Raw genomic sequence first — 54,271 nt, 5'->3', positions numbered from 1 at the left:
ACGTTCAAGGGCCAGGAAATCCTGACCGTCGAGCCGGAAGGCATCCGCCTGCTTGCCGAAGCTGCCTTTGTCGATATCAACCACCTGCTGCGCCCCGGCCACCTGAAGCAGCTCGCCTCGATCCTCGATGACCCCGAGGCAACGGACAATGACCGCTTCGTCGCCTACGACCTGCTGAAGAACGCCAATATCGCCGCCGGCGGCGTGCTGCCCATGTGCCAGGATACCGGCACGGCGATCATCATGGGCAAGAAGGGCCGCCGGGTCTGGACCGAGGGCGGCGATACGGCAGCGCTTGCCCGCGGCGTCATGGATGCCTATGAGAAGAAGAACCTGCGTTACTCCCAGCTGGCGCCGGTCAAAATGTTCGAAGAGAAGAATACCAAGAACAACCTGCCGGCCCAGATCGACATCTATGAGGAAGGTACCGACGACTACGAATTCCTCTTCGTCGCCAAGGGCGGCGGCTCGGCCAACAAGACCTTTCTCTATCAGGGCACGCCTTCGTTGCTGACCCACGACCGGATGATCGACTTCCTTAAGGAGAAGATCCTGACGTTGGGGACGGCGGCCTGTCCGCCCTACCATCTGGCGATCGTCATCGGCGGCACCTCGGCCGAGATGAACCTGAAAACCGTGAAGCTCGCCTCGACCCGCTATCTCGACGAGCTGCCGACCGAAGGGTCCGAGAGCGGCCACGCCTTCCGCGACATCGAGATGGAGAAGGAAATCCACAAGCTGACGCAGCAGATGGGCGTCGGCGCCCAGTTCGGCGGCAAGTATTTCTGTCACGATGTGCGTGTCATCCGCCTGCCCCGCCACGGCGCCTCGCTGCCGATCGGCCTCGGCGTCTCCTGTTCCGCCGACCGCCAGGCCAAGGGCAAGATCACCCGCGACGGCATCTTCATCGAGCAGTTGGAAAGCGATCCGTCGAAATACCTGCCCGAGATCGACGAGGCGAAACTGTCGGAGTCGACCGTCCATATCGATCTCAACCAGCCGATTGCCGAAGTGCTTGCCGAGCTGTCGAGGCATCCGGTCAAGACGCGCCTGTCGCTGACCGGCACCATCATCGTCGCCCGCGATCTTGCCCATGCCAAGATCCGCGAGCGGCTGGAAAAAGGCGAAGGCATGCCCGAATACCTCAAAAACCACCCGGTCTATTACGCCGGTCCCGCCAAGACGCCGGCCGGTTACGCCTCCGGCTCCTTCGGCCCGACGACCGCCGGCCGCATGGATAGTTACGTCGACCAGTTCCAGTCCTTCGGCGGTTCGATGGTGATGCTCGCCAAGGGCAACCGTTCGCGCGCCGTGCGCGAGGCCTGCAAGAAACATGGCGGCTTCTACCTCGGTTCGATCGGCGGACCCGCCGCCCGTCTCGCCCAGGACTGTATCCGCAAGGTCGAAGTGTTGGAATATCCCGAACTCGGCATGGAAGCGGTCTGGAAGATCGAGGTCGAAGACTTCCCCGCCTTCATTGTCATCGACGACAAGGGCAATGACTTCTTCCAGGAATTGAACCTGGGGTAATTGGCAGGCGCCATCCGAAACCCGGCCGATTTTCTACCGCAGCGCTGCGTTCGAAATATCCGCCGCCTTCACCACGTCACCGTCATCGACCCTCGCCAGGATTTCCGTCCGGAAAGCGCGGGCGAGGACGCCGCTATGCTCCAGCAGCAAGGCGCTTACGGTCATGACGGCGATGGTGAGGATCGCGAAAGAAATATGGCGAGACGATTCCATGATTTCACGCCTGAATTTGCAGGCTGCGACCGGGCCGCGCTCGGGAAGTATCGTTGCAAAATACCCATTCTGAAATACCTGACGGCCAAAGCCAAATGTCGACAAGATAAATACGTCCCAAACACAGAGAAGAACTGTAAGTTTTTCAGACATACGTTCCCGTTCAGCGGGCATGCATTGTCCCGCTAAAAATACGTTTTCCGGTGGAAAATCATAGGCCTGATTGAAGTATTGCCGACTTGCGAAGTTGTCTTATGTAATCTTTGGTATATGTCGCTTTAATCTTTTCCCAAGGAATTTAAGCTAACAACTAAAATATTGCCTTCGAATATATGAGGAGTATCGCCGGATGAATACGGCTGTCGCGCCCAAGGTGCAGGTTCCCGATGTCGCGGGCCAGATCACCTATGCCATGCGCTCGATGGGCGTTGCGCCGATACCGCGCAATTACGAACTCTTCTACGAAGCCTATATCGGCTCGAATCCGGCGCTCACCCGCGAGCTCGCCGCACTCGGTGCCCAGGCGACGCAAGCCGAACTCGACGCGCTCGGGGCGCAATATTTCACCAGCAATCCGGCCCGTGTCGTCGACGACGCTCATAGCCGCATATCAGGCGAACTGGATGGCCTGCTGCGGGTCCTGAGACAGGAGCAGAGCTCGCTGGAAAGCTACACAAGACTGCTCGGCGAGACGCATAAGCGCATCACCTCGAAGAGCAATGCCAGCGTCGAGCTGATCGAAAACGCCATCGAACTTTTGAGCCAGGCGACCGGCGACACCATGGCGCATGGCGAACGCACCGTCGAGGACGTCGTCCAGCGCTCGCAGGAGATGGACCAGGTCCGCAAGGAACTCGACGAATACAAGCGCATCGCCAACACCGATTCGCTGACGCGCCTTTCCAACCGCCGCGCCTTCGACGAGCGCCTTGCCGCCGTCTTCAACAATCCGGGCATGCGGCCGGTAACGGCGCTGCTGCTCGCCGACATCGACAACTTCAAGAAGATCAACGATACTTACGGCCATCCGGTCGGCGACAAGATCCTCGCCACCGTCGCCTCCGTCATCCGCAGCAACGTCCGGCGCGACGTCTTCGTCGCCCGCGCCGGCGGCGAGGAATTCGCCCTCATCATCGACGGCAATACACCGGAGGAAGTCACGGCGATCGCCGAACGCATCCGCCGCACGCTGGAAACAACCCCGTTCAAGAATTCCCGCACGCGGGTGAACTACGGCCCGATCACCGTCTCGATCGGCATCTGCATGGCCTCCAGCGCCGAAGATGCCGGCGAACTCTACAGCAAGACCGACATCGCCCTTTACGGCGCCAAGAATGCCGGCCGCAACTGCACCATCCTCTATCAGGACGGCATGCAGAAGGATTTCACCAAAAGCTGGCTGATCTACAAGAGCTGAGGCAATTCCGCGCCACGGGCGGTTTTACCACATCGTCTTCGCCGCGCGTCCGGGCCATTCCCGGTCGTAGGTCTCCTGATCGAAATCGCCGACGGCGGCCTTCAGCATCTGTCCCGGCGTCGGCAGGCCTGCCGGATCGGCGAAGCGTTCCGCATTCCACAGCTCTGCCCGCATCACCGCCCGCGCGCATTGGAAATAGACCTCGTCGATCGAAATCACCACGACGGTGCGCGGATGTTTGCCGTCCATCTCGAAACTCGAAAGCAGCGCCTCGTCGTCCGAGACGACGCCGCGGCCGTTGATGCGCATCGTCGTGTTCGAGCCGGGGATCAGGAACATCAGCGCAAGCCTGGGATCGCGTACGATGTTGGAGAGTGAATCGACGCGGTTGTTGCCGCGCCAGTCCGGCAGATGCAGCGTTTCGTCGTCGACGACGCGCACCACCCCCGCCGAGATCGCCGCGCGGCGAACAGTCGAGCCCCTCGGGCCCGACGGTCGCCAATGCGGCAAAAGGCGATATCTCGATCATCTCACGATAGAGCGGGGTCAATTGTTTGGTCACCTTGGTGAGGGAGGCCGGCGACAGCCCGGCGCCATAGATCGTATTGAGCTCTTCGATGCTGCTGATGATTTTCATGAGGCGTCCCGCCGCGGCTTGATATCGGGACGGACGCTACAATGCCGCGCGCCTTGCCGGAAGCTCAAAAAGCGGAATGATTGCAGCATCTTTTTTGATGCTTTCGCCGGCTTCCACGTCCACGCCGCCTTCGAGAAATGCCGCGATCGCGCCGAGCACGGGGGCCGCCGCGACGATGCGCCGGTGGCCGAAGCCGTTCGCCCACAACAGCCGCACGCGCGGACCCGCCGCACCATAACGCCTGGCATGGGCCGGCGACACCTCCTTATCGTCCTCGGCATGAATGACCAGCACCGGCCGGCCGATCGCGCCGGCGGTTTTGCCGGCGTCGAACTCCTCGAGTCTCCGACCGGTGACCCGATGAACTTTCTTCTCCAGCGCCGCCTGCGCGGCAGGGCGAAGGCCCATCATCCTGCCGAAATCGGCAAACAGCCAGGCCATTTCGCTCGGCGCGCCGATCAGCACCAGTCGCTCTGAGGTGACAGGCGGCACGCCGGGCAGCAGCCCCGCCGCCGAGACCATCAGCGCCGCCCCGCCGAAGGAATGGCCGATGACCGCATCGAATGCACCGAAGCGCTGCTCGGCCGCCGCAATCGCCCCGACCGCAAGCCCCATATGCAGGAAGCGTCCGCCCGCCCGCCCGTGGCCGGGAAAATCGAGCGCCACCACCTCGGCACCCGTTGCCGAAAGCATCGAAATCAGCTCGGCCATGTAGACGGCGCTCGAGCCCCAGCCATGCGTGACGAGATAGCGCTTGCGCTGGCCGATCGCGCCGCCGTTCAGCCGATAGGCATGGGCCTTGGCGCCGCCGGCAAGCCTGAGGGTGAAGCGCTCGGCGCCGGCAAGCCGGGCTGCGCCGGCGGCATGCGCCGCCTTCGCTTTCACTCCCTTCGGCCGCGGCGATGGCGTTCGGCAGAACAGCTGGAATGCCGCCCTGCCCGCCAGATCAGCCGAAATCGCCTGCAGAACCGAAAAGCCGAGGCGGGTGACCTCAAGCGCAAAATTTGCCATAGTGAGAATCCAAGACTGTTCAGCACTGAACAATAAAGTACAACGATGAACAAAAATCAATCCCTTCCCTGGGATCATCCGCGTTTTCGCAGCTGGATTGCGGTGGCGCGCGCCTGCCAGCTGATGCAGCAGTCGCTGACGCGCTCGCTTGCCGATCTCGACATCAAGCCGCCGCACCTCGACATTCTCGTCAACCTCTATCGTTTCGAAGGCATCTCGCAGCAGGAGCTGGCGCGCAAGCTGCTGGTCGGCCGCTCCAATATGAGCATGCTGCTGCCGCAGATGGAAAAACGTCGGCTGATCGAGCGGCGCGGCGACGCACGCGACAAGCGCGTGCTGCGCCTCTATCTCACCGGCGAAGGCCGCAGGCTGACCGAGGCGGCGATGGCGATCCAGACTGATCTCATCGAACGCACGCTCTCCGACGAGCCGATCGAACAATGCATGGCGACCGCCACCTCGATGGAGCGCATCATCGCGACACTGCTCGAGGATCTGCGCGACGATGATTAATGCAGCGTCGGAGCTGCCGCCGTACCCGTCAGCGAGCGGTATTCCCAGGCGGCGACGATGATCAGCACCAGCGTCGCCAGAATGCCCAGCAGATAGATCTGGATGAAGGGCGCCGCGAAGGCGAACAGGATCAGCAAAACGAGGCCGGCGAGATGCGACAGCGGCAGCTGGCCGCTGGTCGCGCCCTTGAACCAGAGATTGCCGATCAGGAACAGGCCGGAGCCGCCGAGCACCGCCGCGGCAATGCCGAGATCGCCGGTCTCGTGCGGATGCGAGAACATGAATTCGACCGCCACCGCATGCACGATGATGCCGGCGAGAATCGGGATATGACCATAGGTGAAGGCCTGCCGCGCTAAGCTCCCCGGCGTTGCCTCATGTTCGATGCGGTGGGCGGCGCGCTGGTGGCCGAAGCGAAAATACAGCCACCACATGGCGACCGTGCCGACGAAACCGGTGACGAAGACGATGCCGGTCAGTCCCGAAACCGGCAGCTCCGAAAAGGTGCGGCCGGAAACAAGGATCGCCTCGCCGAGGCAGATGATGACGAAGAGCGCGCAGCGCTCGGCCATATGCGCGCCGGAAACATCCCAGTCGCTTGGCCTCGAGCGCCCGAGCCCGGGCACGGCAAAACCGGCAGCCGGCCCCGCATATTCGATGGCGAGCGCGATCACCCAGGCGATCAGTCGGGCCTCATGCTCGAGCAGCCCGCCGGCAATCCAGAAGACGCCGGCCACCACGAGCCATGTGGTGATGCGGATGAAATTCAGCGTATTGGCGCGGTCGACGCGCGTCATCGCATAGGTCGCAAACAGCGAACGCCCGACCTGCATCGCCACATAGGCGCCGGCAAACAGCAGCCCCTTGTCGCCGAAGGCCTCGGGAATGGAGGCCGACAACAGCAGCCCGAGCATCATCAGCGCCACCAGCATGCCGCGCACCGGCATCTTGTCGGGATCGAGCCAGTTCGTCACCCAGGTGGTGAAGATCCACACCCACCAGACGGCAAAGGTCATCAGCGCCGCTTCTACAGCACCGAGCGGCGTATAGTGGGCGGCGAGCGCGTGCGAAAGCTGCGAGATCGAAAAGACGAAGACCAGGTCGAAGAACAGCTCGAGGAAGGTCACCTTGCTGCCGCTGGCGCTCCCCTTGGCGCGCAGCCAGTTTTTTCCGGTTTTCGTCATATCGCCCCCGATATTTATAAAATTTCAGCGTGAAGTCAGCGCGGCTTTTCCGCCGTGTCGCGGCTCATGCCCTTTCCCCTGAGCTCGTCCTCATAGGCAGAAAAAAGCTCAGCGCCTCGTTCGCCGAGTTCGCGCAGATAGGTCCAGGTGTAGATGCCGGTATCGTGCATGTCGTCGAAGCCGATCCTGACCGCGTAATTGCCGGTCGGCATCATCGAAATGATCGCGACATTGCGCTTGCCCGGCACCGTCACCTTCTGCCCCGGTCCATGCCCCTGCACTTCGGCCGAGGGCGACAGCACGCGCAGCATCTCAGCCGAAAGGTCATAACTCTGGCCGTCGTTGAAGGTCACCACCAGCCGCTGCCTGTCTTTCGAGACGCGGAGTTCGCTCGGCCAGATATCGCTCATCATTTTGTCCTCTTCTCATGCGAGGAGTAGGCGCTGATCTTTTTCAGCGCAAGCTGAAATTGGAATGCGCGCGCAGCCTGTTTCCCTTGACGCGACAATAGCATATGCCCACATTGAAGAGAGCACGGAGATACAGGTGAACACCAGAGTTGGAACGATAGGCGCTGCATCGCCACTGGCGGCGGATGCGCATCCGATGATCGACCCCTTCGGCCGGGCCGTCACCTATCTCCGCGTCTCCGTCACCGACCGCTGCGATTTCCGCTGCACCTATTGCATGGCCGAAAACATGACCTTCCTGCCGAAGAAGGAACTGTTGACGCTGGAAGAGCTCGACCGGCTCTGTTCCGCCTTCATCGCCAAGGGCGTACGCAAAATCAGGCTGACCGGCGGCGAGCCGCTGGTGCGCAAGAACATCATGTATCTGGTCCGCCAGCTCGGCGAAAAGATCGGCGCCGGCCTCGACGAGCTGACGCTGACGACCAACGGGTCGCAGCTCGCCCGCCATGCCGAGGAACTCTATGATTGCGGCGTGCGCCGCATCAACGTCTCGCTCGATACGCTCGATCCCGACAAGTTCCGCAAGATCACCCGCTGGGGCGATTTCGCCAAGGTCATGGAAGGCATCGACGCCGCGCAAAAAGCCGGGCTGAAGATCAAGCTCAATGCCGTGGCGCTGAAGGATTTCAATGACGCCGAGATGCCCGACCTCCTGCGCTTCGCCCATGGCCGCGGCATGGACTTGACCGTCATCGAAACCATGCCGATGGGCGAGATCGAAGAAGACCGTACCGACCAGTACCTGCCGCTCTCCGAGCTGCGCGCCGATCTGGAGAAACAGTTCACCCTCACGGATATCGATTACCAGACCGGCGGCCCGGCCCGTTATGTCAGGGTCACCGAAACCGGCGGCCGCCTCGGCTTCATTACGCCGATGACCCATAATTTCTGCGAGAGCTGCAACCGCGTCCGCCTCACCTGCACCGGCACGCTCTATATGTGCCTCGGCCAGAACGACGCCGCCGACCTGCGTTCCGCCCTGCGCGCCACCGAAGACGACGCCCTCCTCCATACTGCCATTGACGAAGCCATCACCCGCAAACCAAAGGGCCACGACTTCATCATCGATCGCACGCATAACAGGCCGGCCGTGGCCCGGCATATGAGTGTCACGGGGGGGTGAGACGCGGTCCCGCGACGCGGGAGCGATCGATCCAGTGAATCGATCGCAGCGTCGAACGCCCTGAGCCCAAGCGAAGGGCCAGGCCGCAATCGAACTCTGCGTGCAAGTTGGCGAGAACACCTACCCCACCCTCCCTCATTCCTGTGCTCGTCACAGGAATGAGGGTGGTTGGGGTGACGCCCGGCGCTAAATTTCTGCGTAGAACATAGGGAACGCTACCACCACAGGACGGGTCTTTGCCATCACCCCGGCTTACGCGCACAAATCGCAAACCGCTCCTGCACCATCCGCTCCAGCCCGCGCAGGAACGGCATCTTGCGCGCCTGCGCCCAATGAATGTCGCCAAGCTTGCGATCGACCACGATGTCGACAAAACCAGCCTTGCGGAGAAGATCGACGATCGCTTCGGCCGGCATCTCGTTGGCAAAATGCACGCGGGAGCGGATGCTCTGGTGCCGCGCCATCATTTCAGGTGACATGTGGCTTGCCGCCGGCTTGCCCGTCACCTTCGTCCAAAACTTCTGCAGGCTCTTGACCCAGGTTTCCCGGCCCATATTGCCGTCGACGATCAGCACCTTGCCGCCCGGCTTCAGCACCGAAAACCACTCCTTGAAGGCCGAAGCCGGGTCCACCAGCGTCCAGACGAGATGCCGGTTGGTGATGGCGTCGTAGCTGTCCTTCGGCTCCATGGTGTTTTCAGCATCGCCGGAAACGAAGCGGATATCGGTGCCGCGCTTCTTCGCCTTGGCACGCGCCTGCGCCAGCATCGCATCCGACCAGTCGAGCCCGGTGACCTTGAAGCCGACATCATGCATCAGATGCGAAATGACGGCGGTGCCGCAGGCGAGATCGAGCAGCGGGCGTCCCTGCCCCTCGCCGAGATGTTTTCTGATCAGCCGCTGCCAGCCCTTCCGCTCCGCTTCGGAGAAGATTTCATGGCCGACGCTCTGGTCGAAGGTATCGGCCCGTTCCGACCAGAAATCGCGGATTTCGTCGCGGATGGAGTAGTTCGTGTTCATGGAATTCATCGCAGGCACCCCGGCAGTGGATCAGTTTGGAAATGCTCTAAAACATATAACTTGATTCACAAAGTCATATTTCCTATGCCTGCGGACATTATTCAGACGTCAGGGGAATTTCCAGATGAATTTCGTGAAAATGCTCGCAGTCTCCGCAGCTGCGCTTGCGAGCTTAATGCCGCTTTCGGCCCTCGCCCAATCCTTCACCATCAAGGATGTGGCAGGCCGCGAAGTGACCTTCGACAAGCCGGTCGAGCGTGTGATCCTTGGAGAAGGCCGCATGCTCTATGCCGTCGCGCCGATCGAGAAGGACGATCCCTTCGCCAAGATCGTCGGCTGGCGCAACGATCTCTGGACCACCGACAAGGATGGCTTCAACGCCTATGTCGCAAAGTTTCCGAAGGGTAAGGACCTGCCCTTCCTCGGCAACCTGACCGACGGCACGCTGCAGACCGAAACGGTCGTCAAGCTTCACCCGGACGTGCTGCTGCTGCCGATCGGCAACAAGACCGCCGCCGACGAAGTCAAGCTCGAGGACATGCTCTCCGGCATCGGCGTCAAGATCGTCTACATCGATTTCCGCGAGCATATTCTCGCCAACACCGAACCGAGCCTGAAGATCCTCGGCAAGCTCTTCGGCCATGAGGACCGCGCCGAAGCCGTCGCCAGCTTCTGGAAAGCGCAGATGGCGCGGGTCACCGACAGGCTGAAGACCGCCAACCCGCCGAAACCGAACGTTTTCATGTATCGCGCCGCCGGCCTGGTCGAATGCTGCGGTACCTTCGGTCCCGACAATTTCGGCCTGATGGTCGATTGGGCCGGCGGCCACAATCTCGGCTCCGATTTCCTGCCGGGTTATACCGGCTCGATCAATGCAGAGCAGGTCGTCGCTTCCAATCCGGAGGTCATCGTCGTCACCGGCTCCAACTGGAGCCAGACCAAAGATGCCAAGGACTTCGTCAATGTTGGCCCGAATGCCACAGCCACCCTCGGTGACAGCCGCAAGGCGTTGATCACGCTGATGGAAAACCCGGCCTTCACCGGCTCCAAGGCGGTGGCCGGCGGCAATGTCCATGCGATCTGGCACCAGTTCTACACCAGCCCCTACCAGTTCGTCGCCGTCCAGCAACTCGCCAAATGGTTCCACCCGAACCTCTTTGCCGATCTCGACCCCGATGCCACCTTCAAGGAATTCCACGAAAAATTCCTGCCGGTCGCCTATCAGCCGGGTTACTGGGTCGACGCCAAGGCCGGTCAGTAAATCGCAATGGCCGAGATCGCCGCACATTCGATCGACGCAGAGGCCGGGAGGGAGCGCTACCGCGCCCTCGCCCGGCGCAAGCTGCTGATCCTTTTCGCCATGACGGCAGCGCTCTGCCTGTCCTTCGCCATCGATCTCGCCTGGGGGCCGGCCCGCTATAGTCTCGGCGAGGTCGTCTCCGCCCTTCTCGACCCGTCTTCGGTTTCGGATCAGATCCGCGCCGTCGTCTGGGACATCCGCATGCCGGTCGCCGTCATGGCGATCGTCGTCGGCGCCTCGCTCTCCGTCGCCGGCGCGCAGATGCAGACGATTCTCGCCAATCCGCTCGCCAGCCCCTTCACCTTAGGTATCTCGGCGGCGGCAAGCTTCGGCGCGGCCCTGGCGATCGTCACCAGCGTTCCGCTTCTGCCCGTGGCCGCCGGCCTGCTGGTGCCGGTCAACGCCTTCATCATGGCGCTGATCGCCACGCTCTTCATCCATTTCGTCTCGCAGGCCCGCGGCGTCTCGGTGCAGACGGTGGTGCTGCTCGGCATCGCCCTGGTTTTCACCTTCAATGCCGCCCTCGCCTTCCTGCAATATCTGGCCTCAGAACAGGCGCTGTCTTCAGTCGTCTTCTGGACGATGGGCAGCCTCACCAAGGCGACGTGGCCGAAGATCTGGGTGACGCTCGCCGTGCTGCTGGCAGCGCTGCCGCTCTTTGCCCGCAATGCCTGGGCGCTGACCGCCATCCGCCTCGGCGAGGACAAGGCGGCAAGCTTTGGCGTCAACGTCCGTCGCATCCGGCTGGAAACCATGCTCGTCGTCTCGCTGCTGGCCGCGGTGCCGGTGAGCTTCGTCGGCACGATCGGCTTCGTCGGCCTCGTCGGGCCGCACATTGCGCGCATGATTCTCGGCGAGGACCAGCGCTTCTTCCTGCCGGGCTCGATCCTCTCGGGCGCGCTGCTGCTGTCGCTGACCTCGATCGTCTCGAAGTCGATCATCCCCGGCGTCGTCTTCCCGATCGGCATCATCACCGCGCTGGTCGGCGTGCCCTTCTTCTTCTCGCTCATCCTCTCGAACAGGAGCCGGTCATGGTAGCGCTTCAGTTGCGGTCGGTCGGCGCCTATCACGGCCGCAAGCTCTTCGTCGAAGACGTGACGACGCCGGTGATGACATCCGGTGAACTCGTCGCGGTGATCGGCCCGAACGCCGCCGGCAAGTCGACGCTCTTCAAGCGCATCACCGGCCTGCTCAAGGGCCCCGGCCATGTCGTCGTCGAAGGTTCGAAGGCGAAAAACGCCATCAGTTACATGCCGCAGGATACCTCGGCCAATGCGGTACTGACCGTCTACGAATCTATCCTGCTGGCCCGCAAGCAGGGCCAATCCTGGGCCGTCGGCGACAGCGACCTCAGCTTCATCGACGGGATCATGGCAGCGCTTGATATCACCGCCATCGCCTTCCGCGATCTCGGCGCGCTCTCCGGCGGCCAGCGCCAGCTCGTCTCGATCGCCCAGGCGCTGGTGCGCGAGCCCGAAATCATGCTGATGGACGAACCCACAAGCGCCCTCGATCTCCACCGCCAGGTCGAGGTTCTCGACTTCATGCGCCGCCGGGCGCGCGCCAAAGGCATGCTCGTCCTGATCGCCATCCACGACCTCAACCAGGCACTGCGCTTCGCCGACAAGGTGCTGGTCATCGCCAACGGCCGCATGCGCGCCTGCGGCGCGCCAAGAGATGTGGTCACGGCGGAGATGCTGCGGGAGATCTACAGGGTCGAAGCCCGGATCGAGAAATGCTCGCTGGACCATGATCATGTGATCGTGGATGGGACGGCGCATTGAGGCCGACCAAACCACCCCACCCCGTCAGTCGATCAACCGCTGCGCGGTAAACTTGTCGGTCACAAGCATGTCGATCACCCCGACGCGGAGCGCACCGGCGATCGCGTCGGTCTTTTTGGACCCGCCGGCAAGGGCAATAACCCGGTCGACCCGTTCGAGATCCTCGAGCGGAAGCCCGATGACCCGATCATCAAGCGGCGTCTTGACCGGCTTGCCGTTCTTATCGAAGAAGCGAAGCGAGATGTCGCCGACGGCGCCCGCTTCCGCGAGATCGGAAAGTTCGCGGGAGGAAAAAATGTTGCCGGAGCGCGCGAGAAGTTCGGACGGTTCGACGGCACCGATGCCGACGATCGCCAGCGTTATGCTGCCGAACAGGTCCATCGTCTCGCGGACGAACGGGTCGGCCTGCATCAGGAGTTTTGCTTCCCTTGATGTCGTCACGCCCTGCACCGGCAGTAGTTTCGGCTCGGCGCCGGTCAGCCGCGCAAGCCGCGTGGTCAACTGCGTCGCATGCGTCTGCACCGAAGGATCGCCCATGCCTCCCAGGGTCTGGACGACGTATTTCACCTGAGCGCTCTTCGAAGGATGGATATTCTCGACCATCTTGAAAATGGTCTGGCTCCAGCTCGAAACGCCGATGATCTCCCCTGGCGAAAGCGTCACCTCCAGCAGATGAGCCGCTGCCTCTCCGATGCGGGCCATGATGGCGCCGTCCCGGTCTTCTGTACACTCGACGACGACCGCCTCCGGCAGATCGTATTTCTCGCGAAGCGCGCCCTCGAGTTCGCTATAGGTGCCGACGGGAGGGATCACGCTGGTTCTGACGATATCCTCGGCCTCGGCGCGCTTCAGCATGCGCGACACCGTCGCCTGCGACAGCCGAAGGTGCTCGGCGATCTCCGCCTGTCGCCGTCCCTCGATATGGTACATCTGGGCGACCCTTGACATGAGACGGAGTTCGTTGAGGCGAGTCATCGCTAATCCCAGAGTGAATTTTTATTCACCTTTAGCCTTTGTTTCGCGGCCCGTCGAGCGGGCGAGCGCATCATTCCAGCTATCGAGAAGCCCCGCGCGATCGACGGGTTGCGGCTCGATGATCGCAGTGTTTCGTGGCAGCTCCGCGACAATCCCGAGATCGCTCCACAAGCCGAGTGACAGCCCCGCCAGATAGGCAGCGCCCAGAGCCGAGGCCTCTGGCGCTTCGCATTGGATCACGGGATGTTCGATAAGGTTGGCGACACACTGCATCAGGAAGCGGTTCTGGCTCGGTCCGCCATCCACATAGAGCGCGCCGAGCGCGCCGCCGCTCTGCGTCCGCATGGCCGCGATCACATCATGCACCTGCAAGGCGATGGAATCGGTTACCGACCGGGCCATTTGCGCACGTGTCGTCTTGAAGTTGATCTGGGAGAACAGGGCGCGGGCATCGGCATTCCAGTAAGGCGCCCCCAGTCCCACGAATGCCGGCACGAAGCCGGGCCCGCCCGGCTCGGCGCTCGCCGCAAGTTCGACGAGCGCCGCCACATCCGCAAGGCCGAGAATATCGGCCATCCAGGGAAGACTGGCGGCACAAACGAGAATATTGCCTTCGAAAGCAAAAGTCGGCTTTCCCCCGATACGCCATGCGACGGTTGTTGTGACGCCGTTGCGTGGGGGAATGAAGTGCGAAAGCGTCGTCATGACCGAAGAGCCGGTTCCGAAGGTCACCTTGCCATCGCCCGGTTTGAATGCTCCATGACCGAACAGCGCGGCGTGGCTGTCCCCGATCGCGGCCATGATGGGCGTACCGTCAGGCACCCCCGGCAACCCTTGCGTTCTGCCGAAATCGGCGGAGCTGTCGAGCACCTCGGGCAGCAGCGCGATACCGACGCCGAAGATCGCGCCGAGTTCCTCGCTCCATCTCTGCTCCTTCAGATCGAACAACTGGCTCCTGGCGGCATTCGAAGCGTCGCAGGCATGCCGGCGGCCGCCCGTCAGGCAGTGGATAAGCCAGCTGTCGATCGTTCCCAGCCGCACCGATCGCGAGGCCGCAATACGGTCGAGCAGCCAGCGGAATTTCGAACCCGGAAACATCGGATCCAATGGCAGGCCGGTCAGCGCCTGCACCCGCTCAAGGTGCCCTTCACCAACGAGACGTTCGCAATCCTGCGCCGTTCGGCGGCACTGCCAGCTGACCACCGGCCCAAGCGCCTCCCCCGTGTCGGCGTCCCAGGCGGTGACGGATTCGCGCTGGTTGGAAATGGCCACGGCCTCGATCGTCACATCGGGGCCGGCCTTCAGGCAGGCATCGACCGCTTCGCAGACCGAGGCGTAGAGCCGGCGCGGGTCTTGTTCGACCCAGCCCGGCTTCGGATAGGAGATGCCGACAGGCGCCGAACCTCTGCCGACGATTTCTCCCTTCTCGGAAACCAGAACTGCCTTTGAATTGGTCGTGCCCTGGTCGATTGCCAGAATTGCCCGCATTCCATCCTCCCCGGATCAGGTGACGGCCGAAACGGCAAAAGCGTATCAGCCGCTCATGATCCCAGTTACTTGCGCTTGATCAGCGCCTGCGCGGCGTCGGCGATTGCGGCCGGCGCCATCCCGAATTCGTCGAGCAGGAACTCTGCCGAACCTGTGGGCGCATAGACGCCGGGAACGCCGAGACGCTTCATCGGGACTGGAGCATTGTCGACCACCACTTCGGCGACGGCTGAACCGAGCCCGCCGAAGATCGAATGCTCTTCGGCCGTGACGATCGCTCCGGTTTCCCTGGCAGCAGTGATGATAGCCTCTTCGTCGATCGGACGAACCGTTGCAAGATTGAGTACCCTGGCATTGATGCCGCGCTCTGCAAGAATTTCGGCCGCCTTCAAGATTCGATGGGTCAAAGTGCCGTTGGCGATCAGGGTGACGTCGGAACCCTGGCGAAGGAGGTTCGCCTTGCCAAGTTCGAACTTGTGGCCCTCCGGAAGCAGGTCGGGCACACCGACGCGTGACAGGCGCAGGAAACAGGGCCCGTCATAGCTCGCGGCCCAGGCGACGGCAGCAGCGGTCTCGATGCGGTCACAAGGCGCAATGACCGGGAGATTGGGCAGAACCCGCGTCCAGGCGAAGTCCTCGATCGAGTGATGGGTCGGGCCGAGTTCGCCATAGGCCATGCCGGAGGAAATGCCGATCAGCTTGACGTTGGCGTTCGAGTAGGAAATGTCGGCCTTGATCTGCTCGAGCGACCGTCCCGTCAGAAACGGAGCGGCGGCGCACACGAACGGAAGACGTCCGCCATTGGCGAGGCCCGCCGCGACGCCCACCATGTTCTGCTCTGCGATGCCGACATTGACGAGGCGTTCGGGAAATTTCGACTTGAAGCCGCCGAGCTTGGAGGAACCGACGGAGTCGTTGCAAACGGCAACGATCATCTCGTTTTCAGTTGCCAGCAGCTCCAGCGTGGCGGCGAATGCGTCGCGGCAATCATAGAGCTTGGGTGGGTTGATTGGCGCGTTCATTACAGTGCCTCCGACAATTCTGCCAATGCGATTTCGTATTGTTCTTTGCTCGGCACCTTGTGGTGCCAGTCGACCCGGTCCTGCATGAACGAGATTCCATGGCCCTTGTTGGTATGGGCGACGATGCAATGCGGCCTTGCCCCCCTATGTTCGAGAGCAGGAACGATTTCGCTCATGGCGTTGCCGTTGATCTCGGTGACTTCCCAGTCGAAGGCTTCGAGCTTCGGACGAAGCGGCGCGAGATCGTTGGTTTCGGCCAGCGCTGCGCCCTGCTGGAACCTGTTGTGGTCGATGACCAAGGTCAAGTTATCGAGCTTGAACTGGGCTGCCGCCATGATCGCTTCCCAGTTGGAGCCCTCCTGCATCTCACCGTCGCCGGTGACGACGTAGGTATGAAATTTCGAGCCCGAGAGCTTGGCGGCTTTCGACATGCCGATTGCGACCGGAAGACCATGGCCGAGCGGCCCGGTGTTCGTTTCGACGCCCGGAACCTTGTTGCAATTCGGATGCCCGTTCAGCCGCGAATGCGGCTGCAGGAAGGTGGAGATCTCCTCCTCCGGGATGAAGCCGCGTTTTGCGAGCGTCACATACAGAGCACATGCCGTATGACCCTTTGAAAGAACGAACCTGTCGCGGTCGGGATGTTTCGGCCGATCCGGCCAGACATTCAGCACACGAAAATAGAGCGCCGTCAAAATGTCGATGACCGACATCTCTCCGCCAATATGGCCGGCACCCGCTTCAAAGACCGCCTGAAGATCGCGCAATCGGATCTCGCGGGCGATGCGCTCAAGTTCTGTCGTATCCATCGATTCCTCGCGTGCATAAATATTCACTACTCAATATTTTTGCACAAGAAGCCGATTAGTCAAGCCCATTATGCTGAGTACCATGAACATGTACCAAACGAAATCTTGTTGACAGCTTGAAAGCAACTTGTTAATGAATTTTCCAGCAGACATGAATAATTATTCTAGCCCGAACGAATATCGGAATACAGGCCTACGCAGAGGGAGGAGCAATGGTGGCGCTCGATATCAATGAACACAGGCTTTCGTCCGGTGCGTGGTTGAGCAAGCTCAAGGGAGCGACCGGCCCACTCGTCGGACTGCTCGTGCTGTGCGTCTTTCTGAGCGTCAGCACAGACACGTTTCTATCGGTTCGAAACGGCCTCAACATCCTCGATCAGATTACCGTTCTCGGCATCATGGCGGTCGGAATGACCTTCGTCATCCTGATCGGCGGCATCGATCTCTCCGTCGGCTCGGCGCTCGCGCTGGCGATGATGGTCATGGGCTGGACTGCCAACGTCGCCGGCCTGCCGCTGCCGGTCGGGATCGCCTTTGCGCTGATCGCTTCGGCGGTATCGGGCCTCATCGTCGGACTTCTGGTGACGCAGTTCAGGGTTCCGGCCTTTATCGCCACTCTGGCAATGATGTCGGCCGCCCGCGGCGTTGCAAACATGATCACGGACGGCCAGCAGATCGTCGGTTTCCCCGATTGGTTCATGATGCTGGCGATCGATCGCCATTTCGGCGTCATGACAGCCACGGTCTTTCTGATGCTGGCGGTAGTTCTTGCGGCCTGGCTTTTCCTGCACTTCCGGTCCGAAGGCCGCATGCTCTATGCGGTGGGCGGAAACTCCGAAGTCGCGCGCCTGGCCGGCATCAACGTCCCGCTGGTGACGATCAGCGTCTATATCATGAGTGCCGTCCTTGCAGGCCTTGCCGGCGTCGTGCTCGCCGCCCGGCTGGATTCAGTCCAGCCATCAAGCGGTCTGGGCTATGAACTGGACACCATCGCTGCGGTCGTCATCGGCGGCACGTCGCTCTCCGGCGGCGCTGGCGGCATCGGCGGTACGCTGATCGGCGTTCTGATCATCGGTGTGCTGCGCAACGGTCTCAATCTTCTCAACGTCTCGCCGTTCCTTCAGCAGGTGATCATCGGCATCGTCATCGTGCTTGCGGTCGGCGCGGAAACCATTCGTCGGCGTCGCGCCTGACGAGCGGGGTCCGCCGCGTTGGCGGGCTCGGAATTCCGCCCCGGGAAATCGGAGCGGATGATTACCCCGAGGGGGAGGACATACCCGAGGGTTCCATCAAACAACGGAGGAAAATACAATGAAAATAGCGCGCACCATGCTCGCGTCTGCTGCACTGCTCGGTCTCATGCTCGGTCCCGTACACGCGGCGGAACTGAAGAAGCTGGGCCTCGCCGTTGCCAACCTTCAGGCAAACTTCTTCAACCAGATCAAGCAATCGGTCGAGGCCGAAGCCAAGAAGCGCGGCATCGAAGTCATCACGGTCGACGCCAAGGGCGACGGGCCGACGCAGGTCAACCAGATCCAGGACCTCCTGACCCAGAAAATCGACGCGCTGATCTACATTCCGGCCGGTGCGGCGGCTGCGACCGTTCCGGTCAAGCTCGCCAAGAGCGCCGGCATCCCGGTCGTAAACGTTGACCGCAACGCCGAAGGAGCACCGGGCGATACGTTCCTGGCAACGGATTCGGTCGCGTCAGCCAAGGCCGTCTGTGACTACATCCTGAAGGAAGCCGGCGGCAAGGGTAAGATGGTCATCATCCATGGCCAGAAGGGCACGACACCAGAAGTCGATCGCTCCAAGGGCTGCGCTGAATCCCTCAAGGCATATCCGGATGTCAAGGTCGTTGCCGAGCAGTTCTCCAACATCTGGAGTCAGGACGAAGGCTTCCAGATCATGCAGAATATGCTGCAGGCTAACCCGGACGTTTCGATCGTGTTCGCACAGGCCGATGGTCTCGCCCTTGGCGCCGCCCAGGCAATCAAGGTCGCCAACCCGTCACAGAAGATCGTGGTCGGCGGCTTCGATGGCGACACCGCAGCGCTCGAAGCCCTCAGCAAGGGTGTCTTCAACGTGACCGCCACGCAGCAGACGCAGAAGATGGGCCGCGATGCGGTTGAAAATGCCGCCAAGCTTGTCGCCGGAGAAAAGGTGCCGCCGGTCCAGCTCATGGATGCCACGCTGACAACCAAGGAAAACGTCGCAGGCTTCATCGCCAACCATCCCTGATAAAGTAGGTCTATAGGAGGTGTGCCGTGACTGATCCCGTTCTTTCCCTGAGGGGCATATCCAAGTGGTATGGGCCACTCCAGGTTCTGAAGGATGTGAGCTTGGACGTCTATCCGGGTGAAGTGGTTGCACTTCTCGGTGAAAACGGAGCGGGCAAGTCAACGCTCTCCGGCATCATCGCCGGGTCACGCACACCGTCCGAAGGATCGATGACATGGCTGGGGCAGCCTTATGCCCCGGCCACCCCAAGGGAAGCGATCGACAAGGGCGTTGTCCTGATCCACCAGGAACTGCAGCTGCTGCCGCAGCTGTCGATCGCTGAAAACGTCTTCATCGGACGCTGGCCGATGAAGAACGGCGCCGTCGACCGTGCCCAGATGGTTCGCCGGGCCCAGGACCAGCTCGCCCGCTTGAACCTTCACATACCCGCAACACGGACGGTCGCCGGCCTTTCCACCGCAAATCAGCAACTCATCGAGATCGCCAAGGCGCTTGCTCTCAACGCAAAGCTCCTGATCCTTGATGAGCCGACAGCCGCCCTTGGCGGCGCGGAGACCCAAGCTCTCTTCGAACAGGTTCGCAAGCTTCGCTCGGAAGGCGTCGGCATCGTCTACATTTCCCACCGCATGGAAGAGATCAAGCAGATCACCGACCGCATCATCGTTCTTCGCGACGGCGAGCGCGTGCAGGAATTCTCAGACAGCGCGACCCCGGTGCGAACGATTGTCGAGAGCATGGTCGGACGCCCGCTTGACCGCTTGTTCCCCACCCTGCCCGTTCCGACAGATCGTCCGGTCCTTCAAGCGTCCGGCCTGAGCTCGCCGGACGACTCGTTCCGTGACGTTAGCTTCGAGGTGCGGGCCGGCGAAATTCTCGGAATTGCCGGCTTGGTCGGCGCCGGCCGCACCGAACTGGTGCGTGCAATTTCGGGTGCAGATCCGATCAGCGCCGGTTCGATCAAGCTGGAAGGCGAGGAACTCAGGCTGCGCGACCCGGCGGACGCCATCGCCAAGGGCATCGTGATGGTTCCGGAAGACCGCAAGGAGCAGGGTCTGATCGTCGGGCACCGCATCAGCGAGAACATTATCTACGCCAATCTCGACAAGCTGGGCGGCGGGTGGATTACGCCGCGCGTCAAGCGCTCCTTTGCGGAAAAGGCGGTGGCGAAGTTCGGCGTCAAGGGCCGCGCCGAGCAGTACGCCTCTGACCTATCAGGCGGCAACCAGCAGAAGGTCGTGATCGCCAAGTGGCTGATGCGCGATCCCAAGGTCGTCGTGCTCGACGAACCGACCAGAGGCATCGACGTCGGCGCCCGCGCCGGCATCTACGACATCATCGTCAATCTTGCCAAACAGGGCGTAGCGGTCATCGTCGTAAGCTCGGACCTCGAGGAAGTTCTCGGCGTCTCCAATCGCATTCTCGTGCTTGCGCAAGGCAAGCAGGCGGGGATCCTCAATCGTGACCAGGCAAATGACGTTTCGGTCATGGAGCTGGCTACAATCTAAACAGACAGAGAAAGGAAGAGCGGTGTCCGACATCACTCTGAACGCCCCGAAGCTTTTCGATCTCAGCGGCCAGGTGGCCATCGTCACCGGCGCCGGCAGCGGCATCGGGCAGCGCATTGCCATCGGCCTTGCACAATGCGGCGCCGACGTGGCCCTGCTCGACCGCCGGTCCGACGACGGACTGGCCAGGACGGCTGAACATATCAGCGCCGCCGGCCGCCGCTCGATCCAGATCGCGGCTGACGTCACGAACAAGTCCTCTCTTGCAGATGCCGTCGCACGGACCGAAGCAGATCTCGGCGCGCTGACGCTCGCCGTCAACGCTGCCGGCATCGCCAACGCCAACCCGGCGGAAGAGATGGAGGAAGATCAGTATCAGACGTTGATGGATATCAACCTCAAAGGCATATTCCTGTCCTGCCAGGCCGAGGCCCGCGCCATGTTGAAGAATGGACGCGGCTCCATCGTCAACATCGCTTCCATGTCGGGTGTGATCGTAAACCGGGGGCTGAGCCAGGCGCATTACAACGCCTCCAAGGCGGGCGTCATCCATATGTCGAAGTCTATGGCGATGGAATGGGTCGACCGCGGCATTCGCGTCAACACCATCTCCCCCGGCTATACTGCAACGCCGATGAACACCCGTCCGGAGATGGTCCACCAGACGAAGCTTTTCGAAGAGCAGACGCCGATGCAGCGCATGGCGACGGTCGACGAGATGGTCGGTCCGGCGGTGTTCTTGCTTTCGAATGCAGCAAGTTTCGTCACCGGCGTCGATCTTCTCGTCGACGGCGGCTTCTGCTGCTGGTGATGCGATGAGAAAGCGCGTTGCGGGCAATGGGAATAATGAACGGTCTCGCTTCCTCCCTGGCTGAGATCGAGGCGGTGAAGGGACCAACGGGCGACGGCGTGCAATATCGCCGTCCGCCCGCCCTTCGCGCCGATTGAACGGGTGCTCGCGCCCAGATTTGCTGTTTATGTCAGGATACCGGGAAGGAAAAAGCATGAAACGCTTTGAGCAAAAGACTGTCGTCATCACGGGGGGCAGCCGCGGCATCGGAGCGGCGATCGCCAGGCGCTTTGCGCGCGAAGGCGCCAATCTCGTCGTTTCGGCCAATGAAGACCTCGTCCATAACGTCGCCGAGCAGATCCGAGCCGAAGGCGGCAAGGCGATCTCCTTCATCGGCGACGTCACCGACAAGGCAAGCGTCACCGCCCTATATGATACCGCCGAGCAGGAATTCGGCGCCGTCGACGTCTCGATCCAGAACGCCGGCGTCATCACCATCGCCCGCGTCGAGGACCTGACCGAAAACGAGTGGGACAAGGTCATGGCCGTCAACACCAAGGGCGTCTTCCTCTGCGCCCAGGAGGCCATTGCAAGAATGCGCAAGCACAAGCGCGGCGGCCGCATCATCAACACCGCCTCCGGCCAAGCCCGCGATGGCTTCATCTACACCCCGCATTACGCCGCCTCGAAAATGGGTGTCGTCGGCATCACCCAGAGCCTGGCCAAGGAAGTCGCCACCGAGAAGATCACCGTCAACGCCTTCTGCCCCGGCATCATCGAAACCGACATGTGGGCCTATAACGACCAGGCCTGGGGCAAACTGCTCGGCAACTACGCCCCCGGTGAGTTGATGAAGGAATGGGTCGAAGGCATCCCGATGAAACGCGCCGGCTCCGGCGAGGACGTCGCCGGCCTGGTGACTTTCCTCGCCAGCGACGACGCCGCCTACATCACCGGCCAGACGATCAACGTCGATGGCGGGTTGATTATGTCTTAGGCGGGAACTGGGCGGCGGAGCGCAGGCGCTCCACCACCAATCCTACGTCCGACTGATCGAAACCCCACCATCCGCCAGCATCGCCGTGCCGGTCACGAAGCTCGCCATGTCCGACGCCAGAAACAACGCCGCATTGGCGATCTCTTCCGGCTGGGCCATGCGCTTCAGCGCATGCAGTCCCTCGACGAAGGCGAGCAGATCCGGCGTCGCACCAGGCGCGTTGGTGATGCTGGCCGGCGTATCGGTGCCGCCGGGAAGCAAGGCGTTGACGCGGATGTTCTGCCGCCCGAGTTCGGCGGCGAGCACCTGCACGAAGCCGATCAGCCCCGCTTTGCTCGCGGCATAGGCGGCCATGCCGGGCATGCCGGCGGTGTGGCCGACGAAGGTGGAGGTGAAAATCAGCGAACCGCCGCCCTCTCCCATCGCCGCCGACTGATGTTTGGCGCCGAGGAAGGCGGCGGTGAGATTGGTCTCGATCGTCTCACGCCAGCCTTCCACCGAGAGGCCGGCAACCGGTCCCATTTCGCCGACGCTGCCGGCATTGTTGAAGGCGATGTCGAGCCTGCCGAAGCGCGAAACCGCCGTGTCGGTGAGCCTTGCCTGCAGCGCCTCGTCCCTGACATCGCCCGATATGGCGACAGTCTGCCCGCCCTCCGCCTCGATTTCGGCGACGACGGCGTCGAGCGCCTCTTGTCGCCTTGCGGTGACCACGAGCTTCGCGCCTTGCCGCGCAAAGAGCTTCGCCGCCGCCCGGCCGATGCCGGAGCTTGCGCCGGTGATGATCGCGACCTTGTCGTTCAGAAGTGTCATGTCCGTTTCTCCTCAGTTGTCGAGGCAACTGAGATCTCAAACATCAGCCGATGCAGCCACCCGTTTCCCGTGCGGACGAAAGAAAAACCACGGATGCCCATGCGATCAGGTCGGCGCCGAACAAGGGCAGAAGCCTCGATCGAAATATCGGAATTCGCATTGCAAAACGCTGCTTTGCTGTGGTTTTCAAAACGCGCCTGCCGCTGCGTCAACACCATTGTGCGCCGCATCATCGATTTATCCCGGGTGTGACATTCATCCGATTCCCTTCATGTATCTTCCCGACTAAGAAGGGGCGCACAGGTAAAGGGAATCTCTTCATGCCGCGGTCACGCAATACTGAGGGCGCCATCTATATGAGCATGGCGATGGCCGGCTTTTCCGCAAGCGATGCCCTCTCCAAGTCGGTGGTCGCCTATATGAACGCCGGCGAGATCATGTTCCTGCGCGGCCTTTTCACCAGCCTGCTCGTCTATCTGATCGCCAAGAAAATGGGCGCGTTGCGCTCCTGGCGCATCGTGCTGAAGCCGATCATCATCCTGCGCATCGTCTGCGAGATGTTCTCCGCTGTCACCTATATCACTGCGCTCGGCATGATGCCGATCGCCAATGCCTCGGCGATCCTGCAATCGCTGCCGCTGGTCGTCACCTTCGGTGCGGCGCTGTTCTTCCGCGAGCCCGTCGGCTGGCGGCGCTGGTCGGCGATAACAGTCGGCCTCGTCGGCGTCATGATCATCATCCGCCCCGGACCGGAAGGATTCACCGCCGCCGCCCTGCTCTGCGTCGGCGCCGTGCTGACGACCGCCGGCCGCGATCTCGCCACCCGCTCGATCGACCCGGAGATTCCCTCGCTGATGATCACCGTCATCACCGCCATCTCAATCTCCGTCTTCGGCGCCTTGCTCATCCCCGTGCTCGGCGGCTGGCAGCCGGTCAGCGCGACTTCGCTCGGGCATTTGCTGCTCGCCTCGGTGCTGGTGCTCGTCGGCTACCAGTCGGTCATCCTCGCCATGCGCACCGGCGAAATCTCCTTCGTCGCGCCGTTCCGCTATACCAGCCTGATCTTCTCCTCGCTGCTCGGCTTTTTCTTCTTCGCTGAAGTGCCTGACAGCTGGACGCTCATCGGCGCCGCAATCGTCATCGCTTCCGGCCTCTATACGTTCTATCGTGAAGCCAAGCGCCGCGTACCCCCGATCGCGCAGGAATCCGCGCCGCGCTCGCCGGTTTGAGGCAGGGATGATGACTGAATTCTCGTTGGACAGATCCAATATATCAGGCGTCGTGCTGGCCGGCGGTCGCTCACAGCGCATGGGCCGCGACAAGGCGGGCGTTATGCTCGGGGCCGAAAGCCTGCTCCGCCATGTGCTGACCCGCCTTTCGCAGCAGGTCGCCCACGTTGCCATCAATGCCGATGCCGCCGCCGAGAATGTACCCGTTGTTCCCGACCATTTACCCGGCAAGGCCGGGCCGCTCGCCGGCATTCATGCTGCGATGGTCTATGCCGCCGGTCTTCCCGCGATCACCCATGTCGTCACCGTCTCGATCGACTGCCCGTTCTTCCCCGCTGATCTGGTCGCCCGGCTGGCCGCAGCGCTCGAACATCCGTTGCAGATTGCCATCGCCGCCTCCGAAGGCCGCAGCCATCCCGTCTTCGGTCTCTGGCCTGTGACGCTCGCCGCCGACCTCGAAGCCTGGATCGCCACCGACGAAAAGCGCCGGGTGCGCGACTTCCTGTTACGGCATGACGTTACGGAAGTAAGCTTTCCCTTGCATCCGACCCGCGCCAGCCTGCTCGATCCCTTCTTCAACATCAACACGCCTGACGATCTTATCGAGGCGGAACGCTGGCTGGAGGCCCTTCGCGCATGACCGCACCCAAAGTCTTCGGTATCGCCGGCTGGAAGAACTCGGGCAAGACGGGGCTCGCCGTCCGCCTGGTGACTGAGTTCACCCGCCGCGGCTACAGCATCTCGACGATCAAGCACGCCCATCATGATTTCGACATCGACAAGGTGGGCGCCGACAGCTACCGCCACCGCCAGGCCGGCGCCCATGAGGTCACCATCGTCTCCGGCACCCGCTACGCCATCATGCACGAGCTGCGGGGCGCGCCTGAACCGGAGTTCGAGGAGATTCTTGCTCGTCTCGCCCCCTGCGATCTCGTCCTGATCGAAGGCTACAAGCGCGAACCGATCCCGAAGATCGAGGCTCGCCGCGTCGAAGCGGCCAATCGCCAACCGCTGGCGCCGAGCGATCCCCACATTCGCGCCATTGCTGCCGATCATGCCGTCGCTGATACGGCCCTGCCTGTCTTCGATCTAGACGACACAGGCGCCATCGCCGATTTCATCGCAGCGATCGTCGGCCTTGGCCAGGCGAGATCCTGAAGCGCCGGCGCCGCTGCCGGATCTGGGAACCGGGGCCGCTTCGGCTGCCACTGCCTTGCTGATTTCCTTGGCAAGCTGCGCCTGGTTATAAGGTTTCGCCAGCCTCGGAAGATCGATGTCGGTGCCGGCGGGTAGATCGGCATAACCCGTGGCCAGCACGATCGGAAGCGCTGGCAGAATGTCCCGCGCCGCCTCAGCGAGCTGTCCGCCGGTCATACCGGGCATCGAATAATCGGTGATGACAAGATCGAAAGGCTGGCCGTTCCTGATCAGCTCAAGCGCCTCCAAGCCGGAATTTGCCTCGACGACCTCGTGGCCGAGATCTTCGAGCATGTCGACCGAGCTCATGGCGATCAAGGCATCGTCGTCGACCAGAAGGATCTTCAGCCTGGGTGCTGTATCTGAATCAGGCAGCGCTGCTTCGTTCGCTTGCTCGGGGCGCTGTTCGGTCGCCGGCAGCCACAATTCGGCGGTTGTTCCCACCCCAAGTTCGCTTGTCAGAAGAAGTGCGCCATTGAGCTGAACGGCGAGGCCGTGGATCATCGACAGGCCGAGGCCCGTGCCCTTTCCCAGTTCCTTGGTCGAGAAAAACGGATCGACGGCCTTCTTCAGCGTCTCCGCGTCCATGCCGGTGCCGCAGTCGGCCACCGCCAAGACGAGATAGTTTCCCTCGTTGAGATCGCCGCCTTTGCCGGCAACCCTTTCCTGGCGCAAAGATATGCGCAGCGTCCCGCCCGCCGGCATCGCATCGCGAGCATTGACAGCAAGGTTGAGCAGCGCCAGCTCGAGCTGGTTCGCATCGACAAGCGCCGGCGGCAGCGTCGCCGGCAGGATGGTCTCGATGCTGACCGAGGATCCGACCGAACGCCGCAGCAGGTCGTTCATGCCGGTCACCAGATCGCCAAGATCGACAGGCTTGACCTGCAGATCCTGCTGTCTGGCAAAAGCCAGCAGCCGCTGCGTCAGCGCCGCCCCGCGCCGCGCACCCTGAACGGCCCCGTCGACCAGGCGCGTCGCCTTGGCGTCGCCGGCGACATACTTGCCGAGCAGTTCCAGATTTCCGAGAACCACCATCAGCAGATTGTTGAAATCATGCGCGACGCCGCCGGTGAGCTGGCCGATCGCTTCCATTTTCTGGGATTGGCGAAGCTGCTCCTCGGCTCTTTCGCGCTGGGCGACTTCTTCGAGCAAGGTCTGGTGAGCGGCATTGACCTCCCTTGTCCGTTCCCTGACCCGTTCTTCGAGGTTCTCATTGAGCCGCCTCAGATTTTCCTCGATGGTCTTGCGGGCGGTGGTATCGGAGCAGACGCCGACGAGCTTCCTTGCGGAACCATATCTATCGGCGTAAAGCTGTGCGTGGACTTCGGTCCAATGCAGCGATCCGTCCGGCCAGATCGTCCTGTGCTCGAGCGAATAGTCGCGTCCGGTGTCGATCGTCTGACGCAGGCGTTCCAGCACAAAGTCCCGGTCGTCGGGATGGATGCTCGCGATCAGATCGTCACGCGTGACATCATCATCCGGTCCTCGGCCGAAGACCGCCTTGCAGGTCGCTGAGGCGGTCAAGGCCATCGAGGACAATTCAAGCTCCCACGCCCCGAGACGACCGGCGGCCAGTGCCGTCTGCAACCGCCGCTCTCCCTCGCTGAGCGCCTCAAGCCGGGTTCGCGCCTCATATTGGCGCAGACGTCCCTTCAGTGCGGTCCGCGCAATGCTGACGAAGGACGTGGCATGGAACGGCCTTTCGAGGAAGGTCACATTGCCGAGAACCTCGGAAAGCCTGGCGGCGGCGGGGTTTTGTTCCGGTCCTCCACCGCGTTGGGTAAGGACGATGAACGGTAGGTCGGACCAGCTTGGCTGGGCGGCAACCCAGGCGGCCACCGGCGTCAGGTCGCTGCCGCGGACTGCCTCCTCCGTCAGGACCCCAACCGCAACGTCGTCATCGAGCGATGATGCGAAGAGATTCAAATCCGCAACTGCGATCGATGATAATCCGGCCTCATCGGTCAACGATGCTGCAACCTGGGCGTCGCGTCCGGCCGGTGCATAGATCAGGGCCTTCGGATTGCGGGAATTAGGAATCGGCGCCGTCCTCGCTGTCGGTTGGCAAAAGTGCGGCGGACGTCGCGACGAATTCTGGGACGCCGCGAAGCACTCCCTGAAAACCGACAACGGGTTCTCCGATCGTCAGGCCGTCGGCATCGATCCGATACTCCCGGATGGTGTCCTCGTGGTGGCCGGTTCTCTTCTTGATCACGGAGACAGCCCGCCGCACACGTCCTACCGCCTCGAAATAACGCAGCAGGATGACGGTGTCGGCAAGATAGGTCACGTCGACGGGGGCCTTCATGTCGTCGACCAGTCCGTGCTGGGCGACCGTGAGGAAGGTGTTCGCGCCTTGCCTGTTCAGATATTGCAGCAGCTCGTGCATATGCAATATCAGCGAGTTCTCATCCGGCATGGCAGCCTGGTAACCGTTGATGCTGTCGATGATGACCGTCTTTGCTCCCGACCTGTCGACACAAGCACACACGCGATGAGCAAATTCGCCGGGTGACAGCTCCGCGGCATCGAGCTGCTCGATATGCAACAGACCTTCATCCCTCAAGGCCTCGAGGTCCATGCCGAGCGGTTTCAGCCGCGTAAACAGCAAGCCAAGCTCCTCGTCGAAAACGAAGGCAGCTGCCTTTTCGCCACGCGCGATGGCCGCCATCAGGAATTGAAACGAGAAAGTGCTCTTGCCGGTACCGGCGGGACCGAGGATGAGCGTACTGGACCCTCGCTCGAGCCCGCCGCCCAGCAGCAGGTCCAGCCCGGGAATATTGCTGGGAAGCTGATCTCGAACATAACTCGTCCTGTGTTCGGCGGCGACGAGACGCGGAAACACGACGACACCACCGGTCTGAATGGTGAAATCATGATAGCCGCCGCGGAAAGCCTGGCCGCGATATTTGGTAACTCTCAAGCGTCGCCGTTCCGCGCCGTAAGTCGGCGCCAGCTCGTCGAGATGGATGACCCCGTGCACAACGCTATGCACCGTTTTGTCGAGCGTGTCGGAGGTCAGATCGTCGAGGAGAAGGACGGTCGCTCCTTGTCGGGCAAAATAATGTTTGAGCGCCAGGATCTGCCGGCGGTAACGCAACGAGCTTTGCGCGAGCAGCCTGATCTCGGACAGGCTGTCGAGAACCACCCGCTTCGGCTTGATCCGCTCGAAAGTCGCGAAGATTTCCCTTGTCGTCTCTCCGAGTTCGAGGTCTGACGAATAAAGCAGGCTCTGTTGCTGGTCGGCGTCGAGCAGGCTTTCCGGCGGCACCACCTCGAAGACTTCGATGTTGTCGTCGAGGACCATCCCGTGCGACGCGGCGCCGGCCCGAAGTTCGTCATCGGTTTCGGACAGCGTGATGTAAAGCCCGCGCTCGCCGAGCCGTGCGCCCTCGATCAGGAATTGCAGCGCAATCGTTGTCTTGCCCGCTCCTGGATTTCCCTCCAGGAGGAACACGTGCCCGGGCGAGAGCCCCCCTGCCAGAATTGTATCCAGGCCGGACACGCCGGTCCGGGCTTTCGTGGCAGGTGCCGCAGTATTCATTCATTGTTTCCTTCAGTTTCAAGTGTGAATTAGTGGGGAGTGATCGAATGTCAAATCACCGGCACAGCAAGTTTTCGCTCCCGGCAACGCGCATGTCGGAGTATTGAAACAAATACTGGGGTAATACTCGCTCGCCGGCGGAACCTGAATCCGCCCTCTATCCTCGATAGCGAAGCGCGTCGACGACGAGAGCGAAAGCCGCCGAAGCGTGCCGGCGGCTCGGATAATACAGATGGTAGCCGGGAAACGGCGGACACCAATCCTCCAGCACCCGCACCAGCCGCCCATCGGCAAGATGCGTCTGCACGGCATCTTCAGGCAGATATGCCAGCCCCACTCCGGCGAGCGCGGCATTCTGCCTCAGCGCGATATTGTTGAAGGTCACCTGTCCCTCGACGCGAACCTTCAACTCGTGCCCGTCCCGCTCGAATTCCCATGCATAGACGCTGCCATAGGTCGGCAGGCGCAGGTTGATACAGTTGTGCTCGGTAAGATCCTGCGGCGTCTGCGGTTTCGGGCGTCCTTCGAAATAGGCGGGTGCACCAACCACAGCCATGCGCATGTCGGGACCGATGCGCACCGCAATCATGTCCTTCGCCACCTGCTCCCCCAGCCGCACGCCCGCATCGTAGCGCTCTGCGACGATGTCGGTCAGTCCGTAATCGACGATGATCTCGACCTGGATATCGGGATAATCCGGCAGGAGCTTTTCCAAGGCAGGCCAGAGGATCGCATCTGCCGCATGTTCGCCGGCATTGATGCGGATAGTGCCGGCCGGCTTTTCCCGAAACGCGCTCAAGGCGGCAAGCTCGGTCTCGATCTCGTCGAGCCGCGGACCGATGGTGAGAAGCAGGCGTTGACCGGCCTCCGTCGGCGAGACGCTGCGCGTCGTGCGTGTCAGCAATCTGAGCCCAAGCCGCTCCTCGAGCCCCCGGATAGTATGGCTGAGCGCCGATTGCGACACACCGAGCCGCCCCGCCGCCTTGGTAAAGCTTTGAGCGCGCGCAACGGCAAGGAAGGCGATCAGGTCATTGATGGCAGGACGCGGCATTCATGAAACCTTCTCATAGGTCCTTGCCACGATTACCATCTAATCCCCACCAAAGGCACGCGCTAAATAACCTGTCATCGATGGACGAAGACATCCGCCGTGAGCGGACCAACCGTTCCCCACCATCCGACACAAGGAAGGACGATCATGGAAATCAAACGAAACGGCTCGCAGCCCTCGGCGAAGGGACCGGCCGACTGGTTCACCGGTACGGTGCGCATCGATCCTCTCTTTCAGGTGACCGATCCGGCCCGCGCGGCCGGCGCCAGCGTCACTTTCGAGCCCGGCGCCCGGACCGCCTGGCATACCCATCCGCTCGGCCAGACGCTGATCGTCACGTCGGGCTGCGGCCGCGTGCAGCGCGAAGGTAGGCCCGTCGAGGAAATCCGCGCCGGCGACGTCGTCTGGTTCTCCCCCGGTGAACGCCATTGGCACGGGGCATCGCCGACGACGGCAATGACCCATATCGCCATCCAGGAACAGCTCGACGGCAAGCTCGTCGACTGGATGGAGCATGTCACCGATAGTGAATATCAAGCCTAGAGAGGAAACGGCGATGCAGACGCGTGAACTCGGAAAGAGTGGTCTCCAGGTCTCAGCCATCGGTCTCGGCTGCATGGGGCTGAGTTACGGTTATGGCCCGGCAACCGACCTTCAGCAGGCGATCGCGCTGATCCGGCGGGCGTTCGAACGCGGCGTGACCTTCTTCGATACTGCCGAGGCCTATGGACCCTATAGAAACGAAGAGCTTTTGGGAGAGGCGCTTGCTCCCTTCCGCAGCGAGGTGGTGATCGCCACCAAATTCGGTTTCAACTTCGATGCCAATGGCGGCCAGAGCGGCATGAACAGCCGGCCGGAACAGATCCGCGCGGTTGCCGATCAGGCGCTTAAGCGCTTGAAGACCGATGTCATCGATCTGTTCTACCAGCATCGCGTCGATCCGGATGTTCCGATCGAGGACGTCGCGGGCACGGTCAAGGCGCTGATCTCAGAAGGCAAGGTGAGACATTTCGGCCTCTCGGAAGCGAGCGTCCGGACGATCCGCCGCGCCCATGCCGTCCAGCCGGTGACGGCGCTGCAGAGCGAATATTCGCTATGGTGGCGCGAGCCCGAGCAGGACATTCTGCCGACGCTCGAAGAGCTCGGCATCGGCTTCGTGCCGTTCAGCCCGCTCGGTAAGGGCTTTCTCACCGGTGCGATCAGCGAGACAACGACTTTCGACAGCAAGGATTTCCGCAACATCGTGCCGCGCTTTTCGAAAGAGGCGCGCAAGGCCAACCAGGCGCTCGTCGATCTCCTCGCCGTCATCGCCGCAGACAAGAAGGCCACGTCAGCGCAGGTGGCGCTCGCATGGCTGCTGGCGCAGAAACCTTGGATCGTACCGATCCCCGGCACCACCAAGCTGCATCGCCTCGAGGAGAATATCCGCGCCGCCGAGGTCGAGCTGACGGCCGAGGATCTCCACAAGATCGAAAACGCGCTCGCCACCATCAAGGTGGAGGGCGATCGTTATCCCGCGCATTTGCAAGCAAGGGTCAATCGCTGAAAAGCAGAAGTGGGCGCTACCGTTTTTCGTCATGCTCGGGCTTGTGCCTCAAGCATCTGCAGCCGGCTACGTCGCAGGCTTTGGTCGCAGACGGGCGTCGTAAAGCAGATGAATCTGGCGGCAAGTCATTGGTCGGTCGTATCTTCCCGAACCTGGAGAATGCGGTCGATAAGACCCCATTCCACGGCCTCTTCCGCCGTCATGAAACGGTCGCGGTCCATCGCACTCTCGAATTCTTCGTAGGTGCGCCCGCAATGTTCGGCGTAGAGCCGCGTCATGCGATGCTTCGTCCGTCTCATTTCTTCCGCATGAATGAACATGTCGGATGCCTGTCCCTGGAAACCGCCCAATGGCTGGTGAATATGGATGCTGGAATTGGGGAGCGCTGTCCGCTCGCCCGGCTGGCCTGACATCAACAGGAACGAGCCCATCGAACGGGCAGTCCCCATGCACAGCGTATGCACCGGCGCACGGATGTAGCGCATTGTATCGTACATTGCGAGACCGCTGGTCACGACGCCGCCTGGCGAATTGATGTAAAGATGGATCGGCCTCTTGGGATTTTCGGCTTCGAGAAACAGCAATTGCGCGCAGACGAGCGCCGAAACGGTGTCGTTTACCTCGCCGTTGAGGAAGATGATCCTCTCTCGAAGCAGACGGGAGTAGATATCGAATGATCGCTCCCCTCGATTGGATTGTTCGACGACCATAGGGACGAGTTGCATCGCTTCGCGCATTGGCGAACTCCAATATCCGGAAATTGATAGGAAAGGCCTGCCGCCTCAGGCGGCGAGCATTAGGGTCTGGCTGTTGCTGTTGGCGACCGTTTTCGCCAGCCGCTCCAAGGTCGCGCCCGCCAGCTCGTGGATGATCCGCAGGCTGGTTCCGCCCGATCTATTCGGAGTAATCGTGAAGGTGACAAAGCTTTCAAGGAATGGCGGGGTGTCGTCGCGCAATCTGTAGCGGACTTCCTTGCCCGGTGTCTCGGAAAGGGATTGCGGATCGGCAAGCGCTTCTTTCGGCAGCCACCTCTCGCGGAATTCGGCAATGCTGATCGCGCGCCAGACTTTTTCCGGCGCCGCGTCCAGCTCGTATTGCTGTTCGAATCCGGTTTTCTGCACCTTGGCCTTCATGTCGTTCATTGATCCATATCCTTCAGCAAGAGCTTGAGAGCGTCGATACGGGTGGGCCAATAGGCACGATATCTAGCCAGCCATTGGACGATAAGAGCGAGCCCGTCCGGATCGACTTCGTAATTCACGAAACGTCCCTCCCGCTGTTCGCGCACCAGCCTTGCCTGCCGCAATACGGCGAGGTGTTGGGACATCGCCGGTTGGCTGATATCCATGCCCTGCCGAAGTGCGCTGGCATTCATGCTGCCGTTCGCCAGCCTCTCGAAAATCGTGCGGCGGGTTGGATCGGCCAAGGCTCGGAAAATATCATGTTCCATCACAGCATCACATAAGCACGCACTTATGTGATTTGCAAGCCCGCTTCAGGCTTTTTGTCAATTCGCAGGCATCACCGCCTCGGCGCCGGCGCATTCTCCTGGAAAGCCGGTATCGCCTCGAGCCTGCCGACAATCTCCGCGATATCAGGCCACTGGGCGAGATCGAAGCCCATGCGCCGGGCGCTGATTGCCTGCGGGAAGAGGAAGATATCGGCAATGCCAGGCCGGTCCCCGACGGCGAAGGCGCCTTGCCGGCGGCCGGCGATCATCGTCTCCACGGCGGCCATCCCTCGCCGACCCAATGGCGGCTCCAGGCGGTTATGGCATCGGCATCGGCCTGGAACGCGGCGCGCAGATGCAGGCCGATCCGCGGCGGTAAGAGCGCATGGATCTCGGCTGCGATCGCCAGCGCGATCGACCGCGCCAGCGCCCTGCCCTCCGCCGTATCGGGCAGCAGCGGCGGCTCAGGCTTGATCTCATCGAGATATTCGACGATTGCCAGCGACTGGGTGATGAGGACGCCGTCATCCGTCAGCAAGGCCGGCACCAGCCCCTGCGGATTGACGCTTCGGTATCCCGCCTGCCGGCTCTCTGCCTCTTCACCGAGAATGGTGACCGGCAGCGCCTCGGCCGTCAGCCCCTTCAGGGCGAGCGCGATCCGGACTCTCGACGTCGCTGAGGAAATTTCGTTCTGGTAGAGCTTCACTGTCTTTCTCCCTGTTGGCCTGAAGAGGAAACCGCAGATGCCGCCGTCACGAGGCCGGCAAGCGGCGAAGGCTCCCGCGAGCTTACGTCGTAGATGCAGGGCGCGGCGAAGACCGTCGCTCCCAAAATGCAGATGATCATCAATCGCATCAAATCCTCCGTTGACGAGGCCCGGTCGGCCTCGCCTTGCTGGCTTTCGGATCCGGTAGCATGCTCTCGCCGCCAATGGCCGCGAGGGCAATCCCATCGGTCAGGCAACAGTCAATTCAACATGGATATTGCCGCGCGTGGCCTTCGAATAGGGGCAGGTCCGGTGTGCTTCATCCACCAGTGCCTTTGCCACATCCGCTTCGATATCAGGCAGGCTGACCTTGAGGCGGGCCTGCAGGAAATAGTCGCCGTCTGTCGTTCCGAGATCGACCTCGGCATTCACGGCGGTCTCGGCCGGAAGCCTGACCTTCAGCTTGCCCGCGGCAATGCTGATTGCGCCGAGAAAACAGGCAGACCAGCCGGCAGCGAAAAGCTGTTCGGGATTGGTGCCGGGCCGAGCGCTGCCGGGAGGCGAAAGCTTGATGTCCAGCTCTCCGTCGTCGCTCTGCGAAGCGCCGTCACGCCCGCCGGTGGTGCGGGTCTTGCCGGTATAGAGAACCTTGTCGATCATGGTCATGGACCACTCCTTGTGTTGCGTCGATAAAGGCGAGTCTGTCGCCTCAGGCGACTGGGTTGACGGAGTGTGGTTTGACCGACCGATATATCCGGCATGTTTCTGAAATAAGCCGAAGTGTCACAAAACGTAGCATCCGGTATCCCGGACATTTTCCCATACAAAACGGCCGCAAAAATTCCGACGATCCCATCATCACCGAAGGGTGACTTCTGCGGCCAGCCCGCCGCCGGCGCGGTTGTAGAGCCGGAGCGTTCCGCCGATCTTGGCGGTCAACTGCTGGGCGATCGCAAGACCGAGGCCCGTGCCGCCGGTCTCCCGGTTGCGGGATTGCTCCAGCCGGAAGAACGGCTGCATGGCGGCTTCCAGCATGTCGTCTGGAATTCCGGGCCCCCGGTCCATCACGGTGATGACGACATCGTTTTCCGCGTTGTGTTCGACGCTGATTTCGGCAGCGCCCGCAAATTTCAATGCATTGTCGATGAAGTTTGACAGGATGCGGCGAAGCGCATGCGGCTTGGTCAGAGCGGCGCCCTGAACCAGCCCGACCACCGTCACCGCCTTCCCGGTGTCCTGATAGTCGTAGGCTATGCTGTCGATAAACGAGGCGAGATCGATGCGGGCATTGTTCTCGCCGCTGCCATGCGCGCTGCGGGCATAGGCTATGCCGTCCTGGACGAGGCGCTGGATCTCGCTGAGATCATGCACCAGCTTGTCCCTCTCGGGCGAATCCTCCGCCATATCGGCGCGCAGCCGCATGCGGGTGATCGGCGTCTGCAGGTCGTGCGAGATGGCCGCCAGGATCTGCACCCGCTCTTCGAGGTAATGGGCGATCCTCTCCCGCATCGCATTGAATGCCCTAGCCGCATGCGCGACCTCACTCGGACCCGCCTCGCTCAAGGCTGGACCATCCTTGTTGGGGTCGAGCCCATCGGCGGCGGCGGCAAGCGCGCCGAGCGGCCGGATCACTTGGCGAACAGCAAACCAGGTGCAGAGGATGAGAAGCAGCATCTGGATGACGAAGACATAGGGCAGCCATGCCGCGATCGGCATGACGCCCTTCGGCGTGACGTCGATCGTCAGCGGGCTTCCGTCGCTCAGCGTCAGATGCGCCTGCAATCGGTTCACCTCATCCGGAATCCGTTCGATGCTGATCGGAAAGCGGTGGCCGGCTGCCGCCTCTATCTTTCCTGCGATCTCCCTTGCCTTGCTGGAGCCGTCAGGCACACCGGCCAAGCCAGGTCCGAGTTCGAAGCGGTAATTGCCGCGGCTCAGCCAATCCAGCAGTGCCCCGCGCTCACTTGCCGGAAGCCGGTCGAGAACGGCAATCGACGTTGCGACGTCATTCTCCAGCGTGCCGAGCATCACGGCCTTGGCCGACATAGTGCGCTCCATATAGAGCACGCTGAAGGACAGCCCATAGGCAAAGGCGAGACCGATCAGCAGGATGAGGAAGATCCGCGACCGCAACGTCCTCGGCCACGCCAGGCTCGAAAACAGGGGGATCGTCGCCCTCATTGACGCAGCTCCGTGATTTCGACCGGAACGGAAAAGACATAGCCTTCGCTGCGCACGGTCTTGATGTAGGTCGGTTCGCGTGCATCGTCCCCCAGTCGCTGGCGCAAGCGGCTGACCAGGAGATCGATCGAACGATCGAACAGATCGGCGTCGCGGCCCTGCGTCAGGCTCAGCAGCTGATCGCGATTGAGCACCCGCTGCGGGTGATCGATGAAGACCCGAAGCAGGCGGTATTCGGCGCCGCTAAGCGCAATCGCGGTCCCCTCCTTGTCGAGAAGATGCCGGGCGACCGTATCGAGCCGCCAATCGCCGAAGCTCAGCAGTTGCCCCGCCTCGCTGATCTGCAGGTTGGGCGGCAGCATGCGCGTGCGACGCAGCACCGCCTTGATGCGGGCGAGCAGCTCGCGCGCGGCAAAGGGCTTGGCGAGATAGTCGTCGGCGCCCATCTCCAATCCGAGTATCCGGTCCATCTCGTCGGTGCGGGCTGTCAGCATGAGGATCGGGATCGCCTTATGCCGGCCGGAGCGCAGCTCGCGGCACAACACCAGCCCGTCGTCGCCGGGCATCATCACGTCGAGCACGATCAGGTCGACGGCATTGGCGTCGAGAAAGCTGCGCATCTGGCGCCCGTCCGCGGCAACGCTGGTCCTCAGGCCATTCTTCTGCAGATAGCCCGAAACAAGTTCGCGGATTTCGCGATCGTCATCGACGACCAGGATGTGATCGACATGATCCATATGTCCGTGTTCCTTACCGATAGAAGCGGCCCCGACCTACGCATATTCGGCCGGCCGGAGCAACGAAGCTCTGCGGCCGGCCTCGTCGATCAGAAGCGGTCGACGTCGATGACCGCCTGCGCGAAGGCCTGCGGTGCCTCCTGCGGCAGGTTGTGGCCGATGCCGCCGCCGATCGTGCGATGCTCGTATCTGCCCGAAAACTTTCCGGCATAGGCGGAGGGCTCGGGATGCGGCGCACCGTTTGCATCGCCTTCCATGGTGATCGTGGGCACCGAAATCATCGGCAATGCGGCAAGCGTCGCCTCATAGGCATCGTATTTGGCCTCGCCTTCGACCAGCCCCAGGCGCCAGCGGTAATTGTGAATGACGATTTCGACATGGTCGGGATTGTCGAAGGCGGCGGCCGATCTGTCGAACGTCGCATTGTCGAAATTCCACTTCGGCGACGCCGTCTGCCAGATCAGCTTTGCAAAATCATGAGTGTTGCTCTGATAACCCAACCGCCCACGTTCGGTTGCAAAATAGAATTGATACCACCAGGCAAGTTCAGCCTTCGGCGGCAGCGGCTTCAGGTTGGCCTCCTGGCTGCCGATCAGGTAGCCGCTCACCGAGACCATCGCCTTGCAGCGCTCGGGCCACAATGCCGCCATAATGTTGGCAGTCCGCCCGCCCCAGTCGTAGCCGGCAACCACCGCCTTCTCGATATCGAGCGCATCGAGCAGCGCGATCATATCGGCAGCGATCGCCGACGGCTGACCATTGCGCGCTGTTGCTTGGTCCAGAAACCGGGTCGTCCCGTAACCGCGCAGATAAGGCACGATCACCCTGTAGCCCGCCGAGGCAAGCAGCGGCGCGACATCGACGAAACTATAGATGTCATAGGGCCAGCCATGCAGCAGCAATACCACAGGGCCATCCGCCTTGCCCGCCTCGGCATAACCGATATCGAGCACCCCGGCATTCACCTGCTTCAGCGCCTCGAACGACGTGTTGGTTCCGGCCTTCACATCAGGCAGCGCCGACTGGGCAGCCGCCGTGCCGGCAACGCCGAATTCGACGGCCGCAAGGGCGATGGCCGTCATTCCGAAGAAGCGGCGGCGGTGATGGTTGATTTGCTCTGACATCGGTCTCTCCTATCGAATGAATCACCCGCTCTAAAGACGTTCCGCTTGTATCAGCGATATGTCATGAGCCATCGGTTTTGAATGCGGATGTAGCTTCCGGCCGCCGGGATACAGTCTGATACAATCGCGCCGGCCGCCGCCGTTCTGCCGCAGCCCGTCAGGCCGGCAGTTTGTATCGCTTTGTATCGCCGGCGCCCAGCCGCAATAGTTCGGTACATTTCCCCCTAAAACCGGACACATCGGCGATACGTCCACCCGGCCATATCCCCGCCGTTGCTGGTTCAGGCCCATCGCCGTCCAGAGCCCGATCAATCGGTTTCAAAGGAAACGATGATGACATTGCTGATCATTGCCTATCTCGGAGGCGCGCTGACCATCCTCAGCCCCTGCATCCTCCCCATCCTCCCGTTCGTCTTTGCCCGTGCCGGACAGCCCTTCGTCAGGAGCACGATGCCAATGCTCACCGGCATGGCCGCCACCTTCGCCCTCGTCGCCACCCTTGCGGCGGTCGGCGGCAGCTGGGCGATCCGCGCCAATGAATATGGCCGCCTCGCCGCGATCGTCATGCTCGGTCTTTTTGGCGTCAGCCTGCTTTCGCCGCGTTTTGCCACCATCCTTGCCCGGCCGGTCGTCGAGCTCGGAAACAATCTGCTGAACGCCTCGGGTGGTGGACGCGGCACCGCGACGGTGAAAAGCGGACTTCTTCTCGGCGTCGCCACCGGATTGCTCTGGGCGCCCTGCGCCGGGCCGATCCTCGGCCTCGTTCTGACCGGCGCCGCCCTGCAGGGCGCCAACCTGCAGACCACCTTCCTGCTCGCAGCCTATGCCGCCGGCGCCGCCAGTTCGCTTGCCGTCGCCCTACTTGTCGGCGGCAGGATATTCGCCGCCATGAAGCGTTCCCTCGGCCTTGGCGACCGGATTCGCCAGGTCCTCGGTGCGGCCGTGCTGGCCGGCGTCGCCGTCATCGCGCTCGGTCTCGACACCACCCTGCTGTCCCGGCTTTCCTACGCCAGCACCGCATCGCTGGAACAGGCCGTGCTCGACAGGCTGCATGCAAAGCCGCTGGGCGGCCCGTCCCCCGAAGTGGCGAGCAACGAGGTGATGACCCCTGCCGATGAAAAGCAGCCCTTCCGCAGCGAGCTGCCTGTTGAAGGCTATGCACCTTCGCTCGACGGCGCGGTGGAATGGCTGAACTCCAAGCCTCTGACCACCGAGCAGCTGCGCGGCAAAGTGGTGCTGGTCGATTTCTGGACCTATTCCTGCATCAATTGCATTCGCACCATCCCCTATGTCAAAGCCTGGGCAGAAAAATATGCGGATCAGGGCCTTGTGGTGATCGGCGTCCACGCCCCCGAATTTGCCTTCGAGAAAAAGGTCGACAACGTCAGGAATGCGGTCGGTGACTTCCAGATCGGCTATCCCGTCGCGATCGACAATGATTACAAAATCTGGCGCGCCTTCGAAAACAGCTATTGGCCGGCCGCCTATCTGATCGATGCCGAGGGCCAGATCCGCTACCACCATTTCGGCGAAGGCAACTATGGCAGGACCGAGAAGGCCATCCAGGACCTGCTGCGCGAGGCCGGCAGCCAGACGACGGCAAGCACGCCGGTCGTGCCCGACGCGAAGGGTATTGAAGCAGGTCCCGACCTCTCCAACATCCGCTCCGGCGAGACCTATCTCGGCTACGAACAGGCGGCGAATTTCGCCTCACCCGAAGGGCTGCAAGCCGATACGCCGCACACCTATTCGATCACCGAACCGGGCCTCAACGGATGGGGTCTGGCCGGAACCTGGACTGTCGGCAAGGATCAGGCGATGCTCGATCAGGCCGGCGGTGGCATCACCTACCGATTCAGCGCCCGCGACCTACATCTCGTTCTTGGGCCCGGCGCCGACGGCAAAGCAATCCGCTTCCAGGTGAAGATCGACGGCAAGGCGCCAGGCCCAGACCACGGCTCCGACATCGATGCCGACGGCAACGGCACGGTGACCGCGACCAGGCTTTACCAGCTCGTGCGCCAGTCCGGCACCGTCACCGCCCGCAACTTCGAAATCCGCTTTTTAGATTCCGGCGTCCAAGCCTACGCCTTCACATTCGGCTGAGCCTGAACCCGGCACTATCCCGATCCCCAACATCGACCCAAAGGAATGACACTATGAACAGACGTCTTCTTTTCACCGCAGCCCTGGCCTTTGCCACCACCTCAATCGCGTTTGCAGCCGAGGCTGCCGCAGTCAAGAACATCGTGATCGTCCACGGCGCGCTGGCAGACGGCTCGGGATGGCGCAAGGCGACGGAGATCCTCGAAAAGCGCGGCTTCAACGTCACCATCGTCCAGGAGCCCCTCACCTCGCTCGATGAGGATGTCGCGGCGACGAAGCGGGTTCTCGACCTTCAGGACGGACCGATCCTGCTCGTCGGACACAGTTATGGCGGCATGGTCATCACCGAAGCCGGCAATGATCCGAATGTCGCAGGCCTCGTCTATGTCGCGGCATTTCAGCCCGACAAGGACGAAAGCGTGCTCAGCCTCGCCAGCTCGAAGCCCACCGGCAACATGGATATCAAGGAAACGAAGGACGGCAAATATCTCTATCTCGATCCGGGCGCCTTTGCCGCGGATTTCGCAGCCGATCTTCCCAAAGCTGAAGCCGATTTCATGGCTAGGTCGCAGGTCTTCGTCTCAAAACAGGCCTTCGCAGCCAAGATCAATCAACCGGCCTGGCGCACCAAACGCAGCTGGTCGATCGTCGCCACTAACGACCGCTCCATCAACCCCGAACTCGAGCGCGACATGGCAAAACGAGCCGGCAGCGAAGTAACCGAGATCAAGGCCAGCCACGCCGTGTTCGTATCCCAGCCGGAGAAGGTCGCCGACGCCATCGAAAAGGCAGCCAAACAAGCCGGCAAATAGCGGCAGCCGGATGGCGAAGCCAATTGCCCCTCTCCACAAGTGGAGAGGGGCAAAAACATCTCTACTGGTTGGCCGCGACCGGGCGGACCAGCGCGGTGACGCGCCGGATGGTGACGCGGCGGTTTTCCTGTTCGGGGCCCACCGTATTGACCTTCAGGTAGCGCTCGCCATAGCCCTGCGTCGCCAGGTTTTCCGGCGGGATGCCGTAGACGTCGGAGAGCACGTTGGCGACCGATTCGGCCCGCTGGTCCGAGAGGACCAGGTTGCTCTGATCGGAGCCGACGGCATCCGTATGGCCCTCAATCAGGAAGGTCTCGCTCGGATCCTTCTTCAGCACCTGGCTGATCGCGTCGGCGACCTTGCGCAGGGTGCGCGCCTGGGTCATCGGGATATCGGCGCTGCCGGTCGCAAAGGTCACCGTGTCGAGATCGATGCGGCGCACCTTGTCGCGGATACGAGCGGAATACTTCACCTCATCCAGCGAATAGACGCGCTCGACCGGCTCGACGGGCGGCTCGCTCAGGAACTCGTAATAGTCCCGGTCCGGGTCACTGCGAGTGTCGATGATGTAATCGCTGAGCGGCACGCGCAGCCGCATCGGCGGCAGGTCGGCGCCCGGATCCTCGAAATAGTCGCGGTCCGGATCCTCATAGAGGTCCTGCGAGTAATAAAGCACATGCTCGCGCCCGCGGGCATCGACGCGCGACCGCTGGATGATATCACCATAGCGATTGCGGATGGTGACGATGCGGTAGCCTTCAGGTCGCGTGATCGTCTCGCGGTAGCGATCGCCTGACAGCTCTTCGTAGCTCGGCCGCTCGCCGTCGCGCAGGAAGCGCCTATCGTCGTCGCCGCGCACGATCACCTGATTGTTGTACTGGATGATCACGCGGCCGTCGTCTTGGCTGTCGCTGTACCGAGCGCCGTCAGGGCGGGCAAATCGCGGCCGCTCGTCGAGCTTGGTGCCCTTCTCGCTGGTCACCGCTTCGAGCTTGACAGGCGCAGGCGCCTTGGTACCGGTAGCGGCCTGCGCTTCGGCATCCGAGGTCGGCACCTTGAAGTCCTGGCTGTCGGCGCGCTGCTTGTCGCGGTCGCGACGGCCTTCCCGGCCTTTGCTGCGGTCGGCATCCTTGTCGCTGTCGAGCACGGCCGCACCGTTCTCGACCGGCAGCACGACGGTCTCATTGCTCTTGGCTGGATCTGCGGCGATCTTCTTGCGGCGCTCCAGCTCCTCGGGCGATACTTTCTCAGGCGCCGGAATGGCCTGCTCCGCCTGTTGGCCGCCGCTGGCATCGGGCAGCGGCTGGGCGGTGTCAGTCGCGGGTGCTGCCGGCTGTTCACCGGCAGGCTTTGCCGCGGTGCCGTCCTTCGGCTTTTCGGCGGGTGCGACAGCAGGCGCCGCCGCCTTGCCTTCAGTCGCCTTATCTTCAGTCGCCTTGCCTTCGGTCACTTTGCCTTCGGTCGGCTTATCTGCGGGCGCTGCGGCCTCACCCTTTACCGGCTTCTTCTCTGCCGGCGCCTCGGCGGCGGGTTTTGCCTCCGGTTTGACTTCGGGTTTGGCTTGTTCCTCGGCAGGCGTCACGGCCTCGGGCGCAGCGGTCTCGGCCTTGCCCTTGCCTTTATCCTTGCCCTGGGCCTTGTCCTGCCCTTTGGCCCGCTTGCCGCCTTCCGGCTTGGCTTCCGGCTGCGCCTGGTCCGTCTCCGGCTGCGCTTCCTTTGCTGCGGGCTGCTGTTCAGGTTGCGGCTGCGCCTCCGGCTCGGCCTGCTTCTTCGGCTTCCTCGGCTTCTCCTGCGTTACAGGCTGCTCCTGCTGCGGCGCGGCCTCCGGCTTTGCCTCGGGCTGGGCTTCCTGCTTGGCCTTGCGCTCCGGCTTGCTTTCGGCCTTCGGCGCGGGCTCTTCCTTCGGCGCTTCAGCCTTTGGCGGTTCTGGCTCTGCCTTGGGTTCAGGCGCCGGTGCCTCCTTGCGCTCGGCCTTCGGCTTTTCGGCGGGCGCCTCCTTCGGCTGCTCGGCAGCGGGCGCCTGTTCGGCCGGCGCCTCTTCCTTCTGCTTCTTCTTTTTCTTCAGCAACTCCTCCTCGGAAGGCGCATCCTGAGGCGCGTCCTGCGCCACCTCGAAGCTGCCCTGTTCAACCTGACGAACGGCTGCGGCCTCTGTCGCCACCCCGCGCGCGGCGGCCATCGCCGATGCCGGCTGCAGAGCCAGCGAAAGGGAAAGCAGCGGAAAAGCCGCACTCGCGAACAATCTTGATTTCATGCCCATCGGGTATCCTCGATCCTGTTTGAGCTTCCTGAAGGCCGACAGGCCCTGCTTCCGCCCCTAGCGTCGCATTGAGGCGAAACGGCGAAATGGCAATCGCCGAGCCGCCGATTTGTTCCGGTTCTAGGAAGCCGCGGATTAACCTCGCGTGAATGTTGCAGTCTGCCGGCGTTCATCTCGCCTGCTATTTGCACCGCCCAATTGCGATGGGATTTGTGTTGCAATTCCATGAAAAAAAGTCTGATTATCGCCGCAAGGCGGTCTTGGACCGTTGAACTGCGGCCGTCAGCCCACGAGAAAAAGAGCGACGGCTACCAACAGAGAGGATCCTCATGCATATCTCCACCCGTATTTTCGCGGCAGCCTCGATCGCGGCGATGTCCCTTTTCGCCGGTTCGGCCATGGCCGATGGCGAAAAGTATGTGATCGGCACCGATTCGACCTATCCGCCCTTCGAGTTCGTCGATGCCAGCGGCACGATCCAGGGCTTCGACATCGACATCACCAAGGCGCTCTGTGCCGAGATGAAGGCCGAATGCTCCTTCGTCAGCACCGACTGGGACGGCATCATTCCGGCGCTCAACGCCAAGAAGTTCGACATGATCGTTTCCTCCATGTCGATCACGCCGGAGCGCCTCAAGCTCGTCGACTTCTCCAACAAGTACTACAACACCCCTCCGGCCATCGCCGTGCCGAAGGATTCCAAAATCACCGACGTCGCCGGCCTCAAGGGCAAGGTGATCGGCGCACAGACCTCGACGACCCATGCCAACTACGCCGAGAAGCACCTCGCCGACACCGAGTTGAAGCTTTACCCGACGGCTGACGAATACAAGCTCGACGTTTCCAGCGGCCGTGTCGATGCCGTCATCGACGACGTCGTCGTGCTTTCCGAGTGGGTCAAGTCCGACGCCGGCGCCTGCTGCAAGATCCTGACGACCCTGCCGGTCGACAAGGAAATCAACGGTAACGGCGCCGGTATCGCCATCCGTAAAGGCGATCCGCTGAAGGAAAAGCTGAACACCGCCATCGCTGCGATCCGCGCCAGCGGTGAGTACAAGAAGATCCAGGACAAGTACTTCGATTTCGACGTTTACGGCGAATAAGAAAATCGGTATCTGCCGATGAAAGCGAATGGCGGAAGGCTTGCTCTTCCGCCATTTTTGTTTGACAAAGGTGGCAAGATTAAAACGGCAAAAGCCGTGAGGGGAATTCACGCATGGGCGGATTATTTTCCGCGCTCGGCTCCTTCTGGAGCTCACTTGTGCATATTTTCGATCCGCTATGCGGACCCGTCGGTATCTTCACCTGGTTTGGTCAGTCGACGCTTCTTGCGTGCGGCGATACCGGCTGGGGTGACGAGATCGCGCTCGGCCTGCAGATTACCGTTTCGGTGGCGATCGTCACCTTGCCGATCGGCCTGATCATCGGTTTTCTCGTGGCGCTCGGCCAGCAGTCGGAGGAAAAGCCGCTGCGGCTGGCGGCGGGCATCTACACCACGATCTTCCGTGGCCTGCCGGAGCTGCTGACGCTCTTCATCATCTATTACGGCATGCAGATGCTGATCCAGTCTCTGCTGACCTTCGTCGGCTATGACGGACCGCCGGTCGAGATCAACGCCTTCCTCGCCGGCGTCATCGCACTGTCGGTGGTCTTCTCCGCCTACTGTTCGGAAGTGCTGCTCTCAGCCTTTCGCGCCATTCCCAATGGCCAATATGAGGCGGGATACGCGCTCGGCCTGCACCGCGGCCGGACGCTGCGCTTGATCGTCCTGCCGCAGCTCGTGCGCATCGCGCTGCCGGGCCTGACGAACCTCTGGATGGTGCTGCTGAAGGACACCTCCTACGTTTCGATCATCAGCCTTTCCGATATTCTACGCCAGACGAGCGTCGCTGTGCGCGTGACCAAGGAACCCTTCTTCTTTTACGGCCTGGCCTGTTGCCTCTATCTGGTGCTCGCCGTCCTCTCCTCCTTCCTGCTCGTCTACGTCGACCGCTGGGCAAAGCGTTCGGAGGTCCGGCGATGAGCTACGCTGAAACATTGATCCCGCCCCAGCCAGCCCCCCGTGCACTGGCAAAGCCAATGACGACGGCACGCCTTGCCGGCTACATCTTCGTGGCCATTTGGGCGCTGTTTGCGGCGCTGCTGATCTACACCGTCATCAATGGCTGGGATCTGGAGAAGTTCACCCGCTACGGGCCGCGTTACCTGCATGGCCTCGGGGTGACGCTCGGCCTCGTTTCCATCTCGGTCATCTGCGGCGCCGTCCTGTCGCTGCCGCTCGCCATGGCGCGCCTGTCGAACAACAGGGTGCTGAACTGGCTCGCCTATGGCTATATATATTTCTTCCGCGGCACGCCGCTGCTTGCCCAGCTGTTCCTGGTCTATTACGGCCTAGGCGTGTTTCGGCCGCAGTTGGAGGCCGTCGGCATCTGGTGGTTCTTCCGCGACGCCTGGTATTGCGGCATCTTCGCCATGACCATCAATACTGCGGCCTATCAAGCGGAAATCCTGCGCGGCGCGATCGAAAGCGTTCCGCACGGCCAGCGCGAGGCGGCCGCGGCACTCGGCATCCACAAATTCATCGCCTTCCGCAAAATCATCCTGCCGCAGGCTCTCATCGTCGCACTTCGCCCTTATGGCAACGAGATCATCCTTTTGATCAAGGGTTCGGCGGTCGTCGCCATCATCACCGTGCTCGACCTGATGGGCGAAACCCGCTACGCCTTCTCCCGCACCTTCGACTACCAGACCTATCTCTGGGCGGCGATCTTCTACCTCGCCATTGTTGAGGCGTTGCGCCATGTCTGGGCGTGGATCGAGCGCCGCCTGACCCGGCATCTCAAGCGCTGATGCATGACGCCCAAAACTGTGTCGCGGTTTTGGAATAATGAACCAGAAACCGGGGCTGGCAGCACTCTCGGAATCGTGCTGCCAAGCCCTTGATATTAAAAATCAATTGTCCTTTCATGCAGTATCTGTAAAGTTTTCGTTAACCACTCGCATGTTTCCCTATGACGTAGCGCTAATAAGCGCGCGAGTGGGAACGAGAAGAAGCGGAATACGATGCACAAGGACATGGAAAAACAACTGCAGGGCTATGGCCTGACCACCGCCCAGATCCTCTACCACCTGCCGGACCATCCGGCGATCCTGCAAAGCTACGTCTGGCAGGAATATGACCTCGCCCCCGATTTCCCCGAAATGCGCGGCTTCCTGAAATTCTGGGAAGAAAAGCTCGATGGCCCGCTGCATTCGGTTCGCTACATCCACCGCAAGCTGATCTCGGCGACCGAGTGGCGGGCGCTGAAAGGCGAGTTCATCCTGCACTGAGCGGCGCGCGCCACCTCAGACATGCGCCTCGCCTCGACCGAACTCGCCCTCGTCGCGGTCGGGGCGCAGGGCAAAGGCGAGCATGCCGAGATAGAAGGCGACAACGATGGCAAGGACGACGAGGCCGGGAATAGGCCCGAGCACGGCATTGTCGATGACATAGGTCCATGATTGCGCCTGCAGCGCCGGCATGCCCTCCGTCTGCAGTTTCGGAGTTGTGATCTTCAGGCACCAGGCCAGCAGCAGGATCAGATACATCCAACCGTAATTGCGCTTGAGACGGCGGTGCATCGCCTCGTGATAGCTCAGCAGGAAACGCGGCTTGCGCAGGCTGCCCGCGATAACCGTTGCCCATTCGCTGCCGGCATTGGCGTCGGGCGCCATGATCTGGGCGAAATAGCAGCGCTCGACCTGACGAATGCGGGCGCGGTAGATGTCGAAGAAGCGGTAGCGGCGCGCCTCTATCATCAGAAGCAGCGTCACCAGCATGATCCCGAAAAGCAGCACACCGTGATGCGAGGTCGGAGTCGACAGTGACACCGACAGCAGCGCCGCCACCACGGTGATCGCCCAGTTCGACGTCCGGTCTATCCGGTCGCGCCAGCTCGTCATCCGCCCGAGTTCGCCGCGGTAATAATGGCTGAGCGAGTTGGTGATCTCACCAGGCGTACGCGGCAGCAATGTGCGCCCGGCCTCGCCTTCCCTCGACAACGCCCTGTCTTGCTCCGATTTCATGGCTTTCCTCCGTCGGCTTGTTTTCGGCCATTCTGCGCCGACTGCCACGCCATTGCAAAAGATCGAAAGCGGCCTTAGAGCCATGGCTCTCAAACAAAGAACGGTGAAGTGCGATGGCAAAGAAGATCGACGAAGAAGCCCTTGGCGAGGCCTATAACCGCGCTCTCGCTCTGGAAAAGGCCGGAGATGTCGACGCGGCCGTGGCAGCCTATGAGGAAGTCCTGGCAATCGACCCCGACGATCACGGCGGTGCGGCCGTGCGCATCGCCGCGATGGGCCGCGGCGAAACCCCGGTCAGGGCGCCCGACGCCTATGTCGAGACCCTGTTCGACCAGCATGCCGAGGTTTTCGAGGACGTGCTCGTCGAGCAACTCGGCTATCACGTGCCGATGCTGGTGCGCCAGCGCCTGCAGGCGCTAAAGCTCGGGCCGTTCAAGCGGCTGCTCGATCTCGGCTGCGGCACGGGCCTCACCGGCGGCGCGCTGCGTGACCTCTGCGACGATATGACCGGCCTCGACCTTTCGGAAAAGATGGTCGAGATCACCCATGAAAAGGATCTTTACGAGACGCTCTTCGTCGCCGAGGTCGAGGATTTTCTAGACGACAATGATGAGGAAGCCTTCGACATCATTACTGCCACCGACGTGCTGCCATATCTCGGCGCGCTGGAACCGCTGTTTTTCGGCGCCGCCGAGAACCTGACCCCCGGCGGCCTGTTCATTTTCTCCTCGGAGACGCTGCCGGAGGAGACCCTCGCCGGCCGCGCCTATATGGTCGGTCCGCACCAGCGCTTCGCCCATGCCGACGCCTATGTGAGGGAACGGCTGGCGGCGACCGGTTTCGAACTGGTCGAGATCTCAGATATCAACGTGCGCATGGAAGACGGCCAGCCGACCCCCGGCCATCTGGTGATCGCCAGATACATCGGCTGATACAATAGTTACACGATTGGCGAACTATCTGTTGCGCATTGCTTTCCGACCTGATACTTAGTCGGTCGGTAAAGTTTTCCACCAAATAGGAAAGGCCGCCGCATGTCGCTCGTGTTCTATGGGCATCCGCTCGCCTCCTTCTGCCACAAAGTGCTGATCGCGCTTTACGAAAATGGCACGCCCTTCGAAAACCGCCTCGTCGATCTCTCCGACGAAGCCTCGCGCGCCGATCTTTTCCGTTTCTGGCCGGTCGGCAAGATGCCGCTGCTGCGGGACGAAGCACGCGACAGCACGGTTCCCGAGACGTCGATCATCATCGAATATCTCGACCATTATTATCCCGGCCCCGTTTCCCTGCTGCCGCTGGAAATCGACCGAGCGCTGCAGGTCCGTCTCTGGGATCGCTTCTTCGACCATTATGTCCAGGCGCCGATGCAGACCATCGTCAGCAATCGCCGGCGCCCCGAGGGTAAGGAGGACGAGACAGAGGTGGCCGCCTGCAAGACGACGCTTGCCACCGCCTATGCGATGATCGAAAAACAGCTCTCCGAGAGCTCATGGATCTCGGGCGAGGCCTTCACCATGGCCGATTGCGCCGCAGCCCCCGCCCTCTTCTACGCCGAGACTCTGGTCCCCTTTTTGGAGGAGCAGCCAAAACTTCGCGCCTATTACGACCGGCTTCTCGCTCGCCCATCCTTTGCAAGGGCGCTGGAAGAGGCCCGCCCCTATTTCAAATTCTATCCCTACCATGACAGGCTGCCCAGCCGCTTCCGGAATACCGCGGGATGATCGACGGCCAGGCGGGTCTCGACCGCATGTTTCACGCGCTTTCCGACCGCAGCCGTCGCGGCATGATCGACCGCCTCGGCCGCGGCCCGGCTTCCGTCACCGAGCTGGCCGCGCCGCTTGCGGTCGCCCTGCCGACGGTGATGAAACATCTGCAGGTGTTGGAGGAAAGCGGCCTCGTACTCTCCGAGAAATCCGGCCGGGTGCGAACCTACCGCCTGCAGCAGGACGCGCTTGCCGCCGTCGAACGCTGGGTGGAACAGCGAAAGAGCCGCTGGACCACCACCTTCGACAGGCTGGATCAATATCTCGCCGAAGAACCGGAGACCTTTTCCGAATGACGACACGATCCGCCGAACACGCCACCCTCGTCATCGAGCGCCGCCTGAAGGCGCCGGTCGCCCGTGTCTTCCGTGCCTGGTCGACACCGGAGGCCAAGCGCCAATGGTTCGCCTGCCACGGCGAATGGACGCCGCTGGAATACAGGCTCGATTTCCGCCCCGGCGGTACAGAGCGGAACCACGTCGCCGATACCGACGGGCTTCTGCACGCCTATGACGCCCACTACATCGATATCGTGCCCGATGCCCGCATCATCTATGCCTATGAGATGAAACTTGGCGAAACCCGTATCTCCACCTCGCTTGCCACCGTCGTCTTCGAAGCCGAACCCGCCGGCACCAGAATGGTCTTCACCGAGCAGGTGGTCTTTCTCGACGGCTACGCCGACAACGGCGCCCGGCTCCAGGGCACCGAGATCGGCCTCGACAATCTTGAACTTTTTCTCGACCGCGAGGTGGGCGCGATCCATTAGACAGATCTAGCCTCAGCCACTTTTCTTCCGGGAGGCGACAGCCTTTGCTGTGGTGTTCAGCGCTGCGGCGGCGCGAAAAAGCGCCTTCAACGCCTGCTCGTCGATCTCATCGCCCTCATGGAAATCGATGGCGCGCCTCGTGTTGCCGTCGAGGCTGGAATTGAAGAGACCTGAAGGGTCCTGCAATGAGGCGCCCTTGGCGAAGGTCAGCTTCACCGCGCTCTTGTAGGTCTCGCCGGTGCAGATGATGCCGGAACGTTCCCACACCGGAACCCCTCGCCATTTCCATTCCTCGACTACCTCCGGCTCGGCCTGCTTGATGAGCGCACGGACCCGGGCGAGCATCTCGCCGCGCCAATCGCCGAGTTCCTTGATCCTCGTGTCGATCAGCTGAGACGGGGAGGCTCCCCCGTTTACTTCCCCGGAATCGCTCTTCTTCGTGGCAGCTGTCGCTTTCTTCATGGTTCCTCCCGCCCGTCATTCGAGCGCTATTGGTTATTGCATCCGTTCGCCGGGCAGTTGGCTCGCCTGTTCCACCCAGGCGGCAAGCTGGGCTTCATCGATTTTGTCGGCCTCGCGGATGTCGAGGTAGCGGACATCCTTCTGCTTGGAATGGCCGGGCGGCAGAGGCTGAAGCGACGCACCCCGGAAGAATGCCACCTTAACGTATTTCGTGAAGCAATGAATGCCGAGGAACCAGCCCTGCCCTTCGATGCCGTAGAAGGGCGAGTTCCATTTGACCGCCTTATACACATGGGGCACGGCACGCGTGATCAGTGCATCGAGGCGGCGCCCGACGTCGCTTTTCCATCCGGGCATCGCGGCGATATAGGCCTGCACTGGAGCTTCGCCGTAGCCCTTGGCGATTTGAGGATTGCCGCCCGAGAGAAGCTTCGGCTCTGCCGCGGTCGGCTCGGCGGCTATCTTCTGTCCGACCGTCGCTGCGGTCTTGGAGGTCTTGCCGGCCATTGCCTTCACTCCTATCTCCCGCCGCACCTGACGGCATAGGGCAGCGCCTCGGTAGAGACCGGTCGCGCACGCCGAGCGGCAGCAGCGCCAAGAGGCCTGCCCAGACGGCCAATTGCTATAGCACCGCGATCATATTGAGAATGACCGCCATGGTAAAGGCAAGGGACGGCCAGTGGATCTGCCGCAACCCTTTGTTGAAGTTCAATCGGACCTTCCCGTTAAAGTCAGTCCGGGCGCGGGCGGCCTCACTCTATCCGCGCCAACACCTGCTCCAGATTTGCAAAGAACCGCGGCCACCCAGCCTTGGCGCCACCGTAAGCCAGCCGCTGACCGGGCTGGAAGCCCGACTGCTCCATTCGCAAATGCGTGCCCTCGCTGGTCGGGGTGAGTGTCCAGGTGACGACACTATCGAGGCCATGCGCTCCCCACGTGTAGGACAGTGTCCTATTCGGCTCGACCTCCAGGACCTTGCACTCGACGGAGCCCCAGTCGGCGCTGAAATTGAAGCGATGGTCGACCGCAGGCTTGAAGTCGTTCTTCATCAGCCACTCCTCGATCAGGTGTGGTTGGGTAAGCGCGCGCCAGATCTTTTCCGTGGGATAGGCGATCTCGCGCTCGACGACTACGGAGCGCATTTCGGTCGGGGTATCAGTCATTGATCCATCCTTTTCAGCAAATCTTCGAGGTCGTCGAAGCGGCTTTGCCAGAAGTGTGCCATCTCTCTCGTCCAGTCGATCAGCGGGGCAAGCGCGCCGAGCTGCGCACTATAATGCGTCTGCCGCCCCTCATGACGATCGCGCACCAAGCCGGCTTGCTTCAATATTCCGAGATGTTTCGATACAACCGGTTGAGAAACCCCGGCCCGAGCCGTCAAAGCCCCGACCGTCTTTTCCCCTTCCCGGCACAACCGCTCGAACAAAGCCCGCCGCGTCGGATCGGCGAGTGTTTTGAAAAGCGCGTCTTGGGCGTCGGACATTCGGTATTCATACCCCATTGACTATGGATCTACGTATAGCCACAGAGGTATACGTACGTCAAGCGGCGAACGGATGGTGAAAGGACAAGTTTGCACAGGCATTGGCGAACGAGGAACGTGCGTCGCTCTCGAGAGGTCCTTGCTTGAAGTCAGCATAGCTCATTGGCTATGCATGGATGCGTTTCCGTCTCGATGGTCGCAGGGGCAAGATTGTGATCAAAGCCCACCAACGGCTTGGATCAATGCCCGCCGTCGGTACCGAGGATTGCAGCAAGCAGGCGGCCTTCTAGCTCGGCCAGGCCGGGATGGCCGTGCCGGCGTGGATGCGGATAGGGAATGGAAAGATCGAGCGCGATCCGTCCCTCGTCGAGCACGATGACCCGGTCCGCGAGATGCACCGCCTCGCTGACATCGTGGGTGACGAGCACGGCGGTGAAGCCAAGTTCACGCCAGACGCGGTTGATGAGTTCCTGCATGCTGATCCGCGTCAGCGCATCGAGCGCGCCTAGCGGCTCATCGAGCGCCAGCACGCCCGGACGGCTCACCAACGCGCGCGCCAGCGCCACCCGCTGCCGCTGCCCGCCGGACAGCCGCGCCGGCCATTCGCCAGCCTTTTCGCCAAGCTGGACCTCGGAAAGCACGGCCTCGGCCGCCTTCATTGCGCTTCGCCTGTCGATGCCGTCGCCGAGGCCGACCACGACATTGTCGGCGACGCTGAGCCAGGGCAGCAGCCGCGGCTCCTGGAAAACGATGCGCGCATTCGGGCTGGCCTCAACACCGTCGGCATCCTCGAAACGCAGGTCGCCGGCGTTCGGCTCGTCGAGGCCCATCACGATGCGCAACAGCGTGCTCTTGCCGCAGCCGCTCTTGCCGATCACGGCGACGAACTGGCCGGCTGGAATATGCAGGTTGATGCCGCGGAGCACGCGGTTGGCGCCGAAGCTCTTTTCGAGCCCGGTCAGGCTGATTGCCGCAGCGCCCGCTCCGGCCGTCGGCGCGATGTCGCGCTCGTAAACGAGTTCCTCAGCGACGGCGTGAAAACGCTCACGGGTGTTCACGGTCATGCGCGTCTCTCCTATTTCTGGTAGACCGGGTTCCAGGCGAGCAGCCGCTGCTCCAGAACCCTGGCGATGACATCGGCAAGCTTGCCGAGCACGGCATAGATGACGAGCGCGAGCACGACTATGTCAGTCATCATGAATTCGCGGGCATTGTTGGCCATGTGGCCGATGCCTGAGGACGCGGCGATCGATTCCGATACGATCAAGGTCAGCCACATGATACCGAGCGCATAGCGGAGGCCGACGAAGATCGACGGCAGCGCACCCGGAAAGATCACCTTGCGGAACAGCGTCCAGTTCCCCATGCCATAGACTCTTCCCATCTCGATAAGATCGCGGTCGACATTGCGCACGCCGTGATAGGTGTTGAGATAAACGGGAAAGAGCACACCGAGCGAGGTCAGGAACAGCTTCGATTCCTCGCCGATCCCAAACCACAGGATGACGAGCGGGATCATCGCCAGATGTGGAATGGTGCGCAGCATTTGCAGCGTCGTATCTGTCAGCTGCTCCGAAATGCGCGACACGCCATTGGCGATACCGAGCAGGAATCCGATCGAGCCGCCGACGAGAAGGCCGGCAAAAGCGCGGCCGGCGCTGACCAGCACGTCGTTCGGCAGCTGGCCGGAAACGGTCGTCGACCAGAAGGCGAGAGCGACATCGGCCGGTGATGGCATGATGCGCGAGGAGATCAATCCGGCCGAGGAGGCAAGCTGCCAGAACGCCACGATCGCCATCGGCACCAGATAGGGTATCAGCTTCTCCCGGCGGGGCAGCGGCAGGCGGAAACCCGTCTTTGCGGCCTCCTCGGCAGCGACCGATCGTACGAACGGAGTATCGAAAGTCGACATGCATTGTCCTCGCGCTTATCAGGAGCAGGATACCGAAAGCCGTGTACGGCTTTCGGCGGTTTCACGCTCTTTGCTCGGGCTTAGGAGCCGGAGACGACTTTCAGATTGCCGCCATGGCTGCCGCCCGCAAAGACCTGCTTGCGGCCGAACTCGTTGTGGAAGCCCAGGCGCTGCTGCTCACGAGTGATGCCTAGTTCGGGGAAAAGCAGTTCGGCGACGCGATAGGCCTCTTCGAGATGTGGATAGCCGGAGCCGATCACGGTATCGATGCCGATCTCCTGATATTCGCGAAGGCGCGCAGCCACCGTCTGCGGCGAACCGACCAGCGCCGTGCCAGCGCCGGCGCGCACCAGGCCGACGCCGGCCCAGAGGTTCGGCGAAACTTCGAGCTTGTCGCGACGGCCGCCGTGAAGGGCAGCCATACGCTTCTGACCAACCGAGTCGGATTCGTGGACGAAACGCTCCTGCGCCTCACGGATCGTATCGTCGTCGAGATGGCGGATCAGCCGTTCGGCGGCCTCCCATGCTTCCTCGTCAGTCTCGCGCACGATGAAGTGCAGGCGGATGCCGAAGCTCACTTCGCGGTCGCGCTCGGCAGCGGCATTGCGCACCTTGGCGATCTTTTCGGCCACCTGCGCCGGCGGTTCACCCCAGGTCAGGTACTTGTCGACGCGGCCGACCGAGAAATCGATGCCGGCATCCGACGAGCCGCCGAAATAGAGCGGCGGGCGCGGGTTCTGCACGGAGGGAAAGCCGAGCCGCGCATTGGTCGCCTTGATGTATTTGCCGTCGAAGCTCGCCGTGCCCTTCTCCAGCAGTTCCTCGAAGACTGTGAAGAATTCCTCGGCATGGGCGTAACGTTCGTCATGCTCGAGATGGATGCCGTCCCCGGCAAGCTCCGCCGGGCTGCCACCGACGACGATGTTGAGTAGCAGACGGCCGTTGGAGATGCGGTCCAGCGTCGTTGCCAGACGCGCGTAGTAGGCAGGCGATGCCGTGCCGGGGCGGATCGCCACCAGGAACTGCAGCTTCTCGG

General features: G+C 62.0%; 58 protein-coding genes and 2 pseudogenes (2 of these 60 only partly in view). 27 read left to right on the top strand and 33 right to left on the bottom strand.

All coding sequences use genetic code 11. The annotated features are described in order from the left end of the window. Positions 1 to 1,530 carry the 3' portion of a fumarate hydratase gene (locus FFM81_RS09385; RefSeq protein ID WP_025416327.1) on the top strand. The gene continues 78 nt to the left of window position 1, outside the view, so the window shows 1,530 of its 1,608 coding nt (coding positions 79-1,608); its start codon lies off the left edge, out of view; the stop codon is at positions 1,528 to 1,530. Positions 1,531 to 1,563: 33 nt separating this feature from the next. Here the strand turns inward: FFM81_RS09385 and FFM81_RS09380 are convergent, their stop codons facing one another. Further along, on the bottom strand, positions 1,564 to 1,743 hold the full coding sequence (locus FFM81_RS09380; RefSeq protein WP_138384384.1) for a hypothetical protein: 180 nt from the start codon (positions 1,741 to 1,743) through the stop codon (positions 1,564 to 1,566). Positions 1,744 to 2,092: 349 nt separating this feature from the next. Here FFM81_RS09380 and FFM81_RS09375 point away from each other — a divergent pair, with 349 nt between their 5' ends. Further along, positions 2,093 to 3,160: a GGDEF domain-containing protein gene (locus FFM81_RS09375; RefSeq protein ID WP_138384208.1), complete on the top strand. Its 1,068-nt coding sequence runs from the start codon at positions 2,093 to 2,095 to the stop codon at positions 3,158 to 3,160. Between the two features lie 24 nt (positions 3,161 to 3,184). On the opposite strand, the pseudogene FFM81_RS09370 reads toward FFM81_RS09375, so the two are convergent. Both FFM81_RS09370 and FFM81_RS09365 read right to left on the bottom strand, forming a co-directional pair. Then, a pseudogene (locus tag FFM81_RS09370) lies at positions 3,185 to 3,797 on the bottom strand (pyridoxamine 5'-phosphate oxidase family protein). 36 nt (positions 3,798 to 3,833) lie between these two features. Further along, positions 3,834 to 4,808: an alpha/beta hydrolase gene (locus FFM81_RS09365; RefSeq protein WP_173883770.1), complete on the bottom strand. Its 975-nt coding sequence runs from the start codon at positions 4,806 to 4,808 to the stop codon at positions 3,834 to 3,836. Positions 4,809 to 4,853: 45 nt separating this feature from the next. On the opposite strand from FFM81_RS09365, the gene FFM81_RS09360 reads away from it, so the two are divergent. After that, on the top strand, positions 4,854 to 5,321 hold the full coding sequence (locus FFM81_RS09360; protein ID WP_025416332.1) for a MarR family winged helix-turn-helix transcriptional regulator: 468 nt from the start codon (positions 4,854 to 4,856) through the stop codon (positions 5,319 to 5,321). Here the strand turns inward: FFM81_RS09360 and FFM81_RS09355 are convergent. Together FFM81_RS09355 and FFM81_RS09350 are read right to left on the bottom strand one after the other, a co-directional pair. Continuing rightward, positions 5,318 to 6,505, bottom strand: a complete 1,188-nt coding sequence (locus FFM81_RS09355; protein WP_128398514.1) for a low temperature requirement protein A — start codon at positions 6,503 to 6,505, stop codon at positions 5,318 to 5,320. The genes FFM81_RS09360 and FFM81_RS09355 overlap by 4 nt on opposite strands. A gap of 35 nt (positions 6,506 to 6,540) precedes the next feature. Next, complete coding sequence (locus FFM81_RS09350; protein ID WP_037092429.1) at positions 6,541 to 6,915, bottom strand: gamma-butyrobetaine hydroxylase family protein; 375 nt, start codon at positions 6,913 to 6,915, stop codon at positions 6,541 to 6,543. Between the two features lie 136 nt (positions 6,916 to 7,051). Here FFM81_RS09350 and moaA point away from each other — a divergent pair, with 136 nt between their 5' ends. Then, complete coding sequence (moaA, locus tag FFM81_RS09345; protein WP_138384206.1) at positions 7,052 to 8,098, top strand: GTP 3',8-cyclase MoaA; 1,047 nt, start codon at positions 7,052 to 7,054, stop codon at positions 8,096 to 8,098. A gap of 242 nt (positions 8,099 to 8,340) precedes the next feature. Here moaA and FFM81_RS09340 read toward each other — a convergent pair whose 3' ends face one another. Further along, a complete protein-coding gene (locus FFM81_RS09340) occupies positions 8,341 to 9,126 on the bottom strand; it encodes a class I SAM-dependent methyltransferase (protein ID WP_138384205.1) in 786 nt (261 codons plus the stop codon). 115 nt (positions 9,127 to 9,241) lie between these two features. On the opposite strand from FFM81_RS09340, the gene FFM81_RS09335 reads away from it, so the two are divergent. Genes FFM81_RS09335 through FFM81_RS09325 form a run of 3 tightly spaced genes read left to right on the top strand, consistent with a single transcriptional unit; the run spans position 9,242 to position 12,201 of the window. Beyond that, the gene (locus tag FFM81_RS09335) at positions 9,242 to 10,378 is read left to right on the top strand and encodes an ABC transporter substrate-binding protein (RefSeq protein WP_138384204.1); all 1,137 of its coding nucleotides are present in this window, start codon (positions 9,242 to 9,244) and stop codon (positions 10,376 to 10,378) included. Positions 10,379 to 10,384: 6 nt separating this feature from the next. Continuing rightward, complete coding sequence (locus FFM81_RS09330; protein ID WP_138384203.1) at positions 10,385 to 11,455, top strand: FecCD family ABC transporter permease; 1,071 nt, start codon at positions 10,385 to 10,387, stop codon at positions 11,453 to 11,455. Beyond that, on the top strand, positions 11,449 to 12,201 hold the full coding sequence (locus FFM81_RS09325) for an ABC transporter ATP-binding protein (protein ID WP_138384202.1): 753 nt from the start codon (positions 11,449 to 11,451) through the stop codon (positions 12,199 to 12,201). Before FFM81_RS09330 ends, FFM81_RS09325 begins: the two co-directional genes overlap by 7 nt. A gap of 24 nt (positions 12,202 to 12,225) precedes the next feature. On the opposite strand, the gene FFM81_RS09320 is transcribed toward FFM81_RS09325, so the two are convergent. The 4 genes from FFM81_RS09320 to FFM81_RS09305 form a co-directional block, all read right to left on the bottom strand. Further along, positions 12,226 to 13,176, bottom strand: a complete 951-nt coding sequence (locus FFM81_RS09320) for a sugar-binding transcriptional regulator (RefSeq protein WP_003569102.1) — start codon at positions 13,174 to 13,176, stop codon at positions 12,226 to 12,228. A 21-nt stretch (positions 13,177 to 13,197) separates the two neighbouring features. Continuing rightward, positions 13,198 to 14,664 carry an FGGY family carbohydrate kinase gene (locus tag FFM81_RS09315; RefSeq protein WP_138384201.1) on the bottom strand — a complete coding sequence of 489 codons (1,467 nt, stop codon included), beginning with the start codon at positions 14,662 to 14,664 and terminating at the stop codon, positions 13,198 to 13,200. Between the two features lie 65 nt (positions 14,665 to 14,729). Then, positions 14,730 to 15,686, bottom strand: coding sequence for a transketolase family protein (locus FFM81_RS09310; protein ID WP_138384200.1), 957 nt, complete (start codon positions 15,684 to 15,686; stop codon positions 14,730 to 14,732). After that, positions 15,686 to 16,495 carry a transketolase gene (locus tag FFM81_RS09305; protein ID WP_138384199.1) on the bottom strand — a complete coding sequence of 270 codons (810 nt, stop codon included), beginning with the start codon at positions 16,493 to 16,495 and terminating at the stop codon, positions 15,686 to 15,688. Before FFM81_RS09305 ends, FFM81_RS09310 begins: the two co-directional genes overlap by 1 nt. Positions 16,496 to 16,707: 212 nt before the next feature. Between FFM81_RS09305 and FFM81_RS09300 the strand changes: the two genes are divergently transcribed. From FFM81_RS09300 to FFM81_RS09280, 5 genes are all read left to right on the top strand, one after another. Then, on the top strand, positions 16,708 to 17,688 hold the full coding sequence (locus FFM81_RS09300; protein ID WP_003569106.1) for an ABC transporter permease: 981 nt from the start codon (positions 16,708 to 16,710) through the stop codon (positions 17,686 to 17,688). Positions 17,689 to 17,806: 118 nt separating this feature from the next. Continuing rightward, complete coding sequence (locus FFM81_RS09295) at positions 17,807 to 18,736, top strand: sugar ABC transporter substrate-binding protein (protein WP_003569108.1); 930 nt, start codon at positions 17,807 to 17,809, stop codon at positions 18,734 to 18,736. A gap of 26 nt (positions 18,737 to 18,762) precedes the next feature. Then, complete coding sequence (locus tag FFM81_RS09290) at positions 18,763 to 20,241, top strand: sugar ABC transporter ATP-binding protein (RefSeq protein WP_138384198.1); 1,479 nt, start codon at positions 18,763 to 18,765, stop codon at positions 20,239 to 20,241. Positions 20,242 to 20,263: 22 nt separating this feature from the next. Continuing rightward, complete coding sequence (locus FFM81_RS09285; protein WP_003569111.1) at positions 20,264 to 21,052, top strand: SDR family oxidoreductase; 789 nt, start codon at positions 20,264 to 20,266, stop codon at positions 21,050 to 21,052. A 193-nt stretch (positions 21,053 to 21,245) separates the two neighbouring features. Continuing rightward, entirely contained in the window at positions 21,246 to 22,028 is a 783-nt protein-coding gene (locus tag FFM81_RS09280; protein WP_003569113.1) for a glucose 1-dehydrogenase, read from the top strand. Positions 22,029 to 22,070: 42 nt separating this feature from the next. Here FFM81_RS09280 and FFM81_RS09275 read toward each other — a convergent pair whose 3' ends face one another. Continuing rightward, positions 22,071 to 22,838 (bottom strand): SDR family oxidoreductase, encoded by a 768-nt coding sequence (locus FFM81_RS09275; protein ID WP_003569115.1) that lies wholly within the window; start codon positions 22,836 to 22,838, stop codon positions 22,071 to 22,073. After that, positions 22,835 to 23,071, bottom strand: coding sequence for a hypothetical protein (locus FFM81_RS09270; RefSeq protein WP_138384197.1), 237 nt, complete (start codon positions 23,069 to 23,071; stop codon positions 22,835 to 22,837). Before FFM81_RS09270 ends, FFM81_RS09275 begins: the two co-directional genes overlap by 4 nt. 87 nt (positions 23,072 to 23,158) lie before the next feature. Between FFM81_RS09270 and FFM81_RS09265 the strand changes: the two genes are divergently transcribed. Genes FFM81_RS09265 through mobB form a run of 3 tightly spaced genes read left to right on the top strand, consistent with a single transcriptional unit; the run spans position 23,159 to position 25,225 of the window. Beyond that, positions 23,159 to 24,067 (top strand): DMT family transporter, encoded by a 909-nt coding sequence (locus FFM81_RS09265; protein WP_003569116.1) that lies wholly within the window; start codon positions 23,159 to 23,161, stop codon positions 24,065 to 24,067. Between the two features lie 10 nt (positions 24,068 to 24,077). Next, the gene (gene mobA / locus FFM81_RS09260) at positions 24,078 to 24,707 is read left to right on the top strand and encodes a molybdenum cofactor guanylyltransferase MobA (protein ID WP_097532823.1); all 630 of its coding nucleotides are present in this window, start codon (positions 24,078 to 24,080) and stop codon (positions 24,705 to 24,707) included. After that, the gene (gene mobB, locus FFM81_RS09255) at positions 24,704 to 25,225 is read left to right on the top strand and encodes a molybdopterin-guanine dinucleotide biosynthesis protein B (RefSeq protein ID WP_003569119.1); all 522 of its coding nucleotides are present in this window, start codon (positions 24,704 to 24,706) and stop codon (positions 25,223 to 25,225) included. Before mobA ends, mobB begins: the two co-directional genes overlap by 4 nt. Here mobB and FFM81_RS09250 read toward each other — a convergent pair. The 3 genes from FFM81_RS09250 to FFM81_RS09240 form a co-directional block, all read right to left on the bottom strand. After that, the gene (locus FFM81_RS09250) at positions 25,157 to 27,304 is read right to left on the bottom strand and encodes a hybrid sensor histidine kinase/response regulator (RefSeq protein ID WP_281389096.1); all 2,148 of its coding nucleotides are present in this window, start codon (positions 27,302 to 27,304) and stop codon (positions 25,157 to 25,159) included. The two genes, mobB and FFM81_RS09250, sit on opposite strands and share 69 nt — an antisense overlap. Continuing rightward, positions 27,297 to 28,808: an ATPase domain-containing protein gene (locus FFM81_RS09245; RefSeq protein WP_003569122.1), complete on the bottom strand. Its 1,512-nt coding sequence runs from the start codon at positions 28,806 to 28,808 to the stop codon at positions 27,297 to 27,299. The genes FFM81_RS09250 and FFM81_RS09245 overlap by 8 nt, the downstream gene beginning before the upstream one ends. Positions 28,809 to 28,965: 157 nt before the next feature. Then, a complete protein-coding gene (locus FFM81_RS09240) occupies positions 28,966 to 29,859 on the bottom strand; it encodes a LysR family transcriptional regulator (RefSeq protein WP_003569123.1) in 894 nt (297 codons plus the stop codon). Positions 29,860 to 30,006: 147 nt separating this feature from the next. On the opposite strand from FFM81_RS09240, the gene FFM81_RS09235 reads away from it, so the two are divergent. After that, positions 30,007 to 30,402 carry a (R)-mandelonitrile lyase gene (locus FFM81_RS09235; RefSeq protein WP_003569124.1) on the top strand — a complete coding sequence of 132 codons (396 nt, stop codon included), beginning with the start codon at positions 30,007 to 30,009 and terminating at the stop codon, positions 30,400 to 30,402. 13 nt (positions 30,403 to 30,415) lie between these two features. Then, a complete protein-coding gene (locus tag FFM81_RS09230; RefSeq protein ID WP_138384196.1) occupies positions 30,416 to 31,405 on the top strand; it encodes an aldo/keto reductase in 990 nt (329 codons plus the stop codon). 125 nt (positions 31,406 to 31,530) lie between these two features. Here FFM81_RS09230 and FFM81_RS09225 read toward each other — a convergent pair whose 3' ends face one another. The 9 genes and pseudogenes from FFM81_RS09225 to FFM81_RS09185 all read right to left on the bottom strand — a co-directional run bounded on the left by FFM81_RS09225 (position 31,531) and on the right by FFM81_RS09185 (position 37,603). Beyond that, entirely contained in the window at positions 31,531 to 32,142 is a 612-nt protein-coding gene (locus FFM81_RS09225) for an ATP-dependent Clp protease proteolytic subunit (RefSeq protein ID WP_138384195.1), read from the bottom strand. A gap of 45 nt (positions 32,143 to 32,187) precedes the next feature. Continuing rightward, on the bottom strand, positions 32,188 to 32,547 hold the full coding sequence (locus FFM81_RS09220) for an SRPBCC family protein (protein ID WP_025416356.1): 360 nt from the start codon (positions 32,545 to 32,547) through the stop codon (positions 32,188 to 32,190). Further along, on the bottom strand, positions 32,544 to 32,855 hold the full coding sequence (locus tag FFM81_RS09215; RefSeq protein ID WP_173883769.1) for an ArsR/SmtB family transcription factor: 312 nt from the start codon (positions 32,853 to 32,855) through the stop codon (positions 32,544 to 32,546). The genes FFM81_RS09220 and FFM81_RS09215 overlap by 4 nt, the downstream gene beginning before the upstream one ends. A 71-nt stretch (positions 32,856 to 32,926) precedes the next feature. Further along, positions 32,927 to 33,561, bottom strand: a pseudogene (maiA, locus tag FFM81_RS09210) (maleylacetoacetate isomerase). Continuing rightward, the gene (locus FFM81_RS09205; RefSeq protein ID WP_003569134.1) at positions 33,558 to 33,710 is read right to left on the bottom strand and encodes a hypothetical protein; all 153 of its coding nucleotides are present in this window, start codon (positions 33,708 to 33,710) and stop codon (positions 33,558 to 33,560) included. The pseudogene maiA and the gene FFM81_RS09205 overlap by 4 nt, the downstream one beginning before the upstream one ends. Positions 33,711 to 33,810: 100 nt before the next feature. Then, entirely contained in the window at positions 33,811 to 34,227 is a 417-nt protein-coding gene (locus FFM81_RS09200; protein ID WP_138384192.1) for an organic hydroperoxide resistance protein, read from the bottom strand. A gap of 192 nt (positions 34,228 to 34,419) precedes the next feature. After that, positions 34,420 to 35,742 carry an ATP-binding protein gene (locus FFM81_RS09195; RefSeq protein ID WP_138384191.1) on the bottom strand — a complete coding sequence of 441 codons (1,323 nt, stop codon included), beginning with the start codon at positions 35,740 to 35,742 and terminating at the stop codon, positions 34,420 to 34,422. Beyond that, on the bottom strand, positions 35,739 to 36,479 hold the full coding sequence (locus FFM81_RS09190; RefSeq protein WP_025416361.1) for a response regulator: 741 nt from the start codon (positions 36,477 to 36,479) through the stop codon (positions 35,739 to 35,741). The genes FFM81_RS09195 and FFM81_RS09190 overlap by 4 nt, the downstream gene beginning before the upstream one ends. An 89-nt stretch (positions 36,480 to 36,568) precedes the next feature. Then, the gene (locus FFM81_RS09185; RefSeq protein ID WP_138384190.1) at positions 36,569 to 37,603 is read right to left on the bottom strand and encodes an alpha/beta fold hydrolase; all 1,035 of its coding nucleotides are present in this window, start codon (positions 37,601 to 37,603) and stop codon (positions 36,569 to 36,571) included. Between the two features lie 333 nt (positions 37,604 to 37,936). Between FFM81_RS09185 and FFM81_RS09180 the strand changes: the two genes are divergently transcribed. Both FFM81_RS09180 and FFM81_RS09175 read left to right on the top strand, forming a co-directional pair. Beyond that, complete coding sequence (locus FFM81_RS09180; RefSeq protein WP_138384189.1) at positions 37,937 to 39,709, top strand: cytochrome c biogenesis protein DipZ; 1,773 nt, start codon at positions 37,937 to 37,939, stop codon at positions 39,707 to 39,709. A gap of 53 nt (positions 39,710 to 39,762) precedes the next feature. Then, positions 39,763 to 40,521 (top strand): alpha/beta fold hydrolase, encoded by a 759-nt coding sequence (locus FFM81_RS09175; RefSeq protein WP_138384188.1) that lies wholly within the window; start codon positions 39,763 to 39,765, stop codon positions 40,519 to 40,521. A 61-nt stretch (positions 40,522 to 40,582) separates the two neighbouring features. Here the strand turns inward: FFM81_RS09175 and FFM81_RS09170 are convergent, their stop codons facing one another. Next, a complete protein-coding gene (locus FFM81_RS09170; protein ID WP_003569149.1) occupies positions 40,583 to 42,781 on the bottom strand; it encodes an OmpA family protein in 2,199 nt (732 codons plus the stop codon). Positions 42,782 to 43,110: 329 nt separating this feature from the next. Here FFM81_RS09170 and FFM81_RS09165 point away from each other — a divergent pair, with 329 nt between their 5' ends. The 4 genes from FFM81_RS09165 to FFM81_RS09150 all read left to right on the top strand — a co-directional run bounded on the left by FFM81_RS09165 (position 43,111) and on the right by FFM81_RS09150 (position 46,111). After that, positions 43,111 to 43,884: a transporter substrate-binding domain-containing protein gene (locus FFM81_RS09165; protein WP_003569151.1), complete on the top strand. Its 774-nt coding sequence runs from the start codon at positions 43,111 to 43,113 to the stop codon at positions 43,882 to 43,884. 113 nt (positions 43,885 to 43,997) lie between these two features. Beyond that, complete coding sequence (locus FFM81_RS09160) at positions 43,998 to 44,804, top strand: ABC transporter permease (protein WP_003569153.1); 807 nt, start codon at positions 43,998 to 44,000, stop codon at positions 44,802 to 44,804. Continuing rightward, positions 44,801 to 45,631, top strand: coding sequence for an ABC transporter permease (locus FFM81_RS09155; protein ID WP_003569155.1), 831 nt, complete (start codon positions 44,801 to 44,803; stop codon positions 45,629 to 45,631). The genes FFM81_RS09160 and FFM81_RS09155 overlap by 4 nt, the downstream gene beginning before the upstream one ends. Positions 45,632 to 45,844: 213 nt before the next feature. Next, entirely contained in the window at positions 45,845 to 46,111 is a 267-nt protein-coding gene (locus tag FFM81_RS09150; RefSeq protein ID WP_003569157.1) for an usg protein, read from the top strand. A 15-nt stretch (positions 46,112 to 46,126) separates the two neighbouring features. On the opposite strand, the gene FFM81_RS09145 is transcribed toward FFM81_RS09150, so the two are convergent. Then, entirely contained in the window at positions 46,127 to 46,846 is a 720-nt protein-coding gene (locus FFM81_RS09145) for a DUF2270 domain-containing protein (protein ID WP_138384187.1), read from the bottom strand. A 113-nt stretch (positions 46,847 to 46,959) separates the two neighbouring features. On the opposite strand from FFM81_RS09145, the gene FFM81_RS09140 reads away from it, so the two are divergent. The 4 genes from FFM81_RS09140 (at position 46,960) to FFM81_RS09125 (ending at position 49,378) form a co-directional block, all read left to right on the top strand. Further along, a complete protein-coding gene (locus FFM81_RS09140) occupies positions 46,960 to 47,778 on the top strand; it encodes a class I SAM-dependent DNA methyltransferase (protein ID WP_138384186.1) in 819 nt (272 codons plus the stop codon). Between the two features lie 102 nt (positions 47,779 to 47,880). Beyond that, on the top strand, positions 47,881 to 48,567 hold the full coding sequence (locus FFM81_RS09135; protein ID WP_003569163.1) for a glutathione S-transferase family protein: 687 nt from the start codon (positions 47,881 to 47,883) through the stop codon (positions 48,565 to 48,567). Continuing rightward, entirely contained in the window at positions 48,564 to 48,905 is a 342-nt protein-coding gene (locus FFM81_RS09130) for an ArsR/SmtB family transcription factor (protein ID WP_003569165.1), read from the top strand. Before FFM81_RS09135 ends, FFM81_RS09130 begins: the two co-directional genes overlap by 4 nt. Continuing rightward, entirely contained in the window at positions 48,902 to 49,378 is a 477-nt protein-coding gene (locus FFM81_RS09125; protein ID WP_003569167.1) for an SRPBCC family protein, read from the top strand. The genes FFM81_RS09130 and FFM81_RS09125 overlap by 4 nt, the downstream gene beginning before the upstream one ends. Positions 49,379 to 49,390: 12 nt before the next feature. Here FFM81_RS09125 and FFM81_RS09120 read toward each other — a convergent pair whose 3' ends face one another. The 7 genes from FFM81_RS09120 to ssuD all read right to left on the bottom strand — a co-directional run. Beyond that, on the bottom strand, positions 49,391 to 49,840 hold the full coding sequence (locus FFM81_RS09120; protein WP_003569170.1) for a DUF1801 domain-containing protein: 450 nt from the start codon (positions 49,838 to 49,840) through the stop codon (positions 49,391 to 49,393). A 33-nt stretch (positions 49,841 to 49,873) separates the two neighbouring features. Further along, complete coding sequence (locus tag FFM81_RS09115) at positions 49,874 to 50,347, bottom strand: DUF1801 domain-containing protein (RefSeq protein ID WP_138384184.1); 474 nt, start codon at positions 50,345 to 50,347, stop codon at positions 49,874 to 49,876. Positions 50,348 to 50,592: 245 nt separating this feature from the next. Beyond that, a complete protein-coding gene (locus FFM81_RS09110) occupies positions 50,593 to 51,003 on the bottom strand; it encodes an SRPBCC family protein (protein WP_138384183.1) in 411 nt (136 codons plus the stop codon). Next, positions 51,000 to 51,323 (bottom strand): ArsR/SmtB family transcription factor, encoded by a 324-nt coding sequence (locus FFM81_RS09105; protein WP_003569176.1) that lies wholly within the window; start codon positions 51,321 to 51,323, stop codon positions 51,000 to 51,002. Before FFM81_RS09105 ends, FFM81_RS09110 begins: the two co-directional genes overlap by 4 nt. A gap of 239 nt (positions 51,324 to 51,562) precedes the next feature. After that, positions 51,563 to 52,387, bottom strand: coding sequence for an ATP-binding cassette domain-containing protein (locus tag FFM81_RS09100; protein WP_128399787.1), 825 nt, complete (start codon positions 52,385 to 52,387; stop codon positions 51,563 to 51,565). Between the two features lie 11 nt (positions 52,388 to 52,398). Next, complete coding sequence (locus tag FFM81_RS09095; protein WP_003569180.1) at positions 52,399 to 53,235, bottom strand: ABC transporter permease subunit; 837 nt, start codon at positions 53,233 to 53,235, stop codon at positions 52,399 to 52,401. A gap of 80 nt (positions 53,236 to 53,315) precedes the next feature. Continuing rightward, on the bottom strand, positions 53,316 to 54,271 hold the 3' portion of the coding sequence (gene ssuD / locus FFM81_RS09090; RefSeq protein WP_003569182.1) for an FMNH2-dependent alkanesulfonate monooxygenase. It continues 220 nt past the right edge of the window; the window shows 956 of its 1,176 coding nt (coding positions 221-1,176); the start codon falls outside the window, past its right edge; the stop codon is at positions 53,316 to 53,318.

The sequence above is a fragment of the Rhizobium hidalgonense genome (assembly GCF_005862185.2).
In the GTDB taxonomy this organism is placed as follows: Bacteria; Pseudomonadota; Alphaproteobacteria; order Rhizobiales; family Rhizobiaceae; genus Rhizobium; species Rhizobium hidalgonense.
Note: the sequence above shows the minus strand (reverse complement) of the source record. Positions and strands in the feature narration are given on the sequence as shown.

What these genes read in the sequence shown, in the direction of transcription:
- FFM81_RS09380 (WP_138384384.1), bottom strand. Translation starts at nt 1,743, where the DNA reads ATGGAATCGTCTCGCCATATTTCTTTCGCGATCCTCACCATCGCCGTC.
- FFM81_RS09375 (WP_138384208.1), top strand. Translation starts at nt 2,093, where the DNA reads ATGAATACGGCTGTCGCGCCCAAGGTGCAGGTTCCCGATGTCGCGGGC.
- FFM81_RS09365 (WP_173883770.1), bottom strand. Translation starts at nt 4,808, where the DNA reads ATGGCAAATTTTGCGCTTGAGGTCACCCGCCTCGGCTTTTCGGTTCTG.
- FFM81_RS09360 (WP_025416332.1), top strand. Translation starts at nt 4,854, where the DNA reads ATGAACAAAAATCAATCCCTTCCCTGGGATCATCCGCGTTTTCGCAGC.
- FFM81_RS09355 (WP_128398514.1), bottom strand. Translation starts at nt 6,505, where the DNA reads ATGACGAAAACCGGAAAAAACTGGCTGCGCGCCAAGGGGAGCGCCAGC.
- FFM81_RS09350 (WP_037092429.1), bottom strand. Translation starts at nt 6,915, where the DNA reads ATGAGCGATATCTGGCCGAGCGAACTCCGCGTCTCGAAAGACAGGCAG.
- FFM81_RS09340 (WP_138384205.1), bottom strand. Translation starts at nt 9,126, where the DNA reads ATGAATTCCATGAACACGAACTACTCCATCCGCGACGAAATCCGCGAT.
- FFM81_RS09335 (WP_138384204.1), top strand. Translation starts at nt 9,242, where the DNA reads ATGAATTTCGTGAAAATGCTCGCAGTCTCCGCAGCTGCGCTTGCGAGC.
- FFM81_RS09330 (WP_138384203.1), top strand. Translation starts at nt 10,385, where the DNA reads ATGGCCGAGATCGCCGCACATTCGATCGACGCAGAGGCCGGGAGGGAG.
- FFM81_RS09325 (WP_138384202.1), top strand. Translation starts at nt 11,449, where the DNA reads ATGGTAGCGCTTCAGTTGCGGTCGGTCGGCGCCTATCACGGCCGCAAG.
- FFM81_RS09320 (WP_003569102.1), bottom strand. Translation starts at nt 13,176, where the DNA reads ATGACTCGCCTCAACGAACTCCGTCTCATGTCAAGGGTCGCCCAGATG.
- FFM81_RS09315 (WP_138384201.1), bottom strand. Translation starts at nt 14,664, where the DNA reads ATGCGGGCAATTCTGGCAATCGACCAGGGCACGACCAATTCAAAGGCA.
- FFM81_RS09310 (WP_138384200.1), bottom strand. Translation starts at nt 15,686, where the DNA reads ATGAACGCGCCAATCAACCCACCCAAGCTCTATGATTGCCGCGACGCA.
- FFM81_RS09305 (WP_138384199.1), bottom strand. Translation starts at nt 16,495, where the DNA reads ATGGATACGACAGAACTTGAGCGCATCGCCCGCGAGATCCGATTGCGC.
- FFM81_RS09300 (WP_003569106.1), top strand. Translation starts at nt 16,708, where the DNA reads ATGGTGGCGCTCGATATCAATGAACACAGGCTTTCGTCCGGTGCGTGG.
- FFM81_RS09295 (WP_003569108.1), top strand. Translation starts at nt 17,807, where the DNA reads ATGAAAATAGCGCGCACCATGCTCGCGTCTGCTGCACTGCTCGGTCTC.
- FFM81_RS09280 (WP_003569113.1), top strand. Translation starts at nt 21,246, where the DNA reads ATGAAACGCTTTGAGCAAAAGACTGTCGTCATCACGGGGGGCAGCCGC.
- FFM81_RS09275 (WP_003569115.1), bottom strand. Translation starts at nt 22,838, where the DNA reads ATGACACTTCTGAACGACAAGGTCGCGATCATCACCGGCGCAAGCTCC.
- FFM81_RS09270 (WP_138384197.1), bottom strand. Translation starts at nt 23,071, where the DNA reads ATGATGCGGCGCACAATGGTGTTGACGCAGCGGCAGGCGCGTTTTGAA.
- FFM81_RS09265 (WP_003569116.1), top strand. Translation starts at nt 23,159, where the DNA reads ATGCCGCGGTCACGCAATACTGAGGGCGCCATCTATATGAGCATGGCG.
- mobA (WP_097532823.1), top strand. Translation starts at nt 24,078, where the DNA reads ATGACTGAATTCTCGTTGGACAGATCCAATATATCAGGCGTCGTGCTG.
- mobB (WP_003569119.1), top strand. Translation starts at nt 24,704, where the DNA reads ATGACCGCACCCAAAGTCTTCGGTATCGCCGGCTGGAAGAACTCGGGC.
- FFM81_RS09245 (WP_003569122.1), bottom strand. Translation starts at nt 28,808, where the DNA reads ATGAATACTGCGGCACCTGCCACGAAAGCCCGGACCGGCGTGTCCGGC.
- FFM81_RS09240 (WP_003569123.1), bottom strand. Translation starts at nt 29,859, where the DNA reads ATGCCGCGTCCTGCCATCAATGACCTGATCGCCTTCCTTGCCGTTGCG.
- FFM81_RS09235 (WP_003569124.1), top strand. Translation starts at nt 30,007, where the DNA reads ATGGAAATCAAACGAAACGGCTCGCAGCCCTCGGCGAAGGGACCGGCC.
- FFM81_RS09230 (WP_138384196.1), top strand. Translation starts at nt 30,416, where the DNA reads ATGCAGACGCGTGAACTCGGAAAGAGTGGTCTCCAGGTCTCAGCCATC.
- FFM81_RS09225 (WP_138384195.1), bottom strand. Translation starts at nt 32,142, where the DNA reads ATGCGCGAAGCGATGCAACTCGTCCCTATGGTCGTCGAACAATCCAAT.
- FFM81_RS09220 (WP_025416356.1), bottom strand. Translation starts at nt 32,547, where the DNA reads ATGAACGACATGAAGGCCAAGGTGCAGAAAACCGGATTCGAACAGCAA.
- FFM81_RS09215 (WP_173883769.1), bottom strand. Translation starts at nt 32,855, where the DNA reads ATGGAACATGATATTTTCCGAGCCTTGGCCGATCCAACCCGCCGCACG.
- FFM81_RS09205 (WP_003569134.1), bottom strand. Translation starts at nt 33,710, where the DNA reads ATGCGATTGATGATCATCTGCATTTTGGGAGCGACGGTCTTCGCCGCG.
- FFM81_RS09200 (WP_138384192.1), bottom strand. Translation starts at nt 34,227, where the DNA reads ATGACCATGATCGACAAGGTTCTCTATACCGGCAAGACCCGCACCACC.
- FFM81_RS09195 (WP_138384191.1), bottom strand. Translation starts at nt 35,742, where the DNA reads ATGAGGGCGACGATCCCCCTGTTTTCGAGCCTGGCGTGGCCGAGGACG.
- FFM81_RS09190 (WP_025416361.1), bottom strand. Translation starts at nt 36,479, where the DNA reads ATGGATCATGTCGATCACATCCTGGTCGTCGATGACGATCGCGAAATC.
- FFM81_RS09185 (WP_138384190.1), bottom strand. Translation starts at nt 37,603, where the DNA reads ATGTCAGAGCAAATCAACCATCACCGCCGCCGCTTCTTCGGAATGACG.
- FFM81_RS09180 (WP_138384189.1), top strand. Translation starts at nt 37,937, where the DNA reads ATGACATTGCTGATCATTGCCTATCTCGGAGGCGCGCTGACCATCCTC.
- FFM81_RS09175 (WP_138384188.1), top strand. Translation starts at nt 39,763, where the DNA reads ATGAACAGACGTCTTCTTTTCACCGCAGCCCTGGCCTTTGCCACCACC.
- FFM81_RS09170 (WP_003569149.1), bottom strand. Translation starts at nt 42,781, where the DNA reads ATGGGCATGAAATCAAGATTGTTCGCGAGTGCGGCTTTTCCGCTGCTT.
- FFM81_RS09165 (WP_003569151.1), top strand. Translation starts at nt 43,111, where the DNA reads ATGCATATCTCCACCCGTATTTTCGCGGCAGCCTCGATCGCGGCGATG.
- FFM81_RS09160 (WP_003569153.1), top strand. Translation starts at nt 43,998, where the DNA reads ATGGGCGGATTATTTTCCGCGCTCGGCTCCTTCTGGAGCTCACTTGTG.
- FFM81_RS09155 (WP_003569155.1), top strand. Translation starts at nt 44,801, where the DNA reads ATGAGCTACGCTGAAACATTGATCCCGCCCCAGCCAGCCCCCCGTGCA.
- FFM81_RS09150 (WP_003569157.1), top strand. Translation starts at nt 45,845, where the DNA reads ATGCACAAGGACATGGAAAAACAACTGCAGGGCTATGGCCTGACCACC.
- FFM81_RS09145 (WP_138384187.1), bottom strand. Translation starts at nt 46,846, where the DNA reads ATGAAATCGGAGCAAGACAGGGCGTTGTCGAGGGAAGGCGAGGCCGGG.
- FFM81_RS09140 (WP_138384186.1), top strand. Translation starts at nt 46,960, where the DNA reads ATGGCAAAGAAGATCGACGAAGAAGCCCTTGGCGAGGCCTATAACCGC.
- FFM81_RS09135 (WP_003569163.1), top strand. Translation starts at nt 47,881, where the DNA reads ATGTCGCTCGTGTTCTATGGGCATCCGCTCGCCTCCTTCTGCCACAAA.
- FFM81_RS09130 (WP_003569165.1), top strand. Translation starts at nt 48,564, where the DNA reads ATGATCGACGGCCAGGCGGGTCTCGACCGCATGTTTCACGCGCTTTCC.
- FFM81_RS09125 (WP_003569167.1), top strand. Translation starts at nt 48,902, where the DNA reads ATGACGACACGATCCGCCGAACACGCCACCCTCGTCATCGAGCGCCGC.
- FFM81_RS09120 (WP_003569170.1), bottom strand. Translation starts at nt 49,840, where the DNA reads ATGAAGAAAGCGACAGCTGCCACGAAGAAGAGCGATTCCGGGGAAGTA.
- FFM81_RS09115 (WP_138384184.1), bottom strand. Translation starts at nt 50,347, where the DNA reads ATGGCCGGCAAGACCTCCAAGACCGCAGCGACGGTCGGACAGAAGATA.
- FFM81_RS09110 (WP_138384183.1), bottom strand. Translation starts at nt 51,003, where the DNA reads ATGACTGATACCCCGACCGAAATGCGCTCCGTAGTCGTCGAGCGCGAG.
- FFM81_RS09105 (WP_003569176.1), bottom strand. Translation starts at nt 51,323, where the DNA reads ATGTCCGACGCCCAAGACGCGCTTTTCAAAACACTCGCCGATCCGACG.
- FFM81_RS09100 (WP_128399787.1), bottom strand. Translation starts at nt 52,387, where the DNA reads ATGACCGTGAACACCCGTGAGCGTTTTCACGCCGTCGCTGAGGAACTC.
- FFM81_RS09095 (WP_003569180.1), bottom strand. Translation starts at nt 53,235, where the DNA reads ATGTCGACTTTCGATACTCCGTTCGTACGATCGGTCGCTGCCGAGGAG.